This window comes from Paracoccus methylarcula (genome assembly GCF_003007735.2).
Taxonomy (GTDB): Bacteria; Pseudomonadota; Alphaproteobacteria; order Rhodobacterales; family Rhodobacteraceae; genus Paracoccus; species Paracoccus methylarcula.
The window spans coordinates 224,957-281,411 of the sequence record NZ_PXNQ02000002.1; the positions used below are offsets into that span (position 1 = coordinate 224,957).

The following is a 56,455-nucleotide window of genomic DNA, read 5'->3' on the forward strand; positions in this document are numbered from 1 at the left end:
GCGCAGCCGGCGCGCCTCCAGATCGGGCAGACCGCCGACCGGATCGATCACTATGCCGCTGCGATCGGCATAAAGCGCGTTCATGGTGAAATCGCGGCGATGCGCATCCTTGTCGAGATTGTCCGAAAAGGCCACCACGGCGCGGCGGCCATCGGTTTCCACGTCGCGGCGGAATGTCGTGACCTCGAAGCCGCGCCCGTCCGAGACCACGGTGACGGTGCCATGCTCGATCCCTGTCGGCACCGGCTTCAAACCTGCCGACAGGGCCAGCCGCTGGACCTCCTCGGGCCGGGCATCGGTGGCGATATCGATATCCTCGACCGGTTGCCCCAGCAGAGCATTGCGCACCGCGCCCCCGACCAGATAGGCGCGGTTGCCCTGCGCCTCGACGGCATCCAGCACCGCGGTCAATGCCGGATCGTCCAGCATATCGGGCGGTAGCCGGGTCATGCCTGCAACCTTCTGGCCAGCCCGAGCAGGATCCGCGCCGTCGCACCCCACAGGTAATATGGCCCATGCGGCGCGGCGTGATAGCTGCGCCAGCCGCCACGCCAGCGCCTTTGCTCGATACGGTAGCGCGTGGGATCGGAGATATGGGCGAAGGGCAGGGTAAAGACCTCGTCCACCTCGCCGGGTTCGGCGACAGGGGTAAAGCCGCCGCGGATGATGCCCAGCACCGGGGTGACGGCAAAGCCGGTCACCGTGCGATGCGGGGGCAGGGTGCCGATCAGATCGACCTGTGCCGGGTCCAGCCCCACCTCTTCGCGCGCCTCGCGCAGGGCGGCGGCGATCTCGTCGGCATCGCCGGGATCGAGCTTGCCGCCGGGCAGGGCGATCTGGCCGGGATGATGCCGCAGCCCCGAGGCGCGCTTGGTCAGCACCAGCCGTCCGTCATCCTCGTGAAAGGCCGCCAGCACCCCGGCGGGCCGCAGGGGTGTGTCGGGGGGCGCGAGATCGTTCAGTTCATAATCCGAACTGGGCTCTGCCTTGACCGCCAGAGCCGCGCGGAGACGTGTTTCGGACCATTCCAGTATCACTCGGCCGCCCTGCCTTTCTCGCCGTCCAGGCTTTCGCCACCCGGATTTTCGCCGTCGAGCGGCAGGCCATCGGCATCGAGCGTGGCCTCGAATCCAAGACTGTCGGGATCGAACTCGTAATGCGCGCCGCAGAACTGGCAATCGGCGGTCACGATTCCCTCGTCGGTGGTCATATGCGAGATGTCCTTGGCCGAATAGATCGATAGCGTGTCGCGCACCCGGTCCGAGGTGCAGGAACAGCCGAACTCGACCCGCTGAGCGTCGAACACACGGGGATCCTCTTCGTGAAAGAGCCGCAGGAGCAGGTCGGTGGGACCAATGGAGGGACCGATCAATTCCAGCGACTCGACCGTGTCCAGCAGCAGGTTGGCACGGTTCCAATCCTCCGATTCGGCACCCTGCAGGATATCCGATGCCTCGATCAGCCCATCTTCCCGGCTGTTGTCATCGCCCGGCTCCATCGGCTGTCCCGGCAGGGTTTGCAGCATCACGCCCCCGGCCCGCCAATGCTCCGATTCGCCCGAAAGCTGCGAGCGGCCATGGGCCAATGAGAAGCGCGACGGCAATTGCTCGGATTGGGCGAAATAGGTCTGCGCGCAGGCCGACAGCGATCCTCCGGCCAGGGGCGTGATGCCCTGGTAGGGCTGCATATCCGCACCCTGATGGATGAGAATGGCGAAATAGCCCTCGCCGATCTGCTCGAACGGGGGGCGGTCATTGTCCAGCCGATCCGCGTCGAAACTGGCCCATGCGCGAATCCGGGCGGGTTCGTCGTCAGCTTCCGGTGCGAAGTAATCTGCGGCGATGGTCCTGACCGCGCCACTGCCGCGAACCTGCAGGCTCAGTTTCCAGCGCAGCTTGATGGTGGGGCCGATCAGCGCCGCGAGCAAGGCCAGGTCGGCCACCAGCGCGCTCACGGCGGCAGGATAGTTGTGGCGTGACAGGATATGGTCCAGCACCCCGTCCAGCCGCGCGACCCGGCCGCGGATATCCGAACGGTCGAGTTGAAAGGGCAGGACCGTGTCGTCCCAGGCAATCTGGTTGATCTTGTTCATGACGGATCCTTGAAATAGCGTCAGGCCCGCAATCGCGGGCCGGGTCGCCCCCAATATAGAGGTTTCACGGACGATCCCAAGGGGGCAGAGACATGCTTTCCCCTGCCAGAGCTTCGCGCTAGGGATGGGCCGAGTTGCGAGGAGCCCCCATGATCCCCCGTTTCGGTATCGCGCCAGAACCCGCCCGCAGATATCGGCGCCGCCCCGGTGCCTATGCGATCCTGCTGCGCGAGGGGCGGGTGCTGCTGACGCATCAAGCCGAGCCCGAGCCGGAATTCCAGCTGCCCGGCGGAGGGATCGACCCGGGTGAAGGGCCCATCGCCGCGCTGCACCGGGAGGTCATGGAGGAAACCGGCTGGACGATCTCGACACCCCGCCGGATCGGCGCGTATCGGCGCTTCTGCTATATGCCGGAATACGATCTTCATGCCGAAAAGCTGTGCTCGGTCTGGCTCGCCCGTCCGGTGATGCGTCTCGCCCCGCCGCTCGAGCCCGGACACGAGGCGCATTGGGTGCCCCTGGACCGGGCATCGGCGCTGTTGCCCGATCCCGGTTCGAGGGCGGCGCTCGGGCTGGTACTGGCGCGCGCCGACCGCAGTTACCGCAATTGCCGTTGAATCTGCAAGGCCCGCAACTGGACTGCGGCAGGGATTACCAGACATCTTCGACCCCGTCCTGATCGGATTGTGACCTTGTCCCTGCCGGGCGGGCCGAGGGAGGCGGACCGAATTCGACCAGCACCGCCGAGCGGTCGTCCCGGATCCTGTCGGCGCCGTCTCTGTCAAGCGCCAGGAGCATTGCTTCCAGGAATGCGTGGCCGTGAAGCCCCGAATGTGCCGTCAGCAGATCTTCGAGCCGGCTCTGCATCCTGTAGCCGCCGCCCGGGTCGTTCGATTCCGTGATCCCGTCCGAGGCAATCAGCATCCTTTCACCCGGCCGCATGGTCAATTCGAACTCGTCGAATATCGGCTCGGGAAACAATCCGACCGGCATGCCGCCCTTGCCAAGCTGGCGCAGGCTGCCATGGGCGGTCTGCAGAACCGGGTGCGGATGACCTGCCTGCACCATCCTGACATGGCCATTGGCATGATCGAGATCGGCATAGATCAGGGTAAGGTAGCTGTCGAAACCCCTCTCTTCCAGCAAGAGACGGTTCAGCCTGTGTGCCAGCGCCGCCGGTGTCAGAGGATCGCCGCCATCCCGTGTCGGGCGCAGCACCTCGTTCAGATCGGGATTTTCCGAAAGATGCGCCGATAGTCTCGCCGCCACCAGCGCGGCGGCGACACCGTGACCGGCGATGTCCAGGGCAAAGATGCCGATCCGGTGATCATCGATCGAAAAGCATCCCACAAGATCGCCGCCAACCGCCCGCGCCGGATGCAACAGCAGCGATATCGCCGCCTTGCCGAATTGCCCCGCATGCCCGCGCATCATTGCCTGTTGCAGCCTGCCCGCGTCGCGCAGGTCGCGTTCGGCGCTGGCCCGCATCTCTTGCAGTTGCTGCAACAGATTGTGCAGTCGGGTGTTTTCCTGTCGCAGAGCGTCTCCGATCCGCAGGTTTCGCGAACCGATCAGCAAGCGGGCCTGCAATTCCGGGCCCTTCACCGGCGTGGTCAGGAAATCGTTCATTCCCGCGTCGAGACCGGTCGCGATCTCCGCCGCGCCCTGATGATGGGCCAGGAGGATGACATGCCCATCTCCGCCCTGGTCGATATTGCGGAATGCGCGGCAGAACTCGACGCCCGACATGTCGGGCATCGACCAATCGGCAATGATGAAATCCGGTTTCCGCCGTTGGCAGATGGCAAGGGCTTCGACGGCTGAACCCGTCGCTTCAACATCATATCCCGCCCGTGCCAGATCCCGGCACTGTTCGGCCAGATCGCCGATAATCAGCACCTGCGATGCCCGCCGTCCGGGGTGGCGGCCTGTGGTGGTGGGTGGCAGGGGGCGGTCGGCACGGGTCATGACCGGGATCTAATCCCGTCCGCGTAAACGGGGGATGAAGCCAAATCACCAGAATCGTTATAGTTTTACTGGTGTCGCAACGATCCGTTCGGGTCCCTACACGAGAAGTTCGGACAATATCTCATCGCCGGTAATGTCGCGATAGGCGAAGCCGGACTGGTCGAGCCGCTCGGCAAGCCGGGTCAGGCTGGCCGGATCCGTCGTCTCGATCCCGATCAGGACCGAACCGAAATTCCGTGCCGATTTCTTGAGATATTCAAAGCGCGAAATATCGTCATCCGGCCCCAGGAGCTGCAGGAAATCGCGCAGGGCTCCGGGGCGCTGCGGCATCCTGAGAACGAAGTATTTCTTGACCCCGGCAAAGCGTTGGGCACGCTCCTTGACTTCGGGAAGGCGCTCGAAATCGAAATTCCCGCCCGAGCAGACACAGACCACCGTCTTGCCGGTCAGATCACCCAGATCGGGCAACACATCGATGGCCAGCGCCCCGGCGGGCTCGAGCACGATGCCCTCGGTGTTCAGCATCTCCAGCATGGTGCGGCAGATCCGGTCCTCGGGCGCGAGATGAACGTCCGAGACCTCGAAACGCGACAGGTTCTCGAAGGGCAGGGCGCCGATCCGGGCGACGGCGGCGCCGTCCACGAAACTGTCGATGGCGGGCAGCGCTACGGGGGCTCCGGCCTGCAACGCGGCCTGGAGGCTTGCGCCGCCCAGGGGTTCGGCGAAGGCGAAGAGGCTCTCGGATGCAGTCTCGCGCAGGTAGCGGGTCACGCCCGCCGACAACCCGCCGCCACCGACCGGCAGAACCACCAGGTCGGGCGACTGGCCCAGTTGCTCCAGCATTTCCAGCCCGACCGTCGCCTGCCCCTCGATGATGTCCGGGGCGTCGAAGGGTGACAGAAATTGCGCCTCCTGCTCACGGGCGAAGGCTTGCGAGGCGGCCAGCGTCTGGTCGAAATAATCGCCGGTCAGGACGATCTCGACGGCGTCGCCTCCGAAGATCTGGGTCTTGTCGATCTTCTGCTTGGGCGTCGTGACCGGCATGAAGATCGTTCCCTTCGCGCCGAAATGACGGCAGGCGAAGGCGACGCCCTGCGCATGGTTCCCGGCGCTCGCGCAGACGAAATGCGCATTGCTGCCGGGCTTGCTGCCGACCAGCTTGCGCATCGCGTTGAAGGCGCCGCGCAGCTTGTAGCTGCGGACGGGCGTCAGATCCTCGCGCTTGAGCCAGATATCGGCGCCGTATTTCGCCGACAGATGGTCATTGCGTTGCAGCGGTGTAGGCTCGAACAGGTCGCGAAGCGCGGCCTCGGCCTGACGGACGGAGGCGACAAAGTTTTCCATCCCCGCCCCATGCCGCGAAAGCGTGGAATTGGCAAGGGTCAGTGCAATTCGCGCCCTTCGACGAAATGCCCCCAGAGGGTGGTCAGAATGGACAGGTTCAGCAGGACGGGAAACCAGTTCGAAACGATGTAATACAGAACGGGCAGGCCGGACAGTGCGGCGAGAGTATGCGCGATATATCCTATCACGCTGACGATGGCTGCGACTGAAAAAAGCAGCCAATAATGTCCCGTGAGGCTGGCCTTGCCCTTTTCGAAGGCGCTTTCCTCTCCGAGTGCGATACCCGGCAGACCCGCGGACCAGCGCAGGATGACGGGTTCTACCAGAAGTATCGGAGCAGTGATCACCAGTAATATGATCATGCCAACGATCAGAACACTTCGTGTCAGATAGCTGCGGGTTTCACGGCTAAGTGCGGGGATTGCCGGAGGTTCCTCCCCCCGCAGGATAAACCGGTGAAAGGATACGGCCAGCCAGATCGCAAGAAAGAAAAAGATCAGCAGCAATAGAACTTCCCGTCCGGCGGTTTCGGGAGGATACTGATCGCTGAAATTGCGTAACAATAACCGCCGCTCCCCTGCATTGAACAACCCGTAGATCGCCAACACATGCAGCCCCACCGGTGCCCATGAAAGCCGCAACATGGCTGGGACATTGCAGATGATCTGCCGGATCGAGTGGATAACGATTCGGAACGCAAGCATGACACCCCGGCCAGAAGATAATTCTTTCTGTCGAGCCTGCCTTGAGATGACTAACAAATCCCTCTATTCCGTGAGCAAAATCGCTAAAGGTTTAGACACATGTCCGACGCGCCGAAGAAAGTTGTCCTCGCCTATTCGGGTGGGCTCGATACCTCGATCATCCTGAAATGGCTCCAGACCGAATATGGCTGCGAGGTCATCACCTTCACCGCCGATCTGGGGCAGGGAGAGGAACTCGACCCCGCCCGCAAGAAGGCCGAGATGCTGGGCATCAGGCCCGAGAACATCCATATCGAGGATCTGCGCGAGGAATTCGTGCGCGATTTCGTCTTCCCGATGTTCCGCGCCAATGCGGTCTACGAGGGCTGCTACCTGCTGGGCACCTCGATCGCGCGGCCTCTGATCTCCAAGCGGCTGGTCGAGATCGCGCAGGAACACGGCGCCGACGCCATCGCCCATGGCGCGACCGGCAAGGGCAACGACCAGGTGCGCTTCGAGATCGCCGCCTATGCGCTGGATCCCTCGATCAAGGTCATCGCGCCGTGGCGGGAATGGGACCTGACCTCGCGCACCAGGCTGCTGGAATTCGCCGAGGCGAACCAGATCCCGATCGCCAAGGACAAGCGCGGCGAGGCGCCGTTCAGCGTCGATGCGAACCTGCTGCATACCTCCTCGGAAGGGAAGGTGCTGGAGGATCCGGGCGAAGAGGCCCCCGATTACGTCTACCAGCGCACGGTTCACCCCGAGGACGCACCCGATCAGCCGGAATTCATCGAGATTGCCTTCGAGAAGGGCGATCCGGTCGCGATCAATGGCGAGGCGATGTCCCCGGCCACGGTGCTGACCGCGCTGAACGAATACGGGCGCAAGCATGGCATCGGCCGGCTCGACCTGGTCGAGAACCGTTTCGTCGGAATGAAGTCGCGCGGCGTCTACGAGACCCCCGGCGGGACCATCCTGCTGGAAGCCCATCGCGGCATCGAGCAGATCACCTTGGATCGCGGTGCGGGGCATCTGAAGGACCAGATCATGCCGCAATATGCCGAGCTGATCTATAACGGTTTCTGGTTCTCGCCTGAGCGCGAGATGCTACAGGCGCTGATCGACAAGTCGCAGGAACATGTCACCGGGACGGTGCGACTCAAGCTCTACAAGGGGCTTGCCCGGACGGTCGCCCGCCATTCGGAGCATTCGCTTTACTCCGAGGCGCATGTGACCTTCGAGGATGACGCCGGCGCCTATGACCAGAAGGACGCGGCGGGCTTCATTCGCCTGAACGCGCTGCGCCTGAAACTGATCGGCAACCGCAACGCCCGTATCAAGCCATGAGTGAACAGCGCCTGACCGCCCGCATCGCCATCGTTACCGTCAGCGACCGCGCGTCGCGGGGCGAATACGAGGACAAGGGCGGTCCGGGTGCCGAGGAATGGCTGCGGGGCGTCGTGACCTCGCCGGTTCAGATCGACCGACACATCATCCCCGACGGCCGCGATATCGTGGCCGCCAAGCTGCGCGAACTGGCCGATGGCGGTGCCGACCTGATCCTGGTGACCGGCGGCACCGGCCCCGCCCCGCGCGACCTGACCCCCGAGGCGGTGTCCGACGTCGCAGAAAAGGAACTGCCGGGCTTCGGCGAGGAAATGCGCCGCGCCTCGCTGACCGAAGTACCCACCGCGATCCTGTCGCGCCAGACGGCGGTGATCCGCGGCGCCTCCCTGATCATCACGATTCCCGGCAAGCCCTCGGCCATCGCCACCTGCCTCAATGCGGTTTTCGCCGCCGTGCCCTATTGCCTCGACCTGATCGGTGCCGCACGGATCGAAACGGACCCGGCTCGGATCGAGGCGTTCCGCCCCAAGGGCAAGTGAGCCGCGCAACCGATCTGCCGAATGGATATTTGGATGAAGAAGAAGGATTAAGCCATTCTTCTTCACTTAAATATCCAAAAAAAGTTCAGCCGCCAAACAGGCGTAGCGCCAGCGGCGCGATGATGGCGGTCAGGACCGCGTTCAACCCCATTCCTATGCCCGAGAAGGCCCCGGCGGTCTCATTGACCTGGAATGCGCGCGCGGTGCCGATGCCATGGGCGGCAACTCCGACGGAAAAACCACGCGCCCGCCAGTCTCGGATGTTCAGGGCGTTGAGCAGCGGCGTGACGATGATGGCGCCGAATATGCCGGTCAGCAGCACCAGTGCCGCAGTCAGGGTGGGCTGGCCGCCGATACGCTCGGCGATGCCGATGGCGACCGGGGCGGTGGTGGATTTCGGGGCCAGCGATGCGAGAACCGGGCCGCTGATGCCGAAGGCGCGGGCGATGAGAAGGGCCGAGACGACCGCGGTTACCGAACCCGCGATCAATGCCGCCAGCATCGGCAGGGCGGCCTTCCTGACGCGGGGAAGGTTGTCGTAAAGCGGCAAGGCCAGCGCGACGGTCGCCGGGCCGAGCATGAAATGGACGAACTGGGCACCCTCGAAATAGGTCGCGTAATCGGTGCCGGTCAGCCATAGCAGCAGCGCCAGCAGGATTACCGCGATCAGCACCGGGTTCGCCCAGCTTTGCCGCCCCGTGGTCCGGAAACAGGCATCCCCCGCCAGATAGGCGACCAGGGTCGCCGTCAGCCACAAGAGCGGCCCCTGCGCCAAGTAGGACCATATCAGAAGCGGATCACGCATCATTCGGACCTTTCTGTGCCTCGGGATCGGTCGAGCCGGTCCAGCGTGCCACCGCCGCGAAGACCCATGCCCCGACCGCGATTGCCAGCACCGTCGAGCCGATCAGCGCCAATGCCAGTGCCATGCCGTCTTCGCGCAGCAGATCCCCATGCGCCACGATGCCCACCCCGGCGGGCACGAAGAACAGCGACAGGTGCTGCAGCAGCCCAAGCGTCGTGCCCCGGATATGGGCGGCGACCGAGGGGCGCAGGATGCAGGTCAGGACCAGCAGGATCAGCCCCACGACCGGCCCCGGCAGGGGCAGGGCAAGCGCGCGCGAGGCGATCTCGCCAATCAGTTGGAAAGACAGGATGATGGCGAGCGTGCTGATCATGGCTGCAGGCTAGTCGAGCGGTCCGGACTGTGCCAGACGGGATTGCACCGGAAATCGGGATATAGTTTCGCGCGCCAGCGGTGACGCGCATCTTGTGGATAACCCGGCAAATTTATCCATATATTGGGCTCCCTGTTGACTTGTAGCGGTCTCGCGGCAACAATCCCCTATAATTCTGATTCTGGAAAGGCCGACCCTTGCGCTTCGACCGCCTTCGTCTCAACGGCTTCAAGAGCTTCGTGGACCCGACCGACCTGGTCATCCGCGAAGGGTTGACCGGTGTCGTCGGTCCAAATGGCTGCGGCAAGTCGAACCTGCTGGAGGCGTTGCGTTGGGTCATGGGCGAGAACCGCCCGACCGCGATGCGCGGCGAGGGGATGGAAGATGTAATCTTTGCCGGCACCTCGCGCCGCTCGGCCAAGGGCCATGCCGAGGTCACGTTGACTCTCGACAATCGCGACCGGCTGGCGCCGGCGGGATTCAATGACGAGGATCATTTCGACATCGTTCGCCGGATCACCCGCGATGCCGGTTCCGCCTACAAGATCGCAGGCAAGGATGTGCGGGCGCGCGATGTGCAGATGCTGTTCGCCGATGCCTCGACCGGCGCGCATTCCCCGGCGCTGGTGCGGCAGGGGCAGATCAGCGAACTGATCAACGCCAAGCCCAAAAGCCGCCGCCGGATCCTGGAAGAGGCGGCGGGGATCTCGGGGCTCTACCAGCGCCGGCACGAGGCCGAGTTGAAGCTGAACGGGGCCGAGAACAACCTGACCCGCGTGGATGACACGCTGGATCAGTTGTCCACGCAGGCGGCCAGCCTTGCCCGGCAGGCGCGGGCGGCGGCGAAATATCGCGAGATCGGGGCGGGTTTGCGGCTGGCCGAGGGACTGCTGCTCTATCGCCGCTGGTCCGAGGCGGAAGAGGCGCGGATGGCGGCGACCGAGACTTTGGCGGCGGCGGTCAAGGCCGCGGGTGAGGCCGAGGCGGCGTCGCGCCAGGCCGCCGAGCGGCGGGAGGCCGCGGATGAGGCGCTGCCTCCCCTGCGCGAGGAGGAACAGGTGGCGGCGGCGATTCTGTCGCGCCTGACCGTGGAGCGCGAGGCGCTGGACGAGGCCGAGGCGCGGGCCGCCGAGCAGGTTTCGGCGCTGGTCGCCCGAATCACGCAGCTCGACCGGGATATCGAACGCGAGGACGCACTGAACCGCGACGCGGGCGAGGTGGTGGAACGCCTGGACTGGGAACGGACCGAGCTGGAGAAATCCGGGCAGGGCCATGACGAGCGCGTGGACGCGGCGGCCGCTGCCGCGGATGAAGCCGCCGAGGCGCTGCGCGAGGTCGAGGCACGGCTGGCCGAACTGACCGACGAATCGGCACGGCTTGCCGCCCGCCATCAATCCGCCGAACGACTGGCCTCGGATCTGCGCGACATGCTGGCGCGTGCCGAACGCGCCGCCGCCGAGGCCGACGAGAATGCCAAGCGCGCCGCCGAGGCCGGGACCGCCGCCGAGGAGGCATTGCGGGCCGCCGAAGAGGCGCAAGATGCCGCGCGCGACCGGGCCGAGGCTGCCGAGGAGGCGTTGGGCAACGCGGAAGCTATTCGCGCCGAGGCCGAGGCAGCCGAAGCTTCGGCCCGCGCCGCCCGGTCGGAGGCCGAGGGCGAGGCGGGGGCGTTGACTGCCGAGATGGCGGCGCTCAAGCGATTGGTCGAACGCGGGCAATCGGACGGCAAGGCGATCCTCGACCGGGTGCAGGTTGCCAAGGGATACGAGGTCGCCTTCGGTGCCGCCTTGGGCGATGATCTGCGGGCCGGGCTGGCCGAGGACGGGGAGACGGGGTGGCACGATCTGCCCGGTTGGGATTCGCCGCAGCCCTTGCCCGAAGGGGCGGCGGCGCTGGCCCAGCATGTCACCGGACCCGAAGCCTTGGCGCGGCGGCTCTCGCAAGTCGGGCTGATCCCGGATGCAGAAACCGGGGCTGCGCTGCAGGCGGGGCTGCTGCCCGGCCAGCGGCTGGTGACACCCGAGGGCGATCTGTTCCGGTGGGACGGGATGCGGGTGATGGCGGGCGAGGCGTCTTCCTCGGCTGCGCTGCATCTGCAAAAGGTCAACCAACTCAACGAGATCACCGCGCAAGTTGAAGAGGCGCAGGCACGCGCGGATGCGGCGGCTGACGCCCATGACGAGGCCAGGTCGCGGCTGAACGATGCCTCGATGCAGGAGAAATCCGCCCGTGACGGACGGCGCGAGGCAGAGCGGCTCTTGTCGGATGCGGCGCGGGGCGCGACTCGCGCGGAATCCGATCTGGCGATGGCGAACAGCCGTGTGGAATCGGCGCGGGGAGAGTTGACCCGGCACCGGGCAGATGCTTCGGATGCCCGAACCCGGCTGGCCCAGGCCGAGCGGGCGCTGGCCGATCTGCCTGATCGCGGCGATGCGGCGCAGGCGGTCGAGAACGCCCGCACCGGGGTCGAGGCGGCGCGGATTGCCACCATGACCCGCCGCGCCGCGCTGGATGAATTGCGCCGCGAGGGGAACGCCCGGCAGAAACGCCTGCAGGAAATCGCCAAGGAGGAATCGGGCTGGAAGCTGCGGCTTCAGCAGGCTGGTACGCGGGCCGCTGAACTGGCCAGCCGCCGCGAGGCCGCCGCCGGGGAATTGCAGCAGGCCGAGGCGCAACCCGCTGTTCTGGCCGAGAAACGCGACAGTCTCAGCGAACGCGAGGCGCAGGCCGAGGACCGGCTTTCCCGTGCCCGCGAAGCACTGTCGGCGGCCGATGACGCGGCCCGCGCCGCCGCCCATGCCGAGCGCGATGCCGAGCGCATGGCCTCGGAGGCGCGCGAGACGAGGGCCGCGCGCGAGGCCCGGGCGGAGGCGGCGCGGGACAGCGAGGCCGTGGCCCGGGCGCGGATTTTCGAGGAAACCGAATCGACGCCGCAGGCGCTGTGCGACAGCCTGGAAGATGCCGATACCGAGACCCCCGCTGCCGCGCTGGAGGATCGGATCGCGCGGCTGCGAGCGCAGCGCGACGCCTTGGGCGCGGTCAATCTGCGCGCCGATGAGGACAAGCGCGAGCTGGAGGAAGAGCGCGACCGGCTGGCTGCCGAGAAGGCGGATCTGGAAGAAGCGATCCGCAAGCTGCGCGCCGGGATCGGCAGCCTGAACCGCGAGGGGCGCGAGCGGCTGCTGGCGGCATTCGATACGGTAAACGGCAATTTCTCGACATTGTTCACCACCTTGTTCGGGGGTGGCGAGGCGCGCCTGGTGCTGGTCGAATCCGACGATCCGCTGGAGGCCGGGCTGGAAATCATGTGCCAGCCTCCGGGCAAGAAACTGTCCACGCTCAGCCTGCTGTCCGGGGGCGAACAGACACTGACGGCGCTTGCGCTGATCTTCGCGGTGTTCCTGGCCAATCCCGCGCCGATCTGCGTGCTGGACGAGGTGGACGCGCCGCTGGACGATGCCAATGTCAGCCGCTTCTGCGACCTGCTGGACGAGATGACGCGGCGCACCGACACGCGCTTCCTGATCATCACCCACCACGCGGTCACCATGGCGCGGATGGACCGCCTGTTCGGCGTGACCATGGTCGAGCAGGGGGTCAGCCAGTTGGTCAGCGTCGATCTGCAACGCGCCGAAGCCCTGGTCGCCTAGGGACCCGCGCGGCCACGCCGGGACTTACCCCGCAAATGCCGGGAAGGCGGTTGCGCGAACCACATATGGCTTGCGGTGGCGAAACCTGGCGGCGAAGTGCCTCCTTTGAAGGTTCCGGTCTTTTCATTCGCTGCCGATCCGCACTAGTCTGCGCCCCGATCCCGCAAGAGGAGTCGGATGCGACGATTGACTGCCAGCCTGTGCCTTGCCCTGTTGCCGACAAGCGTCCCGGCGCAGGTGATGGGCGATCCCGAAGTGATCGGGATATTGATGCAGGATGCCGGAATGCAGGTCTCCCAGGATACCGATGATTATGGCGACCCGCGGATACATGGCCTTGTGGATGACACGCGCTTCAGCGTCAATTTCTACAATTGCGATGACGGCCTCTGCCGCTCGCTGCAATTCGTCGCCGGATTCGACGATCCGGGATCGCGCAGTCTGGCTCTGGTCAATGACTGGAACCGGGAATATCGTTTCGGCAAGGCCTATCTGGACTCCGAGGGCGATCCGGTGATCGAGATGGATATCAACCTGGCCGAGGATGGGATCGGACGGCGCAATTTCAATGACATCCTGGATGGCTGGACAATCCTGCTGTCCGATTTTCGTAATCATATCAACTGGTGAGGAACCTATGAGCTTCGAGAAGACACTGACCGACAAAGGCATCACCCTGCCGGACGCGCCCGCCCCGGCGGCGAATTACGTACCCTTCGCCCGCTCGGGCAACCTGATCTTCGTCTCGGGCCAGATCAGTGCCGATGAGAACGGGCTGATCCAGGGCAAGCTGGGCGAGACGATGGATGTCGAGGCAGGGGCCGCCGCCGCCCGGCGCTGCGGCCTCGCGCTGATCGCGCAATTGCGGGCGGCGACCGGGTCGCTGGACAATGTCAGGCGGGTGGTCAAGCTGACCGGCTTCGTGAACTCGACCCCGGATTTCACCGATCAGCCCAAGGTGATCAATGGCTGTTCGGACCTGATGGTCGAGGTCTTCGGGGATGCGGGCCGCCATGCCCGTGCAGCCGTCTCTGCCGCCGCACTGCCCCTGGGCGTCGCGGTCGAGATCGAAGCGATCTTCGAGGTGGAATGATGCGCAAGCTGCTGCCAGAATTCAGCCGCATTCCCCTGTCCCATCGCGGATTGCACGGGCAGGGGGTGCCGGAGAACTCCCTGGCGGCGGCGCGTGCGGCCATCGCGGCGGGTTACGGGATCGAGATGGATATCCAGCCCGCCGCCGATGGCGTGCCGATGGTGTTTCACGATTACGATCTTGAACGGCTGACAGGGGATAAGGGGCCCGTTTCCGGGCATACCGCCGCCCTGCTGGCCGGCAAGCGCCTGCTGGGCAGCGATGAGCCGATCCCGACGCTCGCGCAGATGCTGGAGCTGGTGGCGGGGCGGGTGCCGCTCCTGATCGAGATCAAGGACCAGGATGGCCGTCTCGGCCCGCAGATCGGCGAGCTGCATCAACGGGTGGCCGAGGTTTTGGAGGGCTATGAAGGGCCGGTCGCGGTCATGTCCTTCAACCCGCATATCGTGAAGGCGTTTCACGAGGTTTGCCCCGACATCCCCGTGGGGATCACCAGCTGCGGTTTTCCGGCGCAGGATTGGCCCATGCTGGATGAGGAGACCCGCAGTCACCTGGCCTCGATCATGGATTTCGACCGGGTGGGGGCCTGTTTTATCTCGCATCACCAGGGAGATCTGGGCAATCTTCGCGTCGATGCGCTCAAGTCGCAGGGCGTGCCGATCCTGTGCTGGACGATCCGTTCGGCCGAGGAAGAGGACGCGGCGCGGGGCATTGCCGACAATATCACCTTCGAGGGTTACGAACCGCCAGTCAGGAGCGAGGATGACTGATCATGTCCTGCCGGTGCCGGAACCGGCTTCTGTCCCCGTCGCGAACATCAGGGCCCGGTTCCCGGTCCGGCGGATCTATTGCGTCGGCCGGAACTATGCCGATCATGCCCGCGAGATGGGACATGATCCCGACCGCGAGCCGCCCTTCTTCTTTTCCAAGCCCGCCGATGCGTTGCTGACCGATGGTGGCGATCTGCCCTATCCGCCGCAGACCGCCAATCTGCATTTCGAGGCCGAGCTGGTGGTTGCCCTGGGACGGGGCGGGCGCGATATTCCGGCCTCGGAGGCGCAGGATCATGTCTGGGGCTATGCGGCCGGGAATGATTTCACCCGCCGCGACTTGCAGGGCGTGGCCAAGAAGCAGGGGCGGCCCTGGGACATGGCGAAGGGCTTCGATTTCTCGGCGGCTTGCGGGGTGCTGCACCCGGTGGCCGAGACCGGCGTGCTGGAGCGCGGCGCGATCGGCCTGCTTCTGGATGGGGAGCCGAGGCAGAGCGGCGATCTCGCCGATATGATCTGGTCGGTGCCCGAGATCATCGCCTATCTGTCGCGCTTCGTGGCGCTGGCGCCCGGGGATCTGATCTATACCGGAACCCCGGCCGGGGTCGGCGCCGTGCTGGCCGACCAGGTGGTGACGGTGGAGATCGAGGGGCTGGCGCCGCTGGTGACCCGCGTCGTGATGTGAGGGGCAGGGTTCGAGGGCAGGGGGCGCTGCCCCCATCCGGCCCGTCCGGGCCGGATTCCCCCGGGATATTTGCATGAAGAAGAGGCACCCGATTCGGGCAGTGCCAGTGATCGTCCGGATAGTGGGAACCGGGGCGCGGGCATGGAAAAGGGGCCGGAACTGGTCCGGCCCCCCGGCATGATTTCGGGCAGCTTTACTGCGTCGGGCGGATGATGATCTCGACCCGGCGGTTCTGGGCGCGGCCCTCGACCGTGCCGTTCGAGGCGATGGGCTGCGATTCGCCACGGCCTACGGCGACGACTCGGCCCGAAGAGACGCCACCCGCGGTCAGGATGCCGGCGACCGATTGTGCCCGGCGCTGCGACAGGTCCTGGTTGTAGGCGGCGCTGCCGGTATTGTCGGTATGGCCGATCACCTCGACGCGGCTGTTCGGATATTGGTTCAGGTTGCGTGCGACGGCATAGAGATCGTTCTGCGCCGGACCCGACACGGCCGCCGAATCGGTGGCGAAGAGGATTCCCTCGGGCAGGATCACCTGCAGGTAGGAGCCGTGATTGACGATCTGCACATTGGGATTGGTGATCGCCTGATCCAGCGCCGCGGCCTGGCGGTCGAGGATATTGCCGGCGATCGCGCCGGCGGCGGCGCCAAGGATCGCACCCTTGGCGGCATCGCGGCCCTGGTTGTTCTTGTCGTCGTCGCGGGTGCCGCCAAGCACGGCGCCGATGGCCGCCCCGGCCAGCGCGCCCTGCTGCGTACGGGTCATGCCGGTGCCAGTGCCAGTACCGGCGGGGTCGGTGCAGGCGCCCAGGGCGACCAGGCCCGAAGCGGCGAGAATGGTGGTCATGCGGAGTTTCATCTGTCTCCCTTTCCTGTCTTGTATGCGGCAGAGGCTGTGCCGCGCATATGCTTGATGGACCCGTTCCCGAGTGACCATGATAACGCGCCGCAGGCTGGCCTAGTTCCGTGCGAAAGAAAAGGGGGAACCCGGGGGAAAGCCCTGACAGGACGTCACATTCCGGCAAGCAGGACGTGATCGGCCCGGAACTCCGCCCCCAATGTGCCGGGTGACTGCGGCTCTCCTGCCGGTTGATCTGTCTCAGGGGACTGGGGCGGCGATCCCGGCCTGTTTCGGACGGGACCCGGGAAATTGCGGATTCGTCCCGCTTGAGGCCGCGGCGGCAAGCCGCTAACAAGGCGCAATTGCAGGGGAATGCCATGCCGGTCACATTGAATACATCCGATGCCGATTTCGAGGCTCGCTTTGCCGCGATGCTGTCGGCCAAGCGCGAGGATTCCACCGATGTGAACGATACCGTCGCCGCAATCATCGCCGATCTGCGCGCGCGCGGCGACGCGGTCCTGTGCGAATTGACGACGAAATTCGACCGGCTGGACCTGACCCCGGACCGGCTGCGCTTTTCCGCCGAGGAAATCGCGACCGAAGTGGCCAAGGTCTCGGCCGAGGATCGTGCCGCGCTGATGCTCGCGGCAGAGCGTATCCGCGCCTATCACGCGAGGCAGGTGCCCGAGGATGCAAGCTGGACCGATCCCGAGGGCGCGACCCTGGGATGGCGCTGGACGCCGGTATCGGCTGCCGGTCTTTATGTGCCAGGAGGGCAGGCGGCCTATCCGTCCTCGGTGCTGATGAACGCGATTCCGGCGCGGGTGGCCGGGGTCGAGCGGCTGGTGGTCTGCGTGCCGACCCCGGATGGGGTGATAAATCCGCTGGTCCTGCTGGCGGCGCAACTGTCGGGGGTGGACGAGATCTATCGCATCGGCGGTGCGCAGGCGATCGCCGCACTGGCCTATGGGACCGAGACCATCCCGCCGGTCGACAAGATCACCGGGCCGGGCAATGCCTATGTCGCAGCGGCCAAGCGGCAGGTCTTCGGGCGCGTGGGCATCGACATGATCGCGGGCCCCTCCGAGGTGCTGATCATCGCGGAAGGAGAGCAGGATCCCGACTGGCTGGCGCTGGACCTGCTGGCGCAAGCCGAGCATGACGCCGATGCGCAGTCGATCCTGATCACCACGGATCCGGCGCTTGGCCATGCCGTCGCCGGGGCCGTGGACCGGATCCTGCCGACGCTCCCGCGCGCCGGGATCGCCGGGGCGAGCTGGCGCGATTACGGCACCATCATCATCACCCGTGATCTCGATGAGGCCGCGACCCTGTCCAACCGCATCGCGCCTGAGCACCTGGAGCTTTGCGTGGACGACCCCGAGGCGCTGGCCACAAAATGCCGCCATGCCGGGGCGATCTTTCTCGGGCCTTATACGCCCGAGGCGGTGGGCGATTATGTCAGCGGCCCGAACCATGTCCTGCCGACGGCGCGCTCGGCACGGTTTTCCTCGGGTCTCTCGGTGCTGGATTTTCTCAAGCGCACGACCATCGCCCGCCTGACGCCCGGGGCCCTTGCCGCCATCGGACCCGCCGCGACGCGGCTGGCAGCTTCCGAAGGGCTGCAGGCGCATGGCGCCTCGGTCGAGGCACGCCTGAAGGCGCTGAACGAAGGGAAGGCGGAATGAGCAGGATCACCCGCATAGAGATCGACGATTCCGCGATCGCGCCCGCCACGCCCGAGATGGAGCAGGAGCGGAAGGTGGCGATCTTCGATCTGATCGAGGATAACAGCTTTTCCGTTCCGGGGCGTGACGGGCAGCCTGTCCCCGATGGGCCCTTCGTGCTGGGGCTGGATATCCGCGAGGGACGGCTGGTCTTCGACGTCACCAGCGAGAATGCCGAGAAAGTGGCCGAGTTTCATCTTTCGCTCGGGCCGTTCCGGCAGGTCGTGAAGGATTATTTCCAGATCTGCCAAAGCTATTTCGAGGCCGTGAAACGCCTGCCACCGGCGCAGATCGAAGCCATCGACATGGCGCGGCGCGGAATCCACAACGAGGGGGCACGGACTCTGAAGGAACGGTTGGAGGGCAAGGCCGAGCTGGATATCGATACGGCGCGGCGCCTCTTTACCCTGATTTGCGCACTGATTCCGCAGGGGTAAGCTGATGGCGCAGGACAAGATCCCCACTTCGGTTCTGTTCTGCTGCGATCATAATGCGGTCCGCTCGCCCATGGCGGAAGGGATGATGAAGAAGTTCTACGGCCATCTCGCCTATGTGCAATCGGCGGGGGTCCGGAACGATCTGGAGATCGACGGTTTCGCCATCGCCGTCTGCGACGAGATCGGGATCGAACTGTCGAATCACCGCAGCCGCAGTTTTGAAGAGATGCAGGATTGGGGCGACGATCTTGGTGGTTTCGACCTGATCGTGGCGCTCTCTCCGGCAAGCCAGCGGCTGGCGCTGGAGATGACGCGGATCTTTCATCTGGAGGTCGAATACTGGCCGATCATGGATCCGACCGGACTGGCAGAGGGGCGCGAGGCCAAGCTGGCCGCCTATCGCCAGACGCGGGACCAGATCCGGACAAGGATGCTGGATCGTTTCGGACCGGCCCTGGACTGCCCTGATTGAAATATCGCGTATCGGCGATCCGCATGACGCGCATATGGCGCATCATGCGGGATTTTCAGCGATGGCGCCAATGCGGTGGAACATCCCAGATCTTGCGGGCCAGTTCGGCTTCGACGTCGTCGCGGGTCAGGCCGACATCGCGCAATTGCTCGTCGGTCAGTCTCGACAGGTCGATGCGGGTCTTGCGGACGTCGAACATGGTCAGGATGCGTTCGATCCAACCGGGGCGCGGGACGATGCCTTGCCCGGTCATGACGCGCAGCATAGCGGCGGATTTCTGTGCCATTCTTCACCTCCGGTGATCTGTTTCATCAATCGTGGTGATAATATTCTCGATTACCATCCGATGGGTTGATATTTAGGCGCTCAAGATGTATTAGTAAAACGAATGATTTTGATATGAAGTATCAGGAGGATTGAGGAATGCGTAATCTCGATGTCGCAACGCTGCGATCGCTGCTGGCAGTGGCCGAATATGGTGCCGTGACCCGCGCGGCAGAGGCGCTGAACATGACGCAAAGCGCGATCTCGATGCAGATGAAACGGCTGGAGGAGGTGTTCGGCCGCCCGGTGCTGCTCAAGCAGGGGCGGGGCGTGATCCTGTCGGATTTCGGCTTTGAACTGCTGACCGAGGCGCGCAAGATGCTGGCGCATAACGACGCGATCATCGCCCGTTTCATGGGCGAGCGCCCCGAGGGGCGGCTGCGTGTCGGTTTGACCTGCGACTGGATGATCGACAAGGTGGCGCAGGCGACCCGTGCTTTCCGGCAGGATCATCCGCGGATCGAACTGGTCATCAATACCGCGCGCAGCCGGGATCTGCGGCGGCAGTTGAAACAGGGCGATCACGACCTGATCCTGACCACCGAATTCGAGTCCCCTCCGGGCGCAATTCACCTGGGCAAGGCCGACCTGGCATGGGCTGGGGCGGTCGGCGGAAAGGTCTGGATGGAGCGTCCCTTCCCCTTCGCGAATTCACCGGATTGCAGCTATACGCCGGCAGGGATGGAGGCGCTGGACCGCGCCGGGATCGAATGGCGGCAGATGATCGGCGAGGGGGGCAAGGACACCTGGCGCGTTCTGGCCAGCGCGGATCTGGGCGTCACGATCATACCCGCCGACAGGCCGGAAGCGGGGCTGGAAATCATCGAGCATAACGGTGCCTTGCCGCCGCTGCCGCAGACATGGTTGAATGTCCATGTGAATGACGGTCCCGGACAGCACATGGCCTCGGACTTCATCTGCTATCTGCGCAGCGCCGTATGCGAGGTCGCAACCGAGGCGGCGGCCGCCTGATCCGGCAGAGCCCTCAGACCACCACGCCCGCGCCTTCGGTCGCGGGACCGGCGACGGCGCGGAAGGCGGCGAACATCTCGCGCCCCATGCCCTCGCTGCTGGGGGCCGGGTCGAAGGCTGCGGGCCTGCGGTCCTCGAACTCCTCGGCAAGGCAGTCGATCGTGCCCATGGTCGCATCCATGCGGATCATGTCACCATCGCGCACCCGTGCCAGCGGCCCGCCGACCGAGGCCTCGGGCGAGATATGGATCGCCGCAGGCACCTTGCCCGAGGCACCCGACATCCGCCCATCCGTCACCAGTGCGACCCTGAGCCCGCGATCCTGCAGCACCGCAAGGGTCGGGGTCAGCGAATGCAGCTCGGGCATGCCATTCGCGCGCGGCCCCTGGAAGCGCACGACAACAATGGTGTCCTCGGTGAACTCGCCGGCCTTGAAGGCGGCCTTCACCTGTTCCTGGTCGCTGAAGACGCGGGCCTTGGCCTCGATCACGTGGCGTTCCTCGGCCACCGCGCTGACCTTGATCACGCCGCGGCCCAGGTTGCCCTCGAGTTGCTTGAGCCCGCCGGTCGCGGCGAAGGGATCATGTGCCGGGCGCAGGATCTTGTCGTTCAGCGATTCCTTCGCCCCGGCCTCCCACCGGACACGGGCACCGTCCAGCTTGGGCTCGGTCGTATAGCCGTCCAGCCCGGTGCCGTTGATCGTCTTGACATCCGGATGCAGCAGCCCGGCATCCAGCAATTGCCCGATCATGTAGCCGATCCCGCCCGCCGCGTGGAAATGGTTCACATCGGCCAGGCCGTTGGGATAGACCCGCGCCATCAGCGGCACGGCCTCGGAAATATCATGGAAATCCTCGATATCCAGCCGTACGCCGGCGGCCCGCGCCATGGCCGGCAAATGCATGACGAGATTGGTGGAGCCTCCGGTTGCCATCAACCCGACCATGCCATTGACGAAGGCGCGCTCGTCCAGCACCTCGCCCGCGGGCAGGTAGTCATTGCCCAAGCGGGTGATCGCCGCCGCGCGTTCGACACCGGCCACGGTCAGCGCCTCGCGCAGGGGCGTGTTCGGATTGACGAAGCTTGATCCCGGCAGGTGCAGGCCCATGAATTCCATCAGCATCTGGTTGCTGTTGGCGGTGCCATAGAAGGTGCAGGTGCCGGGGCTGTGGTAAGAGGCCATCTCGGCCGCCATCAACTCGTCGCGCCCGACCTCTCCGGTGGCGAATTTCTGGCGGATCTTCGACTTCTCGTCATTGGGCAGGCCCGAGGGCATTGGCCCGGCAGGAATGAACACGGCGGGGACATGTCCGAAAGTGGCCGCCCCGATGACCAACCCCGGCACGATCTTGTCGCAGACCCCCATATACAGCGCCGCGTCGAAACAATCATGCGACAACGCCACCCCGGCCGCGAGCGCGATCACGTCGCGCGAGAACAGTGACAGTTCCATCCCGGCGCGGCCCTGGGTGACGCCGTCGCACATGGCGGGCACGCCGCCCGCGACCTGCACGGTTGCGCCCGCCGCATGGCCCGCCCGGCGGATGAGATCGGGATAACGCTCATAGGGCTGATGCGCCGAGAGCATGTCATTATAGGCGGTGACGATGCCGATATTCGGCTTGCGCGTCGTCGCCATATCTTCCTTGTCATCCATCGCGGCATAGGCATGGGCCTGGTTGCCGCAGGATAGATGCGCGCGGCGGGGGCCATCCTCGGCCGCCTTCGCGATTTTCCTCAGATAGTGGCTGCGGCTGTCTTGCGAGCGTTCGCGGATCCGGTCGGTGACGCGGTCGATGGTGGCGTGAAGGGTCATCTTGCGGCCTCCTCTGGCTTTGGGATGACTATATTCTGTTAGCGATAACAAAGCAAGCGCTGCACGGCAATTCGCGAGAGTCTCGGCAAGTCGTTACCGGCTGGCTTTCTCCATCACCTTCGCCTGATCCCAGAGCCGATCCATCTCGGCCAGGTCGCTGTCCTCAGGGCGGCGGTTATCCTCTGCCAGCGCCGCCTCGATGGCCTGGAAACGGCGGGTGAACTTGGTGTTCGCCCGGCGCAGGGCCTGTTCCGGGTCGATCTTCAGATGCCGTGCCAGATTGGCCATCACGAATATCAGGTCGCCGAACTCTTCCTCCAGCGCGTCCGGTCCCAGCTTGTCGCGTGCCTCGACCAGTTCGGCGGTTTCCTCGGTAATCTTGTCCAGAACGTCTTCCGCGCCCGGCCAGTCGAAACCCACCCGAGCGGCGCGGTTCTGCAGCTTGATCGCCCGGGTCAGGGCGGGAAGGCCAAGGGCAACCCCGTCCAGCGTCCCACGCTCGGCCTTGCCTGCGCGCTCGGCGGCCTTGATCGCCTCCCAGTCCCTGACCTGCTGTTCGGCCGATTTGTCGCGGCTCTCATCGCCGAAGACATGCGGATGGCGGAAGATCAGCTTGTCGGAAATCGCCGCCGCGCAATCGGCGAAATCGAACATCCCCTTTTCACGCGCCATCTGGGCATGGAACACCACCTGCAACAGCAGATCGCCCAGTTCCCCGGGCAATTCACCCCATGCCTTGCGGTCGATGGCATCGGCGACCTCATGCGCCTCCTCGATCGTATAGGGCGCGATCGAGGCGAAATCCTGCTCGATGTCCCAGGGGCAGCCGGTCTCCGGGTCCCGCAGCTTGTCCATGATATCGATCAGGCGGGCGATCTCGGTTCCCGCATCCTTGCTGTCAGCCATTGCAATTCACCCCGTCCTCGGCTCCGATGGATCGATTGCCACAGCCCGGAAGGTGAGTCCACATGCCAGTCCTGAACCGTATCGCTGATTACACCGACGAGATGACCGCATGGAGGCGGCACCTGCACCAGCATCCCGAACTGGGTTTCGACTGTCACGAGACAGCGGCTTTCGTCGCCGCGAGGCTGCGCGAATTCGGCGTGGACGAGATCCACGAGGGAATCGGGCAGACCGGGATCGTCGCCATCGTGAACGGGCGGGGCGAGGGGCCGACCATCGGTCTGCGGGCCGATATGGATGCCTTGCCGATGGAGGAAACCACCGGCGCGGAATGGGCCTCGAAAGTGCCGGGGCGGATGCATGCCTGCGGGCATGACGGGCATACGACCATGCTGCTCGGGGCGGCGAAATACCTGGCCGAGACACGGAATTTCGCGGGCCGCGCGGCGCTGATCTTCCAGCCCGCCGAAGAGAATGGCGGCGGCGGCGACGCCATGGTGCGCGAGGGCATGATGGAGCGTTTCGGCATCTCGCGGGTCTTCGCCATGCATAACAGCCCGAACCATCAGGCAGGCAATATCTATACCACGCCCGGGCCGATCATGGCGGCGGTGGACAGTTTCGAGATCGACGTGAAGGGGCGCGGCGGGCATGGCGCCATGCCGCATCTGACCGCCGATCCGGTCGTGGCGGCAGTGGCCATCGTGAACGCGATCCAGACGATTTCCAGCCGCAACCACTATGCGCTGGACGATCTGGTCGTCTCGGTCACCCAGATCCATACCGGCAGCGCCGACAATATCGTGCCCGATGACGCCTGGATCTGCGGCACGGTGCGGACATTCGATCCACAGGTCCGCGAGATGGTCCGCCGCCGCCTGACCGAGATCTGCGCGGGGCAGGGCGCGGCCTATGATGTCAGCGCCGAGCTGAACTATATCGAGGGTTATCCGGCCACGGTGAACGATCCCGACCAGGCCGGCTTCGCGGCCGAAGTCGCCCGCGAGGTGGCGGGAGCGGCCAATGTCGAGGATTCGGTGGGGCGCGAGATGGGGGCCGAGGATTTCAGCTACATGCTGAATGCGCGTCCGGGCTGCTACCTGTTCCTTGGGCAGGGGGAAGGGCCCGGAGTTCACAATCCCGGCTATGATTTCAACGATGAGATCGCCCCGGTCGGCGCAAGTTTCTTTGCCCGGCTGGTCGAACGGGGGCAGCCGGCGTCATGATCGGGGCAATGTCCCGGCAAAAGGGGCGGACCGTTGGCCCGGTCCCTGCCGGGGCGGCACGGCCCATCAATTCTTTGTGTAACCTCAGAACCTGAATCCGACGCGGAACTGTGTCAGCACGGCATGCAGATCGGTTCCGGGATATCCGCCGACATCGCCGAGATCGTGCCTCGTATGCTCGATGCCGAGCGTCAGGCGATCCGTGACCTGCAGATTCGCGCCCAATCCATAGACCAGCCCGGCTGTCGGGCTCAGTTCTGGACCGTCGGGGATGAAATTCGCGCTTCCGAAAACCCCATAGGGCGCGAATCTGCCGAGATCGACACCGAAAACGGTCTTGAAGCGCAGCAATTTATGCCGGGCCTCGTCGGTATCGCGCCGGATCAGTCCGGCATCGATCTCGACCCCGGCAAGCAGGCGGCCGTGATCGACGAGGCGACCGAAATGAACCCCGTAGCCAAGGAAATCGCCCAGATCCTCCCTGTGGTCATATTCCGTCAGCGAGGCCTTGCCTGCACCGGATTGCACCCCGGCATAGAACCCTTTCCAGTCGCGGCCCATGCCCGAACCGGTGGCTTCGGGCGCCGAAGAAGAAGTGTTGACGGTGGAATCTTCCGCAAAAGCGGCGGATGACAGCAAGAGAACGGCTGCTATGATGGGGATGCGTTTCATGTTCCACTCCGGCTCGGAAAGGGCGTTTGGCATGTTTCGGATACCGGGCATCCTTACGGTTATGCAGTTAATAACATCTTAAGATGGGAGGGTTTTCATTCGACGGACGGAGAACCCGGCCACCCCTTGTCACGATGCCCGATCAGTTGTCGCGCAGTTTCTTGCCAATGTCCGGCCGCGCAGATAGGTTGCGCGCCAACTCGAACAGGGTCGGTGCCTAGCCCCGGCCTGACAGCCGAAAGGAAACCGCATGTTTGCTACCCCTGCCTTCGCTCAGGCCGCCGGAGGATCCGGTGGCGCGGCCTTTGCGCAGTTCATCCCGCTGATCCTGATCTTCGCGATCATGTATTTCCTGATGATCCGGCCGCAGCAGAAGCGGGCCAAGCAACATCGTGAAATGGTTGCGGCGCTGAAAAAGGGCGACCAGATCGTCACCCAGGGCGGGCTGATCGGCAAGGTCGCCAGCGCCCGTGACGACGAACTCGAGGTCGAGATCGCGCAGCGTCCGCGTCCGCGTCGTCCGCTCGACGATTGCCCAGGTGATCTCCGCGACCACCCCGGCCGCCGCCAATAATTGAGGGTTTGACGCCAGATGCTTCAGATCGACCGCTGGAAGCGCATCCTGATCATCGGGATCTGCGTGCTGGGGCTGGCCTATGCCATGCCCAACCTGTTCTACGAACGGGTCGAGGCGCATAACGACGCCGTGGCGACGATCGAGAAGACCGGCGTCAGCACTCCCGAACTCGAAGCGGCGGAGTCCGATTGGCCGGGCTGGCTGCCAAGCGGTCTGGTCAATCTGGGGCTTGACCTGCGCGGCGGTGCCCATCTTCTGGCCGAGGTGCAGGTGAGCGAGGTCTACAAGTCGCGCTTGGATGCGCTCTGGCCCGATCTGCGCCGTGCGCTGGCCGAAGAGCGCGCGACCATCGGCACGAATCACAAGCTGGAATCGCAGGATGGTCTATTGAAGATCGAGATCGGGAATCCCGATCAGATGGCGCGTGCGATCGAGATCGTGCGCGGCTTTTCCGATCCCGTGACCAGCCTGACCGGGGCGGGGCAGTCAAGCCTCGACATATCCGGCGACGGCAAGGTCATGACGGTCCAGTTGTCAGAGGCCGAAAAGGCCGTGACCGACGACCGGACCATCCAGCAGAGCCTTGAAATCATTCGTCGCCGCGTTGACGAGGTCGGCACGCGCGAACCCACGATCATGCGCCAGGGGAGCGACCGCATCCTGATCCAGGTTCCGGGGATAGGATCGGCCGAAGAACTGAAATCGCTGATCGGTACCACCGCCAAGCTGACCTTCAACCCCGTCGCGGGAATCGGCTCGGATCCGGATGCGCAGGTGGATCCGGGGCAGGTCGTGTTGCCCGATTCCAAGAAGGAAGGGGTTTATTACACGATCGAGGAAGCTCCGGTTGTCACCGGCGAGGAACTGACCGATGCACTCCCCTCGACCGACCAGAACGGGCTGCCCGCGGTCGATTTCCGCTTCAACCCGACGGGTGCGCGGAAATTCGGTGCCTATACGGCGGCCAATATTCACCAGCCCTTTGCCATCGTGCTGGATGACGAGGTGATCTCGGCCCCGGAGATCCAGCAGGCCATCACGACCGGGTCGGGAATGATTTCCGGCTCCATGACATTCGACGAGGCCAATGAACTGGCCATCCTGCTGCGGGCCGGCGCGCTGCCAGCCGAGCTGACCTTCCTCGAAGAGCGGACCGTCGGGCCCGAACTGGGACAGGACAGCATCGACGCGGGCAAGATCGCCTCGATGGTGGGATTCATAGCCGTGATCGTGCTGATGGTCCTGTCCTACGGGATGTTCGGGGTATTCGCCTCGATCGCGCTGGCCATCAACATGGGGCTGATATTCGGTGTGCTGTCGATGATCGGGGCGACGCTGACCCTGCCCGGCATCGCCGGGATCGTGTTGACCATCGGCATGGCGGTCGATGCCAATGTGCTGGTCTTCGAGCGTATCCGCGAAGAGCTGAAAACCGCCCGGGGCCCGGCCCGTGCCATCGAACTGGGCTATGAAAAGGCGATGTCGGCGATCGTGGACGCCAATATCACCACGCTGATCATCGCCGCGATCCTGTTCGTCCTGGGCTCGGGCCCGGTCAAGGGCTTTGCGGTGACGCTGACCATCGGCATCGTCACCTCGGTCTTTACGGCATTGTGGGTGACGCGGCTGATGACCGTCACATGGTTCGAACGCGCCCGCCCGCGCCAGATCGAGGTGTAACATGGCTTTCCGTCTGAAACTGGTCCCCGACAACACCAAGATCGATTTCTTCCGCTGGCAGTTCCTGACCTTCGGGATCTCTTCCGTCCTGGCCGTGCTGTCGGTGGTCTGCCTGCTGGTGTTCGGGTTGAATTTCGGCATCGATTTCAAGGGCGGCACCACGATCCGCACCGAATCCACGCAAGAGGTGGATGTCGGCACCTATCGGCAGGCATTGCAGCCGCTTGGGCTGGGCGATGTGGCGATCTCGCAGGTCTTCGATCCGACTTTCCGCGCGGATCAGCATGTCGCGCAGGTTCGCATCAGCGCGCAGGAAGGCACGGAATCCGTTACTGCCGAGACGATCAACTCGGTCGAGGCCGCCTTGCAGGAGGTCGATCCTTCGATCACCTTTCCTTCGGTCGAGTCGGTCGGTCCCAAGGTTTCCGGAGAGCTGATCAAGACCGCGGTCTATGCCATTCTCGCGTCTCTGGCGGCGATCTCGATCTATATCTGGCTGCGCTTTGAATGGCAGTTCTCGGTCGGGGCCATCGTCTCGCTGGTCCATGACGTGCTGATCACCATGGGCGTCTTTGCGCTGTTCCAGATCAAGTTCGACCTGGCGACGGTGGCCGCGCTGCTGACCATCGTGGGTTACTCGATCAACGATACCGTCGTCGTCTTCGACCGGCTGCGCGAGAACCTGATGAAATACAAGAAGCGCGCCTTGCGCGAAGTGATGAACCTGTCGGTGAACGAAACCCTCAGCCGCACGGTGATGACTTCGGGCACCACGCTCGTGGCACTGATCGCGCTGCTGGTGCTGGGTGGCGACGTGATCCGGGGCTTTGTCTTCGCGATCACTTTCGGGATCGTGATCGGCACCTATTCCTCGATCTACGTGGCCAAGAACGTCGTTCTGTGGCTGGGCGTCAAGCGCGACTGGTCGAAGAAGGATCCCAAGGACGCCGCCTCCTCCTTTCCGGGCGCCGAGGCCCCCTGATGGCGATGAAGCCCACAGATTTCGACGGGGCGGTGCCGGTTGACGGCTATGGCCCCGGCTTTTTCCGCGTGGGGGGAAAGGTCATCCAGGGTCCGGTCCTTGTCGAGCAGGGCGGGGCGCAACCCTGGGGAGGGTTGGAGGATCGAGCAGCACTCCTGGCCCTGTCGGGGCGAATCGACGTGCTGTTCCTGGGCATGGGCGCGGAGATCGCCCATCCGCCCGCCGATCTGGTCGATGCGCTGGAAGCGGTGGGTGTGATGGTAGAGGCGATGGCCTCTCCCACGGCGGCGCGCACCTATAACGTGACCCTGTCCGAAGGGCGTCGCGTCGCCTGCGCGCTTTTGCCCCTGTGAGCCTGCTTGCCGTCCATGACCTTGCCGTGGCTCGCGGCGGGATCAGGGCGGTGGAAGGCGTGTCCTTCACCCTTGATGCCGGAGAGGCGCTGATCCTGCGCGGCCCGAATGGCATCGGCAAGACGACGCTTCTGCGCTGCGTGGCGGGACTGCAACTTGCGGTCGATGGGCGGATCGAGATGGCCGAGGATTCGGTTGCCTATGCCGCCCATGCCGATGGTCTGAAAGCTGCGTTGACAGTGACCGAGAACCTGCGCTTCTGGGCGCAGATATTCGGTGGCGGCAACGTCGAGCAGGCATTGACCGCGATGGATCTGACGGCGCTGGCCGATCGTCCGGCGGCGGCGCTGTCGGCCGGACAGAAGCGGCGCTTGGGTCTTGCGCGCCTGATGGTGACGGGACGCCCTCTCTGGGTTCTGGATGAGCCGACGGTGTCGCTGGACGCGGCCTCGGTGGAACGTTTCGCGGCACTGGTGCGGGCGCATCTGGCAGGGGGAGGCGCGGCACTGATGGCCACGCATATCGACCTTGGGCTGGGCGAGGCTCGGGTGCTGGATCTCACCCCCTATCGCGCGAGACCGGGAAGGCCCCCGGGGCGGCCAGCAGGCTTCAACGAGGCCTTCGCATGAGCCGATCCGTTTCAGATGCGTCCGGCATGGATTGCGTCCCGCGACAGCCGGGGGGCGCTTTGCCCCGTCGCCGGATGGTTCTCGAACCAGTGGCGCCCCATCCGGCGACCCCCCCGAGGATATTTTTGCAAAGAAGAAGGGGGGAGAGTGCTTGTTCGTCTCCTGCCGGGACAGGCGGTTCTCCTGATCGCAAGCGGCGAGAGGGGCTTAGATGATTGCCCTGCTGAAGCGCGATCTTGCCCTTGCCACCCGTGCGGGCGGAGGTTTCGGCCTTGCGGTCGCGTTCTTCCTCATCCTCTGCGCATTGGTGCCCTTTGGCGTCGGACCCGAGACCAGCGCCCTGCGTCCCATCGCGCCGGGCATCCTTTGGGTCGGGGCGCTTCTGTCCTGCCTGCTGTCGCTGGATCGCATCTTTGCGCTGGACCACGAGGATGGCAGCCTCGATTTGCTGGCCACGGCGCCCATCCCGCTGGAAGCTGTCACCGCGCTCAAGGCGCTGGCGCATTGGATCACCACCGGTCTGCCCCTGGTCGTCGCGGCGCCGGTTTTCGGTATCCTGTTGCATCTGCCGGGCCAGGCCACCGGCTGGCTGATCGTCTCGTTGCTGATCGGCACGCCCGCGCTGTCGATGCTGGGCGCGTTCGGGGCGGCGATCACGGTGGGGTTGCGCCGGGGTGGGCTACTTTTGTCGCTCTTGGTTCTGCCGCTTTATATCCCCACGCTGATCTTCGGCACCGAGATCATCCGGCGCGGCGCGGAGGGGGGCGATCCCACCACGCCGATCCTGTTCCTTGCCGGGATCACCGCCGGAGTCATGGCACTGGTGCCGTTCGCCGCTGCCGCCGCCCTGCGGGTCAATCTGCGGTGAGAGGGCTTGAGGGGCGCGCGCGCCGAGGATAGGGGGGACATATGTCGATCTGGGAATACGCAAACCCCGTGAAATTCATGCGCGTCTCTGGCGCTGCCTTGCCATGGCTGGCCATCGCCGCGGCGGTCTGCACCCTTGGCGGAATTGCATGGGGCTTTCTGACGCCCGAGGATTACAAGCAGGGCTCGACCGTCAAGATTGTCTTCCTGCATGTGCCCGCCGCGATGATGGCGATCAATATCTGGGTGATGATGCTGATCGCCTCTCTGATCTGGCTGATCCGGCGGCATCATGTCAGCGCATTGGCCGCCAAGGCCGCCGCTCCGGTGGGGGCGGTGATGACGCTGATCGCGCTGGCGACCGGGGCGATCTGGGGGCAGCCGATGTGGGGGACATGGTGGGAATGGGACCCGCGCCTGACCTCTTTCCTGATCCTGCTGTTGTTCTATATCGGCTATATCGCGCTCTGGTCCGCCATCGAGGACCCGGACAGCGCCGCCGATCTGACCGGGGTGCTGTGCCTCGTCGGCTCGGTCTTTGCACTGCTGTCGCGCTACGCCGTGCTGTTCTGGAACCAGGGGTTGCATCAGGGCGCCTCGTTGTCGGTCGCGCCCGGTGAACGGATGAGCGAAGTTTATCGCTATCCGCTTTACGTCTCGATGCTTGGTTTCCTGCTGCTGTTCCTGGTGCTGGTGCTGGTCCGCACCCGCACGGAGATCCGCAGGCGGCGTCTTGCCGCATTGCAGGCAAGGGAGATGCGCGCATGATCGATCTTGGGAAATATGCCGGCACGGTGCTGGCGGCCTACGGGGTCTCGCTGCTGCTATTGGCCGGGATCGTCTGGCAAAGCTGGGCAGCCAATGCCCGTGCCCGCCGCGAATTGGAGAAATACGAGAAGAATGGCTAGGATTTCGCCCCTTGTCGCGCTGCCGCCTCTGGCCTTTGCCGCTCTGGCGGGGATGTTCCTCTGGGGAATGGGCCGTGACGATCCCGAGGCGCTGCCCTCGACCATGATCGGGCGCGAGGCGCCTGCCGTCCCGCAGACCACGTTGCCGGGCAAGACGCAGCTGACCGACGCCATGCTGCGCGAACCCGGTGTGAAACTGGTGAATTTCTGGGCAAGCTGGTGCCCACCCTGCCGGGCCGAGCATCCGACCTTGATGGAATTGTCCGAACGCTTGCCGGTCTATGGCGTCGATCTGAAGGACCCGGAGGCCAATGCGCTGGAGTTCCTGAAGGAAGACGGCGATCCGTTCCATGCCATCGCGACCGATCCCAAGGGGCGCGGTGCCATCGATTGGGGGGTGACCGCGCCACCCGAGACCTTCATCGTCAATGGCGAGGGCGAGATCCTCTATCGCTTTGCCGGGCCGATGGTCCGCGAGGATTATACCAACCGCTTTGTCCCCGAGTTGGAAAAGGCGCTGGCCGCCGAAGAGTGATCTGACGGGTTGCGCCCTGTGCAACTGCGCGACAGAGTGACCTCATCCATTTGTGAGAACGGGGAGAGGTCAGCCATGACAAGGTTGAGTCTGGTAACAGCGCTGCTGATGGGCAGCGTGTGGGCAATGCCTGCGACAGCGCAGCAGGCGACGGATGCGGTTGCGCCGGAGGCAGCCAGCCCCGAGGCGGAAGGCACTGATGCCTTCGCTGGTCTGGGCGAGACCGCCCGCGCCGCATTGGCCAGCAAGGAGGAAGGCAAGCCGGTCACCGCGCAGAACTGGATGGTGGCGGCGGCCAATCCGCTGGCTGTCGAGGCCGGGGCCAAGGTGCTTGAGCGTGGCGGATCGGCGGCCGATGCGATGGTGGCCGTGCAGACCGTGTTGGGGCTGGTCGAGCCGCAAAGCTCGGGGCTGGGCGGAGGTGCCTTCCTCGTCTGGTATGATGCCGAAAGCGGCGAGTTGACCACGCTGGACGGTCGCGAAACCGCGCCCAAGGCGGCGACTCCGACCTATTTCCAGGACGAGAATGGCGAGCCGCTGGAATTTTATGACGCGGTGGTCGGCGGCCGTTCGGTCGGCACGCCGGGCACGCCCGCCTTGCTGGAGGAAGCGCATCGCCGTTGGGGCAAGGTGAACTGGGGCAGCCTGTTCGGCGACGCCATCGCGCTGGCCGATGAGGCTTTGCCGTTTCGCCGCGCCTGGCCGGGCTGGTGGCCGAGGATAGCGAGCGCTTGGGCCGTTTTCCCGCCACCAAGGCCTATTTCTTCCCCGGTGGCGAGGCCGTCGCGGCGGGCGATACGCTGAAAAATCCGGAATATGCCCATGTGCTGCGCCGGTTGGCGGCCGAGGGCAGCGAGGCCTTCTATGGCGGAGAAATAGCTGAAGGTATCGTCGATACCGTTCGGAATGCAGAGGGAAATCCGGGATTGCTCTCGGCTGACGATCTGGCGGGATACAAGGTCAGGGAACGTCCGGCGGTCTGTGCCGAATATCGAGATCACGAGGTCTGCGGCATGGGTCCCCCGTCTTCGGGCGGGCTGACCGTGGGGCAGATCCTCGGGATGCTGGGGGGCTATGATCTTGCCGCGCTTGGGGCCGAGAGCCCGGAAAGCTGGCGGCTGATCGGCGATGCCTCACGTCTCGCCTTTGCGGATCGGGGCCGCTACATGGCCGATAGCGACTTCGTGCCGGTCCCGAGCGAAGGCCTGATCTCGCCTGACTACCTGGCCGAGCGGGGACAGTTGCTGTCAGGCGATGATGCTCTGCCCGAGGTCAGCGCCGGTTCGCCCGGCTGGTCGCACGCGATGAACTGGGGGCAGGACAGCTCGCTGGAACTGCCCTCGACCTCGCATATCTCGATCGTCGATGCGGATGGCAACGCGCTGTCCATGACCACCACCATCGAGAACGGCTTCGGCTCGCGCCTGTTCACCCAAGGGTTCTTGCTGAACAACGAACTGACCGATTTTTCCTTCGAGACGCATGACGAGGCGGGCTATCCCATCGCCAACCGGTTGGAGCCGGGCAAACGCCCGCGTTCCTCGATGGCGCCCAGCATCGTGATGAAGGACGGCAAGCCGGTGCTGGTGATCGGCTCTCCGGGCGGCAGCCGGATCATCGGTTATGTCGCCAAGGCGATCATCGGTTACATCGATTGGGGGCTCGACGTGCAGCAGGCGGTCGGCCTGCCCAATATCGTCAATCGTTTCGGCACGATGGATATCGAGGCGGGAACCTCGGCCACGGACTTGACGCAACCTCTCGCGGATATGGGCTTCGAGGTCGAGGAGCGCGACCTGAATTCCGGTTTGCACGGCATCGCGATCACGCCTGAAGGCTTGTTGGGCGGGGCCGATCCGCGCCGTGAGGGTGTCGCGATAGGCGGTTGATACAAAAAGAAAACCCCCGGCACGAATGGCCGGGGGTTCTTGTCTGTCTCGGGTATCCGATCAGGCCGCGGCGAGATTGCGCAGCACGTAATGCAGCACGCCGCCATTCTTGAGATATTCGATCTCGACCTCGGTATCGACCCGGGCCTTGAGCTGGATCTCCTTGGTGGTGCCGTCAGGATAGGTGATCGTCGCGGGCACCAGCGAGAGCGGCTTGAACTCGCCTTCCAGCCCGCTGATCGATACGGTTTCCTCGCCGGTCAGCTTCAGCGTCTTGCGGCTGTCGCCATCGGTGAACTCGAAGGGAATGACGCCCATGCCGACCAGGTTCGAGCGGTGGATACGCTCGAAGCTTTCGGCGATCACCGCCTTGACGCCCAGCAGGTTGGTGCCCTTGGCCGCCCAGTCACGCGATGAGCCCGCACCATATTCGACCCCGCCGATCACGACCAGCGGAACGCCCTTGTCCTCATAGGACATGGCCGCGTCGTAGATCGCCGTCTGCTGGCCATCCGGTCCCTTGGTATAGCCGCCTTCGACACCGTCCAGCATCTCGTTCTTGATGCGGATATTGGCGAAGGTGCCGCGCATCATCACCTCGTGATTGCCGCGGCGCGAGCCGTAGGAGTTGAACTCGCGCGGGGGGACCTGACGCTCGGTCAGGTATTTCCCGGCAGGGGTTTCCGGCTTGAAGGAACCGGCGGGCGAGATGTGGTCGGTGGTAATCATGTCGCCCAGCAGGGCAAGCACGCGCGCGCCCTGGATATTGCTGATCGTGCCCGGATCCCTGGACATGCCCTGGAAATAGGGCGGGTTCTGGATATAGGTCGAACTGGCCGGCCAGTCATAGGTCTCGCTGTCGGTGACTTCGACGCCCCGCCAACGCTCGTCGCCCTTGAACACATCGGCGTATTTTTCCTGGAACATCTCGCGCGTGACGACGGTTTCGACCAGTTCCGCCACCTCTTTCGTGGTCGGCCAGATATCCTTGAGATAGACCGGCTGGCCGTCCTTCGAGGTGCCGAGCGGCTCGGTGGTCAGGTCGATATTCATGTCGCCTGCCAGCGCATAGGCCACCACCAGCGGCGGTGAGGCCAGGTAATTGGCGCGCACATCGGGCGAGATCCGGCCCTCGAAATTGCGGTTGCCCGACAGGACCGATACCGCGACCAGGTCATTGTCGTTGATCGATTTCGAGATCGCGGGCTCCAGCGGACCGGAATTGCCGATGCAGGTGGTGCAGCCGTAGCCCACGAGGTTGAAGCCGATCGCGTCGAGATCCTCTTGCAGACCGGCGGCTTGCAGATATTCCGACACGACCTGCGAACCCGGCGCCAGCGAGGTCTTGACCCAGGGCTTGCGGTTCAGGCCCAGTTCCCGCGCCTTGCGGGCGACGAGGCCGGCGGCCATCAGCACATAGGGGTTCGAGGTATTGGTGCAGGAGGTGATCGAGGCGATCACGATCGAGCCGTCATGCAGCTTGTAATCCTCTCCCTCGACCGGGCCGGACTTGTAGCCCTCGTGGTGACCGGGAAGATCTTCGGGTGAAGGGGCGCCGCCCTCGGCATTCCAGGTGCGGGTGCCGTTGCGGGCCGGTTCGGGCAGCTTGCGGGTGTCGCAGATATATTTGCGGAACGCATAGGCGGATTCGGTCAGCGCCACGTGATCCTGCGGGCGTTTCGGCCCCGAGATGGCGGGCACGACATCGCCCTGGTCCAGTTCCAGCGTCGAGGAATAGACCGGGTCGTAATCCTTGCCGCGCCAGAAGCCGTTTTCCTTGGCATAGGCCTCGACCAGCGCGATGCGATCCTCGTCCCGGCCGGTCTGGCGCAGGTAGCGCAGGGTTTCGTCATCGATCGGGAAGAAGCCGCAGGTCGCGCCATATTCGGGCGCCATGTTGGCGATGGTCGCGCGGTCGGCCAGCGGCATGTGATCCAGACCGTCGCCGTAGAATTCCACGAATTTGCCGACAACGCCATGTTCGCGCAGCATCTGCACGACCTTGAGCACCAGGTCGGTCGCGGTTACGCCCTCGGTCAGTGCGCCGGTGATCTTGAAGCCGACGACCTCGGGGATCAGCATCGAGATCGGCTGGCCCAGCATCGCCGCCTCGGCCTCGATCCCGCCGACACCCCAGCCCAGGACGGCAAGGCCGTTGACCATGGTGGTGTGGCTGTCGGTGCCGACCAGCGTGTCGGGATAGGCGACCTCTTCGCCATTCTGGTCGGTATCGGTCCAGACGGTCTGAGCGAGATATTCAAGGTTCACCTGGTGGCAGATGCCGGTTCCGGGCGGCACGACGCGGAAATTCTGGAACGCCTTCTGACCCCATTTCAGGAACTGGTAACGTTCGATATTGCGTTCATATTCACGCTCCACGTTGAACTGGAAGGCGCGGGGGGTGCCGAATTCGTCGATCATCACCGAGTGGTCGATGACCAGATCGACCGGGTTCAGCGGGTTGATCTTCTGCGCATCGCCGCCAAGCGCCTTGATGCCGTCGCGCATCGCCGCCAGGTCCACCACGGCGGGAACGCCGGTAAAGTCCTGCATCAGCACGCGGGCAGGGCGATAGGCGATCTCGCGGGGGTTCTTGCCGCCCTTGGCTGCCCATTCGGCAAAGGCCTTGATGTCGTCGGGGCTGACGGTCTTGCCGCCATCCTCGAAGCGCAGCATGTTTTCCAGCACCACTTTCAGTGCGGCGGGAAGCTTGGAGAAATCGCCGAGGCCGGCCTTGCTGGCGGCGTCGATGGAGTAATAGGCGACTTCCTTGCCGCCGGCTTTGAGCTTGCGGCGGGTCTTGGCGGAGTCGATTCCGGTCTGGATGGGCATCAGGGCCTCCCTGTCTGCGAAATGGATGGGTCGGGCATGCGGTCTCCCTGCTTTGCCTCATGGAGAAGGGTTCTGCAAGGGCATCGCAGAGGTTTTGTATGCAATCGCATACCATACCTTCTGCTGTTGCTCAAGAGGCACGGTGATATAGCTCGCGCAGACTAACAAAGCCTTGATTTGTCTTGAGCCACCGCATCCGGCTATGCAAGAGATCCACAACCGGTGAATTGGGCTGGACGATGCACGGCATATCAGACAGGGCGCGACCGCGTATCCCGGTGCGCGGCCACGGATATCTGATCAAGGGAAAGATGGCGATATTGTCGGTGGCAAAAGCGTATCTGGGCGGATTAACCATTGCGCTGGTCGCGGCATTGCCCGCGGCCGCGCAGGACGTGGCACGCTCCGGCATGGATGCGCCGGTGATCGCCGCTCCGGCCGATTCCGGCCGTTTCGCCCCTTCGGCGGCACGGCAATACAGCGCCCCGGAGATGACCGGGTTCAACAGTTTCGCGGCCAGCGACATGGCGCCGCCGCCGCTGGACAATTTCACCCCGCCCACGCTGCCGGTGGTGGTCGAGCTGTTCACCGCGCAGGGCTGTTCCTCATGTCCTCCGGCCGATGCGATGCTGGAGACGCTGGCCGACGATCCGGGGATCCTGCCGCTGTCGCTGCATGTCGATTACTGGGATTACCTGGGCTGGGCGGACAGTTTCGCAAGCCCGGAATTCACCGCACGACAAGAGGCCTATGCCCGCGCCTCCGGCGAGCGTTCGGTCTATACCCCGCAACTCATCATCGACGGGCAGGACACGGCCGTGGCGCCGGGACCGGCGCAATTGCTGGGGCTGATCGATGCGCACCGGGCCTCGCCCGCAATGGTCAGCCTGCAGCGCGAGCAGACGCCCGACGGCGACCGGATCGAGATCGTGCCCCTGTCGGAACTGGGCGGGCCGATCGACGTGGTCCTGGTCCGCTATGCCCCGCATCGCACGGTCAGGATCAAGGCGGGGGAAAATCGCGACCGTGAAATGACTTACGTCAATGTCGTCCTGTCGCTCGACAAGCTGGCCGATTGGGATGGGCAGGCTCCGCTGCGTCTGATCGTGCGGCGGGAGGGGTTGCCCGATGACAGCTTCCCCGCCGATACCCGTCACGTCATCCTGGTGCAGGAGGAACTGGGCGGTCAGGACATGCCCGGCCCGATTCTCGCCGCGATCGGACTTGACTGAGCCCATCGCCCCGCCTCGCGAATACCGGGCCTCGGGCGGGTGAGCCGGCAGGCTTGACCGGAATTCCCTTGGATGGACATGATCGGGCAGGGCCGTGGCCCCGCGGACCTGCGGCGGAGGAAGATGGTTTGCTGGATCATATCTGCATCGGGATTGCCGATCTTGCGCGCAGCAGGCGCTTCTATGCCGCCGCCCTGGCACCCCTGGGTTACCGGATAACAGTTGAGCAGGCCGATGCCGTTGGCTTCGGCGTGGCCGAGGGCAGCCGCAGATCGCTCGATCCGGGCGGGGAGTTCTGGATCGCGTCGGGCGCGCCGGTGCCGCCTCTGCCTCATCTCGCCTTCAGCGCGGGGACGCGGCAAGAGGTCGACGCGTTCTTCCGCGCCGCGATAGGGGCAGGGGGCGGGGATAATGGCAAACCCGGCCTGCGCCCCCGCTATCACGAGAATTACTATGCCTGTTTCGTGATCGACCCGGACGGCTACAATATCGAGGCGGTTTGTCACGAGGCAGTGTGACCGAGATTCACGGCTTGGAGACCATTTACAGGGCTGTGACCGATTTTCAGGCGGCCCCGGTCCGCAAATAATCTTGCGCATTCTGCAAAATCCGGCCATCACCCCGCCATGAGCGAGTGGATCATCCAGATCGCGGGCACGCCCGAGGGCGCGCGGTTGGCATCAATCCTCGCGCTGAGCGCGGCGTTCCTGCACGCGGTGTTCGGAGCGTTGCAGAAAGGTCGCCACGACCCCTGGATCAGCCGGGCGGCGATCGATCTGAGCTATGGGCTGATCGCCCTGCCGGTGGCGCTGTTCGTGGTGCCATGGCCCTCGGCGGGGCTTTGGCCGGTGCTGTTCGGGGCGATGGCGATCCATATCGTCTACAAGATCGGGCAGGCGCAGACCTATCAGCGGGGCGCCTATACCGTCGTCTACCCGGTGGTGCGCGGCAGCGGCCCGCTTTTCACCGTGATCGCCGCCGGGGTGGTGTTCCGCGAGCATTTCAACCTGGTGCAATGGCTGGGCGTGCTGCTGCTGGTGGGCGGGATCTTCGGGCTCGCGGTCTATAACCGGATTCGCCTGACCATCGGGCGCGACACATTGGGGCCGGCGCTGGCGTGGGCGCTGGTAACCGGCGGGCTGGTGGCGCTTTATACCACCTATGATGCCTGGGGCATCCGGCTGGCGGCCGATCCGTTCACATTCCTGGCATGGTTCTTCCTGCTGGATTCCCTTTTCATGCCGCTCTGGAACCGGCGCCGCCTTGCCGCCCTGCCGAGATCCGAGATCGGGCCGCTGGCATTGCGTGGAATTGCGGGGGCTTTTGTCGCGCTGGCGAGCTTTGGATCGATCATGCTGGCCACGAGGATCGACGATGTCGGGCGGGCGGCGGTGCTGCGCGAGACCTCGACCGTCTTCGCGGCCCTTGTCGGCTGGATGATCCTGGGCGAAAAGGTGGGGCCGGTTCGCGCGGTCCTGATGGCGGTGATCGCCGCGGGCGCGGTGATTGTCGAGCTTGGGGTCTGAACCGGACCAAGGAAGGATGCGATGAAAGAGACGAAACCCTGGGTCAAACCGGCGCTGGAACTGGGACCGGTGCTGCTGTTCTTCGCCGTCTTCATGCTGTTCCGTGGCGAAGAGGTGAATCTCTTCGGGCGCGAATACGGCGCTTTCATCCTTGCCACGCTGATCTTCGTGCCGGTGCTGGCGCTGGCGACGCTGATCCAGTGGCGGCTGACCGGCAAGCTGTCGCCGATGCAGATCGCGACGCTGGTGCTGGTGGTGGTGTTCGGCGGGCTGTCGGTCTGGCTGAACGATCCGCGCTTCTTCAAGATGAAGCCGACGCTGATCTATCTGCTCTTCGCGATCATCCTCGGGGTCAGCCTGATCGCGCGCAGGAACTGGCTGCAGATGGTGTTCTCCGATGCCCTGCCGATGGATGCCGAGGGATGGCGCAAGCTGACCCTGCGCATGGCGCTGGCCTTCCTGGCGCTGGCGGTGGCGAACGAGATCGTCTGGCGGACCATGTCCGAGACCGCATGGGTCTATTTCAAGACCTTTGGCCTGCCGCTGATCCTGTTTGTCTTCCTGATGGCGAATGCGGGGCTGTTCCGGGATCACGCACTGGACAAGGATTCGGACGGGACTGAATCCTGAAGGGTCACGCCCTCAAGCCACCCATCGGGGCAGGGGGCGCCAGCAGGCGCGACCAGCGCGGCTCGATCCGGCCGGGCAGGCGGGCACGCAGCATCGGCATGGGCAACGCCCATGGCTGGCCAAGCGCGGTGCGGTAGAAATCGAACAATCCCTCGCGCAGATAGGGCGTCCAATGCGACAGGCGCAGCGGCGTGCGGTCCACCGGGAAACTCAGGTCCCGCAGCGCGTCCAGCGTGCCGCCATGATCGATCTGCAGATCGATCCAGTTGCGCCGAGGCGCGTCCAGCCCGAAACCGAGCGCCTGCCGCTGCCCATGACCCAGCCAGATCTCGATGGCGAAATCGAAAAGATCGTTTTCGCGCGAGGTGACGTTCAATATCTCTGCCCGCCGTCCCGCCGCGCTGTCCATCGCCGCGGCCGCTGCGTCGCGGAATTCGGCGCCGGTCAACAGAATCATCCGCCCGATACTGCCCGGATCGGCATGATGCAGCGCCTGCAATGCCACCCGCGCGCCCAGGGAATGCCCGATCAGCGCCACGGGCCGCGCGGCGCACTCGGCCAGTTCCGAAATGGTCCGGGCCAATGCCGCCCCAGCCTCTCCGGCCTGCCGATAGGCCCGGCCAAGGCGGCCCCGCGCTTCCCATCCGAAGGCCAGCGCCAGCCCTTCCCCGGGCAGGTCCGTGCCGAAGCCGAGCGCGCGCGGCCAGGACAGGACCCGGCGCGCGTCTGGCTGTGGGTCAAGCGCGAGGATATGGCGATGCGGGTCATTGGCGGGCTGCGAGGGCGAATAGCGATAACCATGGATCATGGCGATGATCGGCGCGCCTTCGGGCAGGGCCCGGGCCTGCTGCCGCAATCCCGGCGGCATCGCGCTATCGGCATTGAGCTTGACGACTGGCATCCATCGCTTCCCGTCCCGTCCCGACGGGGATTGGATAAGCCGATGCTGCAACAGCAGCATGACCGGAAGGTGACGGCCACATGACGGCAGGCCCGCGCCACCGGTTCGGGAGACTGGCGGATGACAGGGGCTGCGTCACCGGCCATCGCTGGATGCGACAAGCCGCGATTCGAGGGAACCGGCCCGCCCCGGCAGGTTCTGTCCACAACTGTCGCGGGAATCCTTTTCACCATTGAATTCCCCCTACCACCACCTCTATGTTGTGTTCATGCGCCGAAGCCACGCGATCGCGGGCTGAACGGCGCCCACAGTTTCGCAGCGCGGCACCTCTGCCCCAAGCTTTTGGGCGGCATGTGCCACGCGGAAAACCCCGTCTCAGGCGCGATCAACCGCACCGGGATGACGACAAGCACTGGCCCGAGCCGTCACGGTTCCGGGTCCCACAAAGGAACAGACGCGATGACGCGCGCAACGAATGGATGGAAAGGGAGAGGGCAGGCAGGCAGCCTCGCCATCCCGATCCCCATCTCAGCAGCCGCGCCCGCGCCCCAATCATGCCGCAGCTTTTCCCGGGTGATGCCCTTGGCACCGCCCGGTTCAAGCCTGCGCGAAAGACATATCAATGGCAAAAAAAATGCTGATCGATGCCACCCATGCCGAGGAAACTCGGGTGGTCGTGGTCGACGGAACCAAGGTCGAAGAATTTGATTTCGAGACTGTAAACAAGAGGCAAATCTCGGGGAATATCTATCTGGCCAAGGTGACGCGGGTCGAGCCCTCGTTGCAGGCGGCCTTCGTGGATTACGGCGGGAACCGTCACGGCTTCCTCGCCTTCGCCGAGATTCATCCGGATTACTACCAGATCCCCGCAGCCGACCGCGATGCGCTCATCGCCGAGGAACAGGCCTATGCCGAGGCGCAGGAGGCAGAGGAATCCAGCCGCGGCAGCAAGCGGCGCAGGTCGTCGTCCAAGGCGGCAAGGGCGCAGAGCGACGACGAGACCGTCAGCGCCGAGGCGCAGGCCGATGACGCCGATGAGGACAAATCCGCCGGGAATGACCAGGCGGAGGAGAACGGAGGCGAGGAAACGGACGCCACCGACAAGGATGACAGCATCGAGTCGGTCGCCGACGAGGACGTGACCGAGGAGATCCGCGTCACGAAGAAACCGCGCCCGCGCCGCTACAAGATTCAGGAGGTCATCAAGGTCCGGCAGATCATGCTGGTGCAGGTGGTCAAGGAAGAACGTGGCAACAAGGGGGCCGCGCTGACCACCTATCTGTCGCTGGCCGGCCGCTACTGCGTGCTGATGCCCAATACCGCGCGTGGCGGCGGGATCAGCCGCAAGATCACCAATGCCGCCGACCGCAAGAAACTCAAGGATATCGCCGGTGAGCTTTCGGTGCCCAAGGGCGCCGGGCTGATCATCCGCACCGCCGGCAGCCAGCGCACCCGGACCGAGATCAAGCGCGATTATGAGTATCTCCTCCGCCTGTGGGAGCAGATCCGCGATGTGACCTTCAAATCCGTCGCCCCCGCGCCGATCTACGAGGAAGGCGACCTGATCAAGCGCTCGATCCGCGATCTCTACAGCAAGGAGATCGACGAGGTGCTGGTCGAGGGCGAGCGTGGCTATCGCGTGGCCAAGGACTTCATGAAGATGATCATGCCGTCCCATGCCCGCAACGTGAAGCATTACGCGGATTCCATGCCGCTTTACGCCCGCTACCAGGTGGAAAGCTATCTTGGCGGCATGTTCAACCCGGTCGTGCAACTCAAATCCGGCGGCTATATCGTCATCGGCGTGACCGAGGCGCTGGTCGCCATCGACGTGAACTCGGGCCGGGCGACCAAGGAAGGCTCGATCGAGGACACGGCGCTCAAGACCAATCTCGAAGCCGCGACGAGGTGGCGCGGCAGCTGCGCCTGCGCGACCTTGCCGGGCTGATCGTCATCGACTTCATCGACATGGACGAGCGCAAGAACAACTCGGCCGTCGAGAAGCGCCTGAAGGACAAGCTGAAATCCGACCGGGCGCGGATCCAGGTGGGCCGCATCTCGGGCTTTGGCCTGATGGAGATGAGCCGCCAGCGCCTGCGCCCCGGCATGCTGGAATCGACCACGCAGCCTTGTGCGCATTGCCACGGCACCGGGCTGATCCGCTCGGATGACAGTCTCGCGCTCAGCATCCTGCGTGCCATCGAGGAAGAGGGCACCCGCAAGCGTTCGCGCGAGGTGCTGGTGAAGGCGCCGGTTTCGGTGGCGAATTTCCTGATGAATATCAAGCGCGAGCATATCGCCGGGATTGAGGCGCGTTACGGGCTGTCGATCCGGGTCGAGGCCGATCCGGCGCTGATCTCGCCCGATTATGCCATCGAGAAGTTCAAGACCGCGACCCGGCCGGTCGCAGAGGTCTCTCATGCGGCCCTGTCGGTCGATGCCGAGCTGATGGCCAGCATCGATGACGAGGACGAGGCTGAGCCCGTCGATCAGGAGCAGGAGCGGACCGAGCAAGGCGCCGAGCCGCGTTCTTCCGCCGAGGACGAGTCTGGCGAAGCTGGCCGCTCGCGCCGCCGCCGCCGCCGTCGCCGCCGGAAAAGCGGCGATGCTGAGGATGGCAATGGGCAGGACATGCCGAAGGACGATGTTTCGTTCTCCGGTGAGCCCCAGTCCGATGCGGCGCAGGCCCATCCGGCCCAGGGTGAAGCCGATCAGGCCGAGCCCTCTGCGGAAGCTGCTCTCGAGGGGCAGGCGGCGGAACCCGCCGAGGAAAAACCCGCCCGCCGGACACGTTCGCGGTCGCGGAGCCGCAAGAAGAGCGATGATGACAAGGAACAATCGGCATCCTTGCCCGAAGTGGTCGATCTGCGCGATCAGCCCGAGGATTCGCGAGCCGAGGAATTCCCCGAGGCGACGGTCCAGCGCGGACGCCGGTCGCGGAAACCGGCGCCCGATACGGCGGGGGAAGTTGCGGCGGAAACCATGGCTGAAGATGTGCCCGAGATCGCAGCGGTTTCCGTCGTGACGGATGAGGACATCCGCGAACCGGCCCCGGCGGTCGAAGCTGATCCGGCGCCCTCTGGTTCCGTGACCCCGGAACCCGCGCCCCAGGCTGCGGAGACGCCTGCCGCCGAGGAGAAAACCGAGACATCCGAGGCAGAGCCTGTCGCCGGGACGTCACCGAAAGAGTCCGAGATGGCCGAGACCGCAGAGGAACCCGCCCGGCCCAAGCGCCGCGGTTGGTGGTCCTTCGGCAGCTAGGCCAGTCCCGGGCGCCGGAGAAATCCGCGCCCGGTTTCCTTTGTATTTACCGGCCGATCCGCATCGCCCGGACCGCTTGCCCATCTCCCCACGAAGCTGTGACGACATGACGGCTTTCGCCGGGCGCAGCTTCGTTTAAGGTGCCTGCCATGTTTGGGATCGAACTCGCCACCGCAGCCTTCCTGCCCGCCGCCTTCGTCGCGCTGCTGGCGGGTATCCTCTCCTTCCTTTCGCCCTGCGTGCTGCCGATCGTGCCGCCCTATCTGGCCTATATGACCGGGGTGAATGTGAACGGGCTGAAAACCGGCGAACGCAGCGCCGCGCTGCCGGCATTGTTCTTCGTGCTCGGCCTGTCCACGGTTTTCCTGATCATGGGCTTCGCGGCCTCGGCCTTCGGGCGCGCCTTCCTGCAATACCAGGATGTGCTGGCCAAGGCGGCAGGTGTCACGGTGATCGTGATGGGGCTGCATTTCCTGCATGTCTTCCGCATCCCCATCCTTGACCAGGAAGCGCGGATCGAGGCGGGCAAGCAGGGTGGCGGCGCTTTCGGTGCCTATCTGCTGGGGCTGGCCTTCGCCTTTGGCTGGACGCCCTGCATCGGGCCACAGCTTGGGATGATCCTGTCGCTCGCCGCCGCCGGGGGAGAGATGTCGCGCGGAACCGGCCTGCTGGCCGTCTATGCGCTTGGACTGGGCATTCCCTTCCTGCTTGCGGCGATCTTCATCGACCGGGCCATCAGCGTGATGAACCGGATCAAGCCGCATCTGAAGCTGATCGAACGCATCATGGGCCTGCTGCTGCTGATCGTTGGCATCATGCTGCTGACCGGGGCCTTCTCGGCATTCTCCTACTGGCTGCTCGAAACCTTCCCGGGCCTTGCGCAATTGGGCTGACGGCCTCGTCGGTCGCGCAGAATCAAAGCCGCAGGTTCTTCTTCTTCATGAAAATATCCCGCGGGGGTCGCTGGCTGGAGCGCCACTGGTTCGAGAACCAGCCGGCGACGGGGGCGCGTAGCTCCCCGGCCATCGCGGGACGCAATAAACGGCCCGGTTTTCGCCTCAGCCCGCCGCCACGACCAGCAGCCAGCCGACACCGATCACGATCAGCGCCATCCCGGCCAGTTGCAGCCTTCCGGTCGTTTCCCGCAATATCCGGCCCGAGACGACCTGCGCGAAGACCACCTCGATCAGCGCCAGTGTGCGGACATTGGCGGCCGGGGTCAGCGCGAAACCGATGAACCAGAACAGCGAGGCAAAGGCTCCAAGCGCCCCCGCCGCCATCGAAACCCGCCATTCGCCCATGATCCCGCGCAGGGCGCGCCGGTCGGCGGCAAGCATCCAGGTCAGCATCGCCGCCGACTGGATCGTCAAGGTCAGGACCAGCACCGTCAGGGCGTGGATGAAATAGCCGCCCTCGGGCAGGGCGAGCAGCGCGCCGCGAAAGCCGATGGCCGAAAGCCCGAACAGTGCTCCGGCGGCGATGCCGTTCGCGATCGGCACCAGCCCCGCCCGTGACCATTTCGCGCCCGAACTCAGCACCACGCCAAGCGTCGCCAGCCCGATGGCGCCCAATCGCCCGGCACCAAGTGGCTCGGACAGGATCACCGCGCCGATCAGCGCCAGCGTGACCGGCTCGGTCTTCATCAGCGCGGTGGCGACGCCGAAACTCTGTCCGCGCATGGTCAGCAGCATGAAGGCGGTGGCGGCGATCTGCGCCCCGGCGCCCATGGCAGTGAAGCCGAGAACGGCGGCATTCGGGCGGGGGATCTCGGTGAAAGGCGACAGCAGCAGCAGGAACAGCGCCGCGAAAGGCAGGCCGAAGATGAAGCGCACCGAGGTCGCGCCAACCGTGCCAACGCGTGCGCCAAGCCCGGCCTGCGCGGCGTTCCGCCCGGTCTGGGCGATGGCCGCGATCAGCGTGGCCGCAACCCAGATCATGCGCTGCGCACCGCCTCGATCATGCGGGCGACATTGTCGGGATCGGCGTCGGGCGTGATGCCATGGCCAAGGTTGAAGATATGCGGCCCGCCGCGCAGGGCGCGGGTGATACGTTGGGCCTCTGTCTCCAGTTCCTGGCCGCCCGTGACCATATGCCGCGGGTCGAGATTGCCCTGCACGCAGCCACCGCTCTGGACATGTTCCGCCGCCCATTCGGCGCTGATCGAATTGTCCAGCGCCACGCAGTCGGCCCCGGTCGCCTTGGCAAAGCCGATATAGCGCTCCCCTGCCTCACGCGGGAAGGCGATGACGGGAATGCCCGGGTGACGCTCTTTCAATGCCGCGATGATTCGCGCGCGGGGGCGATCGCGAAATCGTCGAAATCGGCGCCCTTCAGGCTGCCGGCCCAGCTGTCGAACAGCTTGACCGCCTCGGCTCCGGCCTCGATCTGTGCCGACAGATACAGAATCGTGGCCTCGGTGATCCTCTCGATCAGTGCCGAGAATGCCGCGCGATCCGCCGCCTTGAAGGCATGGGCCGGGCCCTGGTCCGGTGTGCCACGCCCGGCGATCATGTAGGTCGCCACGGTCCAGGGAGCCCCGGCAAAGCCGATCAGCGCGGTCTCTCGCGGCAATTCGCGTGAGAGGATGCGGACGGTTTCATAGACCGGCGAAAGGCGTTCATGGATCGCCCCGGCTGGCTTCAACGCCTCGACCTGCGCCCGCGAGGTGATGGTGGACAGCCGTGGCCCCTCGCCAGTGACGAACCACAGATCGGCGCCGAGCGCTGCGGCACCAGCAGGATATCGGCAAACAGGATTGCCGCATCGAAGCCGAAACGCCGGATCGGCTGCAAGGTCACCTCGGCGGCCAATTCGGGGGAGTAGCATAGCGACAGGAAATCGCCTGCCTTTTCGCGGGTGGCCCGGTATTCGGGCAGGTAGCGTCCGGCCTGGCGCATCATCCAGATCGGTGGGGTGGGTAAGGTCTCGCCCGCAAGCGCGCGCAACAGAAGTTTGGTCATGAAGCCTCCTGTGCCCTTCATGGCCAGCAGGCGGGCGTTGTCAAGCGGCCCGCCGCCGGGTAAGCCGGAGGCATGAGTGATTTGCCCGACCCAACCCGACCGCTGAAGATCGGTACCCGCGGCTCGAAGCTGGCGCTTGCGCAGGCGCATGAGGCGCGGGCGCGCCTGATGGCCGCGCATGATCTGCCCGCCGAGGCTTTCGAAATCGTGGTGATCCGCACGACCGGGGACCGCGTGACTGACCGCCCCTTGAAAGAAATCGGCGGCAAGGGCCTGTTCACGAAGGAAATCGAAGAGGCGCTGGCGGATGGCGGCATCGATATTGCCGTGCATTCGATGAAGGACATGCCGACCGTTCAGCCCGAGGGCATGCTGATCGATTGCCTCTTGCCGCGCGAGGATGCCCGCGATGCCTTTGTCAGCCCGCATGTCGCCTCGATCGCCGATCTGCCCGAGGGCGCGGTGGTTGGCTCGTCCAGCCTGCGGCGGCGCGCGCAACTGGCGCATCTTCGGCCCGATCTGCGGCTGGTCGAATTTCGAGGAAATGTCCAGACGCGGTTGAAAAAACTGGAAGACGGTGTAGCGATGGCGACTTTCCTGGCGATGGCGGGATTACGGCGGCTGGATATGCTGCATGTCGCCCGCGCCGCCATTGATCCGGCCGAGATGCTTCCCGCCGTGGCGCAGGGCGCCATCGGGATCGAGCGGCGGATGGATGACGAGGGCGTCGCGGCGCTGCTCCGCCCGATCAATGATGTCGAGACCGGGCAGCGGATCGCAGCGGAACGGGCCTTCCTGGCCCGGCTGGACGGTTCATGCCAGACGCCGATCGCGGGCTACGCCGAATTGCAAGGTGCCCGGTTGTTCCTGCGCGGTGAAATCCTGCGCCCGGATGGCTCGCTCTCATTGTCCGCCTCGCGCGAGGGTGAGATCGCCGACGGCCCGGCGATGGGCGGGGACCTGGCCGAGGAGCTTCTGGCCGATGCGGGGCAGGGCTTTTTCGAACATCTGCCGTAAGCCTGGCTGGCCGGAACTAGGCGTCATGGAACAGCGGATCCCACGCGCGCCTGTCGGTCATTTCAAAGCCGCGGCTTATACTGCCTTCCAACGATCAGCACGCCGATCATGATCAGGATGGCGGCAAAACCGGTTACGGCCGCGAAACCCGATCCTGCCTGGATCGGGGCCATGATCACCGGACCGGCAAATACAGCCGAATAGGTCACGGCGCTGTTCAGCCCCATCACCGCGCCGCGCGCATTGGGGGCGCGCTGGTTCAATGAAACGACAAGCGCGTTCAGCCCAAGCTGGTTCAGGATGCCCCAGGCCATGGCTGCCGTGAATGCAACCGGGGGCGCCACCAGCGCGAAGCGCCAGCAGGCATAGCTGGCAGCGATGCCCAGCAGCACCAGCATGACATAGCCGCGCGTGATCCTTGGCGCGGCCAGCCCGAGTCCGATCCCGGCCAGTCCGAAGCCCAATCCATAGGCCAGCACGAAGACGCCGGTGCCTTGCGCTGAAATACCGAAGGCCCGCCGCACGCCTTCGCCAAAAAAGGCGAAGCTGCCATAGAAGGCCGCCATGTAGACGAATACCGCCGCGAGCAGCGACGCGACATGTGGCAGCCGCAATGCCCGCCAAAGAGGCGTCCGTCCGGCGATTCCGCCACGCACGCCACGCAAGGCCAGCATCAATCCCATGGAGACCAGCACGGACAATCCGGCCAGCAAGGCATAGACCATCCGCCACCCGACATGTTCGGTGACGAAGGCCGCCAGCGGCACAGCCAGCACCAGCGACAGTGCCCAGCCCGTCAATACGAGGCCAAGCCGCGCCGCCTCGCGCCCCTTTGACGCCGTTGCCGCCGCCGTCGCATAGGTGCCGGACAGAAGAATGCCGACCGCTATCCCCGCAAATGCCTGGGACAGGCAAAGCCAGATCCAGCTCTGAGCCGATCCGCTTGCCGCCTGCGCCAGTGCCATGAGCAATGCGGCTCCACCAAGCACGCGCCCGGCAGGCATGCGGTCGATCATTCCCGCCAGAGTCAGTGCCGAGACCGCTGTCGCCGCGCCGAAAGCCGAGATTGCCCAGGCAATGCGGGAAGGCTGCGTCGCCAGCCCCCGTGCCACGTCCGACAGGATCGGCGTGAGGACGAAGGCGTTCGATCCGACAAGGAGAACAGCAGAGAGTAATGCAATGGTCTGAATTTTCCGAACTGCATTCGGTAAATCTTGTGTTTCATGATATATCATGCAGTGATCTGAGCGGTTTGTCACAGATCATGCAAATGATATCCGGGGATAGAATGACGAAAACGAACGCCGTTCGGCGGAACGCGCCGCATCCCTCCGGTCTCGACCGGACGGACCGAATCCTGTTAAGGCTGCTCGCCGAGCGGGCGGACCGGTCTTATTCCGAGCTTTCGGATCTGGTCCATCTCTCGCCTCCAGCCGTGCATGAGCGCGTGAAGCGGCTGCGCCGCGACGGAATCATACGGGGAACGGTCGCGAAGCTTGACGGCGAAAAGATCGGCTGTCCGCTTCTGGCCTTCATCCATGTGACGACCGAGGGATGGGGCATGACCGAGCCGGTCCTGGCGCTGCGCAAACTGGCCGATGTCGAGGAAATCCATACAGCCACCGGCGATACCTGCCTGATCCTCAAGGTCCGCTGTTCGGGGCCATCGAGCCTTGAGCGCCTCTTGTCGCGCATACAGGAGATCAAGGGCGTGCGCGCGACGCATAGCTACGTGGCACTTGGCACCTATCTTGAACGCGGACCGATGCCGGAACTTCCCGAGCCGGGATCCGAAGGAAGCGAATGACGGGAGCGTGCTCCTGTCGATCATCGCTTCCAGCGCTCATCCCGCGTCAGGATGGTTACGAACCGGATGCCATTGCCCGGCCCGCATCCCCTGTGACCCATGGGATGCCCCACGCGAGTCATGAAAAGAGGTTCGCGTGGGGCGCGGATACCCGCATCGAGGAGGAGCGCGGGCTTGGGCTTTCCCTGTTGAACGTCGGCCCTGCCTGTCAGCGTGACCAATCGTGGTGAGGTCGATCAAGCGGGATGCCCGGCACGGAAGGGTGAATTACGAGGATGGCGCGTTTGGGCGCATCCACTTCGCTGCCTGCGCAAGGTTCGGGCACGAAAAATCCGCGCCGGAGGGGCAATGATGCCCTGTCCGATTCGCCGCACCGGGCCTGATGGTTGGTTTCTCTCTGGTCACGCGGCGGTCACAAGGCTATGAGCGGAAACATGAACGAGACATTGCCTCCATGCCCCGAGTGCTCTTCCGCCTATGTTTACCAGGTGGATGCCCTGCTCATCTGCCCGGAATGCGGACATGAATGGTCGCCGGAGGCCGAGACCGAGTCGGCGTCCGAAATCCGCGACAGCGTGGGCAATGTCCTGGCGGATGGCGACACGGTGACCGTGATCAAGGATCTGAAGGTCAAGGGATCGTCCTCGGTGGTCAAGGTGGGGACGAAAGTCCGTGGCATCAGGCTGGTTGATGGCGATCACGACATCGACTGCAAGATTCCGGGAATCGGGCAGATGGGCCTGAAATCCCAATTCGTGAAGAAAGTCTCGGAATAGCTTTGCCGCTGAAACAAGCGCCAGAGCCGATCGGAGCGGTTCGCCGGGATTCACCAGCACATCCATTCCGGTTTCGCTGATTCGAATCAGGCCGCGTCAGATTCTCGACCAGAGCATTTTGCGCTCAATCAGACCCACCCAAATACTCTTCTCTTCTTCACAAAAATATCCACGGGGGTCCGGGGGCCGTCAGCCCCCGGCGTCGCGGGACGCAACCCGCTACTGAACCTGATATACTGCAAACTGGTCTAGAGCATCTCCAGCGAGCCGGATACCGGCTTTGCAGCCGGACATGCGCAAAAGCAAAGAACTACAGCGTTTCGGCATATCAATGAAACGCCGAAACCTCGCAGGCGTATGCCGTTCTTAAGATGGGAGATTCGATCAGTCCCGGCGGACAGTTGCCACAGCCGGCGCGGCAGGCATTGCCGTCACAGCATTCCCCCCGGCCGGAGATCGGAAGGTTGCGCCGCGCGCCTCTCGACGATGAGTTGGGGGCTGCCCTTCGAGCAAGGCTCGATCCGGGCTTCGACCTCGAACACCTCCCGCACCATCTCTGCCGTCACGACCTCTGCGGTCGGCCCGCAGGCGATCATGCGCCCCTTGTCGATCACCATGGCCGCGTCGGCAAAGCGCAGGGCATAACCGATGTCGTGCAGGGCGACGATGATCAGCAACTCTTGCTCTTTCGCCAGACGTTGCAGCAATGTCAGCATGTCGATCTGCCGGCTCAGGTCGAGAGCCGAGGTGGGCTCGTCCATCAGCAGGACCCGGGGGTTTTGCACCAAGGCCTGCGCCGCGCCGATCATCTGGCGCTGCCCGCCGCTGAGATCGCCTGCGTTCCTGCTTCGCAAATGCCCGATATCCAGCACGTCCAGGACGCGCTCCACCTCGGCATGATCTTCGGGGAGGACTTTCAGCCTCCGCCCCTGCATGCGCGCCAACAGGATCGCCTCATAGACCGACAGGACCGGGCGCGAGCCGTTGTCCTGCGGCATATATGCGATCGGGTTGGGGCTGTCGGTGCCGTCGATGTGAACCGTGCCGCTGCCCGGAAGCAGCCCGAAGATCCGCCGGAACAAGGTCGATTTTCCTGCGGCATTCGGCCCCAGAAGGGCGACCAGCTGTCCTCCGGTCAGGGGCGGGGTCGATATGCCCGAAAGGACCTGGTTACCGCCATAGGCCGCGCCAAGATCCTGAAGCTGCAAGCTTACCATGTCGCAACCCTTCGGTTGAGGATCAGATACAGGAAGAACGGAATCCCGACGATCGCGGTCACGATGCCGATGGGAATCACGGTGCCGGGAATGATCATCTTCGAGCAGATCGAACCGATGGACAGGATGAGCGCGCCGGACAGCGCGGTGCCCGGAAGCAGGAAGCGCTGATCCTCGCCCAGCAGCATCCGGGCGATATGTGGACCGACGAGCCCGATGAAGCCGATTGTCCCCACGAAAGACACCGAGATCGAGGCAAGCAGGCTGACGATCAGCAGCACTTCCAGCCGCAAGCTGCGCAATCTCACGCCCATGCTTTCCGCCTTTGCATCGCCAAGCCGCATCGCGGTGAGTGCCCAGCCCCTCCGCGCCAGAAGCGGCAGGGCAATCACCAGCACTGAAAGTGAAATCCACAATTTTGGCCAGGTCGCCTTGGTCAGGCTGCCCATGGTCCAGAACACCACCGCCGCGACCGCCTGCTGGCTGGCAAAAAACTGGATCAGCGACATCAGCGCGTTGAAGATGAAGACAAGCGCGATGCCGAGCAGCACGATGGTCTCGCTCGTGACTCCGCGGCGCAGGCTCAGACCGTAGATCGCCATGGAGGTCAGCATCGCCATCAGGAAGGCATTGACCGGGACGACGTAATCCACGGCAAAGGGAAAGATGACCACGCCGAAGGCAAGCGCCAGGGCCGCACCAAAGCCCGCCCCGGCCGAGATTCCCAGTGTGAAAGGGCTGGCCAGCGGATTGTTGAGGATGGTCTGCATCTGCATCCCGGCGACGGAAAGGCTTGCCCCGACGACAAGCGCCATCAGCGCCACCGGCATGCGGATTTCCCACAGGATGACCCGCAACTGCTCATCGACCTGAGAGGGCCAAAGCAGTGCCTCGACCACCTGCCCCAATCCATAACGTGCAGGTCCGAGCGCGAGATCGACGCATAAGCTGAATGCCAGGGCCGTGGCCAATGCGACAAGGATGAGCTGCCGGCGAATGACGAGGGCGCGATAGAAATCGCGCCCCGCCTGTGCCTGCTCTCCGATATCGGCCTTACTGCTCATCAAGCGAGACCCAGTAGCCGGGCCGATACGGCACCGGCAGGAATCGTTCGTGCAATTCCTTCAATGTGGCTTCGGGGTCGAGATCGGCGAACAGGTCGGGATGCAGCCATTTGGCGATCCGCTGGACCGCAACGAAGTAATAGGGATTATCGTAGAACTGGTGCCAGATGGCATGGAACTGACCGTTTTCGACCGCGCCGATTCCGGTCATGGCGGTGCGATGGGTCAGCGCTTCCAGCTTGGTGCGGGCGGCTTCCATGTCCGAACCGGGGCCGACGCCGACCCAGGCACCGCCGGGCACATAGGCTTCCCACTGACCGCCGGTCACGATGACCTGATCGGGATTCGCGGCGATGATCTGCTCGGGGTTCAATGTGCCGAACGTGGTGGGCAGGATATCCTTGGCGATATTGGTGCCGCCCGCGATCTCTACATATTCCCCGAAATTGCCGTTGCCGAAGGTCATGCAGCAATCCTCGGAATAACCGCCAGCACGATCGACGAAGACCGAGGGGCGCTCGAATTCGGCCTTGGCCAGAACATCCGTCACCCGCGCCATCTGCTCCTCGACATAGGCGATATATTCCTCGGCCTTTTCTTCCTGACCGATCAGCTTGCCCATGATCCGCATCGATTCGATGCTGTGAGCCACCGGGTCCTCGCGGAAATCGACATAAACGATGGGGATGTCCAGCTCGGCCAGCTTGTCGTCATAGCCCGCATCCTCGGTTGCTGCCCGGGATTCCAGGTTCATAAGCACCACGTCCGGCTTGAGCGCGGCAGCCTGCTCGACATCGAAAGTGCCGTCCTTGAACCCACCGAATGTGGGCAAATCCTTCAGTTCGGGAAACTTCTCGGCATAGGCGGCATAGCTGTCGGGATCGGCTTGCAGCAGATCCTCTCTCCAGCCGACGACGCGGGCAAACGGCGTCTCACGCTCCAACGCGCCGAGCAGATAGATCTGCCGTCCTTCGCCCAGGATGATCCGGTCGGCCGGCGCGTCCACGGTGACCTCGCGACCGGTGATATCCGTGATCGTGAGAGGCTCCGCGATCGCGACAAGCGAGGTTGCCGGAAGAAGGATCGCCGCGAATGCAGTAAGGCGAGCAAGCATGGGGATGTCCGTAGCTAAAGTTTCGGATATGCAATCCGCGCCTATGAAAGCCTATAGAAAGAGTCAAGTAAAATGCCGGATAACGATATGTCGGCGAAAGGCCGGGGGCAGGGTAATGGTCCGGGCGACCCGGCCGGATCGGGGCGATCCCGACGCCGCAGCCCGGCGCGGGGCAGGTGCCCTGTTCTCGGAGGAAAACGCGGCGCTGCCGTGCTGCTGGCGTTGTTTGGGGGCCGAGGCCCGACGAGACGGGCGTGGTCCCGTTCGCTTCGGCAAGGTGGATCGATCTCGTTGTTCCGTTTTGCAACGGGACAGGGGCAGAGCACCTGAATGCAAGGGTATATCAGCAATTGCTGGGGATTGAGTGGTGCGGGTGGAGGGACTTGAACCCCCACGCCTTGCGGCGCCAGAACCTAAATCTGGTGCGTCTACCAATTTCGCCACACCCGCAACGGACGTCCTCTTAGCAAAGGTGGATGTCGGGTGCGAGAGGAATTTCGCTACTTCTCGTTGGGCAGGGCATAGGCGCCGATCTTGCTGGTGGCCAGTCCGGAACCCACCAGCGCTTCGGCGAATTTCGTGGCGACGGTCACGCCGTCGATTACCGGCACCCCGGTTTCCCGGCTCAGCCATTCCGTCAGGTCGGACATCCCCGCGCAGCCCAGCACCACCGCCTCGCATCCGTCCTCGTCGATGGCGCGCAGGATCTCGTCGCGGACCAGTTGGCGGGTATTCGAGCCCGGTTCCTCCAGCGCCAGCACCGGGATCTCGGCCGAACGGACGCGGCGGCAGAGATGGTCAAGCCCATATTGACGCACCAATGCCTCGATGATCGGGACCGAGCGGGGCAGGGTCGTCACGATCGAGAAGGAGGTGGCGATCATGCTGGCCGCCTTCACCCCGGCCTCGCAGATACCCAGCACCGGGCCGGTCGCGATCTCGCGGCATGCCCCGATGGCCGGGTCGTCGAAACAGGCGACGATGATGGCGTCGGCCCCGGCCGTCTCGGCGGCCTGCACCTCGCGCAGCAGATGGGCAGCACAGATTGCCTCGTCGAAATGCCCCTCGATACTGGCCGGGGCGCCATGGGCCGTGCGGCCCTCGATCTCGACGGCATCACCCGCCACGGCCCTGGCCGCGATGGTGACCTTGTCCGTCATCGATTGGGTGGAGTTGGGATTGATAACAACCAGTTTCATGCGATGGCTCCTCGGATTCCGTCATTGATAACATAAATTGTTAACAATCAAAGCGAATAGTTGTGCGGGGCAAAGCGATGCGGGATTTGAGCTGATTTGAATAAAAACAGTGGCATACTTTGTTCGCATCATCGAAAAATCTATGTGATGCGCCGAAATTCACCCATGTTAAAGACCAATCACACCTCATCTTGCCAACAAAGATTGTGAACAAAACGGTTGACAATTGTCAAGATAACTTCATTCTTGGGGGTAAGGACGAGAAGGGGGAAATCCATGAACAAGGCATTTCTGGGGGCATCGCTGGCTGTCATGATCTCGCATGGCGGTATCGCCATGGCCGAGAATGTACTGCGGTGGGGTGCTGCGCGGGATATCTATTCACTCGATCCCTATTCCCTTGGCTCGACCTCCAACCTGGCATTCCTGAACCATATTTACGAAGGACTGGTGCGCTATACCCCGGATTTCGAGGTCGAGCCCGCCCTGGCCGAAAGCTGGGAACTGATCGGCCCCGCGACATGGCGGTTCCATCTGCGCAAGGGCGTTACCTTCCAGAACGGGGCAGGGTTCAATGCCGATGACGTGCTGGCCTCGATGAAACGGGTCAGCGATCCCGAATCGCCCTTGCGCGGCAATATCCCGACCTATGTGAGCACGACGAAGATCGACGATTACACGGTCGATATCGAAACCACGTCGGGCAGCTCGCTGTTTCTGCGCGACATGACGAATATCTTCATGTTCGACGCGGGCTGGCTGAAGGACAACGATGCCGAAGCTCCGACCAGCGTGGGTGCCCAGACCGAGAATTTCGCGACCTACAATACCAACGGAACCGGTCCGTTCATGCTGGAAAGCCGGGTGCCCGACAGTGAAACCGTGCTGGTCGTCAACGAGGGCTGGTGGGATGAGCCGAAGCATGATCTCGACCGCATCGAGTTCACGCCGATCACTTCTGCACCGACGCGGGTGGCGGCGCTGCTTTCGGGTGAGATCGACCTGACCGAGTCGGTGCCGGTCCAGGACCTGGAACGTGTCGGGGCCAGCCCGGAGATCGAGGTGATCCAGCGCAGCGACCTGCGCACGGTGATGCTGTCCTTCAATCGCCGCGAGACGCTGGCGGATGGTCGCCCCAACCCGTTCAACGACCTGCGCCTGCGACAGGCGATCGACATGGCCGTGGACCGCGAGTTGATCGGCAAGCGGATCATGCGCGGCAAGGCCCATATCGCAGGAACCATGGTCGCGCCCGAGATTCCCGGCTATGATGCCGATCTGGACCTGCCGACGCCTTATGATCCCGACAAGGCCCGTGCGCTGATCGAGGAAGCCGGGCTGACCGGCACCGAATTCACCCTGACCTGCGCCAATGACGAGACGGTGAACGAAGAGTCCATGTGCCAGGCCGTCGTATCGATGCTGACGCGCGTGGGGCTTGCGCCTCGGCTGGATATCGGCCCGCGCGCAGTGCAATCGCCCAAGCGTTCCAGCGGCAAGGCCGACATGTTCATCACCAGCTGGGCCAATGAGCCGACGCTGGATGCCTATTCGCTGCTGGTGCAGGTGCTTTCAAGTGCCGACGAGGCACAGGGCGTGGCGAATTACGGTGATTGGTCCTATCCTGAAATCGACGAGCTCACCACGCAGATCAGCGTCGAGACCGACGAGGCCAGGCGTCTGGAGCTGGAACGCGAGGCGCTGAGGATCGCGAAGGACGAGGTGGTCCTGGTTCCATTGTACCAGCAGCC

At 64.4% G+C, this 56,455-nt stretch carries 51 protein-coding genes, 1 tRNA gene and 4 pseudogenes (2 of these 56 cut by a window edge); 33 read left to right on the plus strand and 23 right to left on the minus strand.

The genetic code is table 11. The features are described from left to right. The 3 genes in view from A7A09_RS04260 to hslO are tightly spaced (each overlapping or abutting the next) and all read right to left on the minus strand, a layout consistent with a single transcriptional unit that may run on beyond the window. Positions 1 to 450, minus strand: partial view of a CCA tRNA nucleotidyltransferase gene (locus A7A09_RS04260; protein WP_106690229.1) — the 5' end (the start) only. The gene continues 720 nt to the left of window position 1, outside the view; the window shows 450 of its 1,170 coding nt (coding positions 1-450); the start codon lies at positions 448 to 450; its stop codon lies beyond the left edge, outside the window. Next, positions 447 to 1,037 carry an NUDIX hydrolase gene (locus tag A7A09_RS04265; protein ID WP_245999130.1) on the minus strand — a complete coding sequence of 197 codons (591 nt, stop codon included), beginning with the start codon at positions 1,035 to 1,037 and terminating at the stop codon, positions 447 to 449. Before A7A09_RS04265 ends, A7A09_RS04260 begins: the two co-directional genes overlap by 4 nt. Then, positions 1,034 to 2,092: an Hsp33 family molecular chaperone HslO gene (gene hslO, locus A7A09_RS04270; RefSeq protein ID WP_106690230.1), complete on the minus strand. Its 1,059-nt coding sequence runs from the start codon at positions 2,090 to 2,092 to the stop codon at positions 1,034 to 1,036. Before hslO ends, A7A09_RS04265 begins: the two co-directional genes overlap by 4 nt. A 149-nt stretch (positions 2,093 to 2,241) precedes the next feature. Here hslO and A7A09_RS04275 point away from each other — a divergent pair, with 149 nt between their 5' ends. After that, a complete protein-coding gene (locus A7A09_RS04275) occupies positions 2,242 to 2,709 on the plus strand; it encodes an NUDIX domain-containing protein (RefSeq protein WP_106690231.1) in 468 nt (155 codons plus the stop codon). A 34-nt stretch (positions 2,710 to 2,743) separates the two neighbouring features. On the opposite strand, the gene A7A09_RS04280 is transcribed toward A7A09_RS04275, so the two are convergent. The 3 genes from A7A09_RS04280 to A7A09_RS04290 form a co-directional block, all read right to left on the minus strand. After that, complete coding sequence (locus A7A09_RS04280) at positions 2,744 to 4,060, minus strand: PP2C family protein-serine/threonine phosphatase (protein WP_106690232.1); 1,317 nt, start codon at positions 4,058 to 4,060, stop codon at positions 2,744 to 2,746. A gap of 96 nt (positions 4,061 to 4,156) precedes the next feature. Further along, on the minus strand, positions 4,157 to 5,404 hold the full coding sequence (ilvA, locus tag A7A09_RS04285; protein WP_106690233.1) for a threonine ammonia-lyase IlvA: 1,248 nt from the start codon (positions 5,402 to 5,404) through the stop codon (positions 4,157 to 4,159). A gap of 38 nt (positions 5,405 to 5,442) precedes the next feature. Next, positions 5,443 to 6,108: a hypothetical protein gene (locus tag A7A09_RS04290; RefSeq protein WP_106690234.1), complete on the minus strand. Its 666-nt coding sequence runs from the start codon at positions 6,106 to 6,108 to the stop codon at positions 5,443 to 5,445. A gap of 99 nt (positions 6,109 to 6,207) precedes the next feature. Here A7A09_RS04290 and A7A09_RS04295 point away from each other — a divergent pair, with 99 nt between their 5' ends. Next, positions 6,208 to 7,437: an argininosuccinate synthase gene (locus A7A09_RS04295; protein ID WP_106690235.1), complete on the plus strand. Its 1,230-nt coding sequence runs from the start codon at positions 6,208 to 6,210 to the stop codon at positions 7,435 to 7,437. Then, a complete protein-coding gene (gene mog / locus A7A09_RS04300) occupies positions 7,434 to 7,976 on the plus strand; it encodes a molybdopterin adenylyltransferase (protein WP_106690236.1) in 543 nt (180 codons plus the stop codon). The genes A7A09_RS04295 and mog overlap by 4 nt, the downstream gene beginning before the upstream one ends. Positions 7,977 to 8,061: 85 nt before the next feature. Here the strand turns inward: mog and A7A09_RS04305 are convergent, their stop codons facing one another. Next, entirely contained in the window at positions 8,062 to 8,781 is a 720-nt protein-coding gene (locus A7A09_RS04305; protein ID WP_106690442.1) for an LrgB family protein, read from the minus strand. Further along, positions 8,774 to 9,154, minus strand: coding sequence for a CidA/LrgA family protein (locus A7A09_RS04310; protein ID WP_106690237.1), 381 nt, complete (start codon positions 9,152 to 9,154; stop codon positions 8,774 to 8,776). Before A7A09_RS04310 ends, A7A09_RS04305 begins: the two co-directional genes overlap by 8 nt. Before the next feature lie 197 nt (positions 9,155 to 9,351). Here A7A09_RS04310 and A7A09_RS04315 point away from each other — a divergent pair, with 197 nt between their 5' ends. From A7A09_RS04315 to A7A09_RS04335, 5 genes are all read left to right on the plus strand, one after another. After that, positions 9,352 to 12,804, plus strand: a complete 3,453-nt coding sequence (locus A7A09_RS04315) for a chromosome segregation SMC family protein (protein WP_106690238.1) — start codon at positions 9,352 to 9,354, stop codon at positions 12,802 to 12,804. Between the two features lie 177 nt (positions 12,805 to 12,981). Continuing rightward, positions 12,982 to 13,434 carry a YbjN domain-containing protein gene (locus A7A09_RS04320; RefSeq protein WP_106690239.1) on the plus strand — a complete coding sequence of 151 codons (453 nt, stop codon included), beginning with the start codon at positions 12,982 to 12,984 and terminating at the stop codon, positions 13,432 to 13,434. A 7-nt stretch (positions 13,435 to 13,441) separates the two neighbouring features. Then, positions 13,442 to 13,897, plus strand: a complete 456-nt coding sequence (locus tag A7A09_RS04325) for a RidA family protein (RefSeq protein ID WP_106690240.1) — start codon at positions 13,442 to 13,444, stop codon at positions 13,895 to 13,897. Then, a complete protein-coding gene (locus A7A09_RS04330; protein WP_106690443.1) occupies positions 13,897 to 14,667 on the plus strand; it encodes a glycerophosphodiester phosphodiesterase family protein in 771 nt (256 codons plus the stop codon). The genes A7A09_RS04325 and A7A09_RS04330 overlap by 1 nt, the downstream gene beginning before the upstream one ends. Then, a complete protein-coding gene (locus A7A09_RS04335; RefSeq protein ID WP_106690241.1) occupies positions 14,660 to 15,352 on the plus strand; it encodes a fumarylacetoacetate hydrolase family protein in 693 nt (230 codons plus the stop codon). Before A7A09_RS04330 ends, A7A09_RS04335 begins: the two co-directional genes overlap by 8 nt. Positions 15,353 to 15,545: 193 nt before the next feature. Here the strand turns inward: A7A09_RS04335 and A7A09_RS04340 are convergent, their stop codons facing one another. Then, positions 15,546 to 16,211: a YiaD family glycine zipper/OmpA-like lipoprotein gene (locus A7A09_RS04340; RefSeq protein WP_106690242.1), complete on the minus strand. Its 666-nt coding sequence runs from the start codon at positions 16,209 to 16,211 to the stop codon at positions 15,546 to 15,548. A gap of 359 nt (positions 16,212 to 16,570) precedes the next feature. Between A7A09_RS04340 and hisD the strand changes: the two genes are divergently transcribed. From hisD to A7A09_RS04355, 3 genes are read left to right on the plus strand one after another with little or no spacing between them, the layout of a single operon-like run. Further along, positions 16,571 to 17,884, plus strand: coding sequence for a histidinol dehydrogenase (gene hisD / locus A7A09_RS04345; protein WP_106690243.1), 1,314 nt, complete (start codon positions 16,571 to 16,573; stop codon positions 17,882 to 17,884). Beyond that, positions 17,881 to 18,360, plus strand: a complete 480-nt coding sequence (locus A7A09_RS04350) for a UPF0262 family protein (RefSeq protein WP_106690244.1) — start codon at positions 17,881 to 17,883, stop codon at positions 18,358 to 18,360. Before hisD ends, A7A09_RS04350 begins: the two co-directional genes overlap by 4 nt. A gap of 4 nt (positions 18,361 to 18,364) precedes the next feature. Further along, the gene (locus A7A09_RS04355) at positions 18,365 to 18,832 is read left to right on the plus strand and encodes an arsenate-mycothiol transferase ArsC (protein WP_106690245.1); all 468 of its coding nucleotides are present in this window, start codon (positions 18,365 to 18,367) and stop codon (positions 18,830 to 18,832) included. 55 nt (positions 18,833 to 18,887) lie between these two features. Here A7A09_RS04355 and A7A09_RS04360 read toward each other — a convergent pair whose 3' ends face one another. Next, positions 18,888 to 19,118 (minus strand): DUF1127 domain-containing protein, encoded by a 231-nt coding sequence (locus A7A09_RS04360; RefSeq protein ID WP_211341032.1) that lies wholly within the window; start codon positions 19,116 to 19,118, stop codon positions 18,888 to 18,890. A gap of 137 nt (positions 19,119 to 19,255) precedes the next feature. Here A7A09_RS04360 and A7A09_RS04365 point away from each other — a divergent pair, with 137 nt between their 5' ends. Beyond that, positions 19,256 to 20,128 (plus strand): LysR family transcriptional regulator, encoded by an 873-nt coding sequence (locus tag A7A09_RS04365; protein WP_106690246.1) that lies wholly within the window; start codon positions 19,256 to 19,258, stop codon positions 20,126 to 20,128. Between the two features lie 13 nt (positions 20,129 to 20,141). On the opposite strand, the gene edd is transcribed toward A7A09_RS04365, so the two are convergent. Both edd and mazG read right to left on the minus strand, forming a co-directional pair. Then, positions 20,142 to 21,944, minus strand: a complete 1,803-nt coding sequence (edd, locus tag A7A09_RS04370; RefSeq protein WP_106690247.1) for a phosphogluconate dehydratase — start codon at positions 21,942 to 21,944, stop codon at positions 20,142 to 20,144. A 93-nt stretch (positions 21,945 to 22,037) separates the two neighbouring features. Next, positions 22,038 to 22,850 (minus strand): nucleoside triphosphate pyrophosphohydrolase, encoded by an 813-nt coding sequence (gene mazG / locus A7A09_RS04375; RefSeq protein ID WP_106690248.1) that lies wholly within the window; start codon positions 22,848 to 22,850, stop codon positions 22,038 to 22,040. Positions 22,851 to 22,912: 62 nt separating this feature from the next. On the opposite strand from mazG, the gene A7A09_RS04380 reads away from it, so the two are divergent. Continuing rightward, positions 22,913 to 24,076, plus strand: a complete 1,164-nt coding sequence (locus A7A09_RS04380) for a M20 aminoacylase family protein (RefSeq protein WP_106690249.1) — start codon at positions 22,913 to 22,915, stop codon at positions 24,074 to 24,076. Between the two features lie 84 nt (positions 24,077 to 24,160). Here the strand turns inward: A7A09_RS04380 and A7A09_RS04385 are convergent, their stop codons facing one another. Further along, a complete protein-coding gene (locus A7A09_RS04385; protein ID WP_170167011.1) occupies positions 24,161 to 24,748 on the minus strand; it encodes an outer membrane beta-barrel protein in 588 nt (195 codons plus the stop codon). A gap of 250 nt (positions 24,749 to 24,998) precedes the next feature. Here A7A09_RS04385 and yajC point away from each other — a divergent pair. The 10 genes and pseudogenes from yajC to ggt all read left to right on the plus strand — a co-directional run bounded on the left by yajC (position 24,999) and on the right by ggt (position 33,168). Further along, a pseudogene (yajC, locus tag A7A09_RS04390) lies at positions 24,999 to 25,326 on the plus strand (preprotein translocase subunit YajC). A gap of 14 nt (positions 25,327 to 25,340) precedes the next feature. Continuing rightward, positions 25,341 to 27,005, plus strand: a complete 1,665-nt coding sequence (gene secD / locus A7A09_RS04395) for a protein translocase subunit SecD (RefSeq protein WP_106690252.1) — start codon at positions 25,341 to 25,343, stop codon at positions 27,003 to 27,005. Between the two features lies 1 nt (position 27,006). Continuing rightward, entirely contained in the window at positions 27,007 to 27,987 is a 981-nt protein-coding gene (gene secF, locus A7A09_RS04400) for a protein translocase subunit SecF (protein WP_106690253.1), read from the plus strand. Continuing rightward, positions 27,987 to 28,340: an Mth938-like domain-containing protein gene (locus tag A7A09_RS04405; protein ID WP_170167012.1), complete on the plus strand. Its 354-nt coding sequence runs from the start codon at positions 27,987 to 27,989 to the stop codon at positions 28,338 to 28,340. Before secF ends, A7A09_RS04405 begins: the two co-directional genes overlap by 1 nt. Beyond that, a complete protein-coding gene (ccmA, locus tag A7A09_RS04410) occupies positions 28,337 to 28,969 on the plus strand; it encodes a heme ABC exporter ATP-binding protein CcmA (protein WP_106690254.1) in 633 nt (210 codons plus the stop codon). The genes A7A09_RS04405 and ccmA overlap by 4 nt, the downstream gene beginning before the upstream one ends. A 211-nt stretch (positions 28,970 to 29,180) precedes the next feature. Next, positions 29,181 to 29,837, plus strand: coding sequence for a heme exporter protein CcmB (gene ccmB / locus A7A09_RS04415; RefSeq protein WP_106690255.1), 657 nt, complete (start codon positions 29,181 to 29,183; stop codon positions 29,835 to 29,837). A 41-nt stretch (positions 29,838 to 29,878) separates the two neighbouring features. After that, positions 29,879 to 30,604 carry a heme ABC transporter permease CcmC gene (ccmC, locus tag A7A09_RS04420; protein WP_106690256.1) on the plus strand — a complete coding sequence of 242 codons (726 nt, stop codon included), beginning with the start codon at positions 29,879 to 29,881 and terminating at the stop codon, positions 30,602 to 30,604. Then, on the plus strand, positions 30,601 to 30,744 hold the full coding sequence (ccmD, locus tag A7A09_RS04425; protein ID WP_106690257.1) for a heme exporter protein CcmD: 144 nt from the start codon (positions 30,601 to 30,603) through the stop codon (positions 30,742 to 30,744). Before ccmC ends, ccmD begins: the two co-directional genes overlap by 4 nt. Continuing rightward, positions 30,737 to 31,279, plus strand: coding sequence for a DsbE family thiol:disulfide interchange protein (locus A7A09_RS04430; protein WP_106690258.1), 543 nt, complete (start codon positions 30,737 to 30,739; stop codon positions 31,277 to 31,279). Before ccmD ends, A7A09_RS04430 begins: the two co-directional genes overlap by 8 nt. A 75-nt stretch (positions 31,280 to 31,354) precedes the next feature. Next, positions 31,355 to 33,168, plus strand: a pseudogene (gene ggt / locus A7A09_RS04435) (gamma-glutamyltransferase). Positions 33,169 to 33,228: 60 nt separating this feature from the next. Here ggt and acnA read toward each other — a convergent pair. Continuing rightward, positions 33,229 to 36,000, minus strand: coding sequence for an aconitate hydratase AcnA (acnA, locus tag A7A09_RS04440; protein ID WP_106690259.1), 2,772 nt, complete (start codon positions 35,998 to 36,000; stop codon positions 33,229 to 33,231). Positions 36,001 to 36,311: 311 nt separating this feature from the next. On the opposite strand from acnA, the gene A7A09_RS04445 reads away from it, so the two are divergent. The 4 genes from A7A09_RS04445 (at position 36,312) to A7A09_RS04460 (ending at position 39,388) form a co-directional block, all read left to right on the plus strand. Then, complete coding sequence (locus A7A09_RS04445; RefSeq protein WP_170167013.1) at positions 36,312 to 37,232, plus strand: DUF1223 domain-containing protein; 921 nt, start codon at positions 36,312 to 36,314, stop codon at positions 37,230 to 37,232. A 128-nt stretch (positions 37,233 to 37,360) separates the two neighbouring features. Continuing rightward, positions 37,361 to 37,750 carry a VOC family protein gene (locus tag A7A09_RS04450; protein WP_106690446.1) on the plus strand — a complete coding sequence of 130 codons (390 nt, stop codon included), beginning with the start codon at positions 37,361 to 37,363 and terminating at the stop codon, positions 37,748 to 37,750. A 108-nt stretch (positions 37,751 to 37,858) separates the two neighbouring features. After that, positions 37,859 to 38,758: an EamA family transporter gene (locus A7A09_RS04455; RefSeq protein WP_106690261.1), complete on the plus strand. Its 900-nt coding sequence runs from the start codon at positions 37,859 to 37,861 to the stop codon at positions 38,756 to 38,758. A 21-nt stretch (positions 38,759 to 38,779) separates the two neighbouring features. Beyond that, positions 38,780 to 39,388, plus strand: a complete 609-nt coding sequence (locus tag A7A09_RS04460; protein WP_106690262.1) for an inner membrane-spanning protein YciB — start codon at positions 38,780 to 38,782, stop codon at positions 39,386 to 39,388. Between the two features lie 4 nt (positions 39,389 to 39,392). Here the strand turns inward: A7A09_RS04460 and A7A09_RS04465 are convergent, their stop codons facing one another. After that, on the minus strand, positions 39,393 to 40,289 hold the full coding sequence (locus A7A09_RS04465; protein ID WP_106690263.1) for a DUF726 domain-containing protein: 897 nt from the start codon (positions 40,287 to 40,289) through the stop codon (positions 39,393 to 39,395). Positions 40,290 to 40,911: 622 nt separating this feature from the next. Between A7A09_RS04465 and A7A09_RS04470 the strand changes: the two are divergent. Continuing rightward, a pseudogene (locus A7A09_RS04470) lies at positions 40,912 to 43,550 on the plus strand (Rne/Rng family ribonuclease). A gap of 149 nt (positions 43,551 to 43,699) precedes the next feature. Then, the gene (locus tag A7A09_RS04475) at positions 43,700 to 44,443 is read left to right on the plus strand and encodes a cytochrome c biogenesis CcdA family protein (RefSeq protein WP_106690264.1); all 744 of its coding nucleotides are present in this window, start codon (positions 43,700 to 43,702) and stop codon (positions 44,441 to 44,443) included. 165 nt (positions 44,444 to 44,608) lie between these two features. Here the strand turns inward: A7A09_RS04475 and A7A09_RS04480 are convergent, their stop codons facing one another. Together A7A09_RS04480 and hemE are read right to left on the minus strand one after the other, a co-directional pair. After that, on the minus strand, positions 44,609 to 45,487 hold the full coding sequence (locus A7A09_RS04480) for an EamA family transporter (protein ID WP_106690265.1): 879 nt from the start codon (positions 45,485 to 45,487) through the stop codon (positions 44,609 to 44,611). Next, a pseudogene (gene hemE, locus A7A09_RS04485) lies at positions 45,484 to 46,510 on the minus strand (uroporphyrinogen decarboxylase). Before hemE ends, A7A09_RS04480 begins: the two are co-directional and overlap by 4 nt. A gap of 72 nt (positions 46,511 to 46,582) precedes the next feature. Between hemE and hemC the strand changes: the two are divergent. Beyond that, positions 46,583 to 47,527 carry a hydroxymethylbilane synthase gene (gene hemC, locus A7A09_RS04490; protein WP_106690266.1) on the plus strand — a complete coding sequence of 315 codons (945 nt, stop codon included), beginning with the start codon at positions 46,583 to 46,585 and terminating at the stop codon, positions 47,525 to 47,527. A 62-nt stretch (positions 47,528 to 47,589) separates the two neighbouring features. Here the strand turns inward: hemC and A7A09_RS04495 are convergent, their stop codons facing one another. Beyond that, positions 47,590 to 48,762 carry an MFS transporter gene (locus A7A09_RS04495; protein ID WP_106690267.1) on the minus strand — a complete coding sequence of 391 codons (1,173 nt, stop codon included), beginning with the start codon at positions 48,760 to 48,762 and terminating at the stop codon, positions 47,590 to 47,592. Between the two features lie 53 nt (positions 48,763 to 48,815). Here A7A09_RS04495 and A7A09_RS04500 point away from each other — a divergent pair, with 53 nt between their 5' ends. Then, a complete protein-coding gene (locus A7A09_RS04500) occupies positions 48,816 to 49,334 on the plus strand; it encodes an Lrp/AsnC family transcriptional regulator (RefSeq protein ID WP_106690268.1) in 519 nt (172 codons plus the stop codon). A gap of 434 nt (positions 49,335 to 49,768) precedes the next feature. Continuing rightward, on the plus strand, positions 49,769 to 50,110 hold the full coding sequence (locus A7A09_RS04505) for a zinc ribbon domain-containing protein YjdM (RefSeq protein ID WP_106690447.1): 342 nt from the start codon (positions 49,769 to 49,771) through the stop codon (positions 50,108 to 50,110). A 431-nt stretch (positions 50,111 to 50,541) separates the two neighbouring features. Here the strand turns inward: A7A09_RS04505 and A7A09_RS04510 are convergent, their stop codons facing one another. The 5 genes from A7A09_RS04510 to A7A09_RS04530 form a co-directional block, all read right to left on the minus strand. Next, positions 50,542 to 51,327 carry an ABC transporter ATP-binding protein gene (locus A7A09_RS04510; RefSeq protein ID WP_106690269.1) on the minus strand — a complete coding sequence of 262 codons (786 nt, stop codon included), beginning with the start codon at positions 51,325 to 51,327 and terminating at the stop codon, positions 50,542 to 50,544. After that, the gene (locus tag A7A09_RS04515) at positions 51,321 to 52,391 is read right to left on the minus strand and encodes a FecCD family ABC transporter permease (protein WP_106690270.1); all 1,071 of its coding nucleotides are present in this window, start codon (positions 52,389 to 52,391) and stop codon (positions 51,321 to 51,323) included. The genes A7A09_RS04510 and A7A09_RS04515 overlap by 7 nt, the downstream gene beginning before the upstream one ends. Then, positions 52,381 to 53,505 (minus strand): ABC transporter substrate-binding protein, encoded by a 1,125-nt coding sequence (locus tag A7A09_RS04520; RefSeq protein WP_106690271.1) that lies wholly within the window; start codon positions 53,503 to 53,505, stop codon positions 52,381 to 52,383. Before A7A09_RS04520 ends, A7A09_RS04515 begins: the two co-directional genes overlap by 11 nt. A gap of 365 nt (positions 53,506 to 53,870) precedes the next feature. Further along, a tRNA-Leu gene (locus tag A7A09_RS04525) sits at positions 53,871 to 53,955 on the minus strand. Between the two features lie 50 nt (positions 53,956 to 54,005). After that, complete coding sequence (locus A7A09_RS04530; protein WP_106690272.1) at positions 54,006 to 54,704, minus strand: aspartate/glutamate racemase family protein; 699 nt, start codon at positions 54,702 to 54,704, stop codon at positions 54,006 to 54,008. Positions 54,705 to 54,980: 276 nt separating this feature from the next. Here A7A09_RS04530 and A7A09_RS04535 point away from each other — a divergent pair, with 276 nt between their 5' ends. Beyond that, positions 54,981 to 56,455: the 5' portion of an ABC transporter substrate-binding protein gene (locus tag A7A09_RS04535; RefSeq protein WP_106690273.1), read on the plus strand. 91 nt of this gene lie beyond the right edge of the window; the window shows 1,475 of its 1,566 coding nt (coding positions 1-1,475); the start codon lies at positions 54,981 to 54,983; its stop codon lies beyond the right edge, outside the window.

Coding starts and splice junctions, on each gene's coding strand:
- A7A09_RS04455 (WP_106690261.1), top strand. CDS start 37,859: ATGAGCGAGTGGATCATCCAGATCGCGGGCACGCCCGAGGGCGCGCGG.
- hslO (WP_106690230.1), bottom strand. CDS start 2,092: ATGAACAAGATCAACCAGATTGCCTGGGACGACACGGTCCTGCCCTTT.
- A7A09_RS04460 (WP_106690262.1), top strand. CDS start 38,780: ATGAAAGAGACGAAACCCTGGGTCAAACCGGCGCTGGAACTGGGACCG.
- A7A09_RS04530 (WP_106690272.1), bottom strand. CDS start 54,704: ATGAAACTGGTTGTTATCAATCCCAACTCCACCCAATCGATGACGGAC.
- acnA (WP_106690259.1), bottom strand. CDS start 36,000: ATGCCCATCCAGACCGGAATCGACTCCGCCAAGACCCGCCGCAAGCTC.
- ccmB (WP_106690255.1), top strand. CDS start 29,181: ATGATTGCCCTGCTGAAGCGCGATCTTGCCCTTGCCACCCGTGCGGGC.
- A7A09_RS04500 (WP_106690268.1), top strand. CDS start 48,816: ATGACGAAAACGAACGCCGTTCGGCGGAACGCGCCGCATCCCTCCGGT.
- ccmD (WP_106690257.1), top strand. CDS start 30,601: ATGATCGATCTTGGGAAATATGCCGGCACGGTGCTGGCGGCCTACGGG.
- A7A09_RS04430 (WP_106690258.1), top strand. CDS start 30,737: ATGGCTAGGATTTCGCCCCTTGTCGCGCTGCCGCCTCTGGCCTTTGCC.
- A7A09_RS04340 (WP_106690242.1), bottom strand. CDS start 16,211: ATGAAACTCCGCATGACCACCATTCTCGCCGCTTCGGGCCTGGTCGCC.
- mazG (WP_106690248.1), bottom strand. CDS start 22,850: ATGGCTGACAGCAAGGATGCGGGAACCGAGATCGCCCGCCTGATCGAT.
- A7A09_RS04305 (WP_106690442.1), bottom strand. CDS start 8,781: ATGCGTGATCCGCTTCTGATATGGTCCTACTTGGCGCAGGGGCCGCTC.
- ilvA (WP_106690233.1), bottom strand. CDS start 5,404: ATGGAAAACTTTGTCGCCTCCGTCCGTCAGGCCGAGGCCGCGCTTCGC.
- secF (WP_106690253.1), top strand. CDS start 27,007: ATGGCTTTCCGTCTGAAACTGGTCCCCGACAACACCAAGATCGATTTC.
- A7A09_RS04405 (WP_170167012.1), top strand. CDS start 27,987: ATGGCGATGAAGCCCACAGATTTCGACGGGGCGGTGCCGGTTGACGGC.
- A7A09_RS04310 (WP_106690237.1), bottom strand. CDS start 9,154: ATGATCAGCACGCTCGCCATCATCCTGTCTTTCCAACTGATTGGCGAG.
- mog (WP_106690236.1), top strand. CDS start 7,434: ATGAGTGAACAGCGCCTGACCGCCCGCATCGCCATCGTTACCGTCAGC.
- A7A09_RS04495 (WP_106690267.1), bottom strand. CDS start 48,762: ATGATATATCATGAAACACAAGATTTACCGAATGCAGTTCGGAAAATT.
- A7A09_RS04325 (WP_106690240.1), top strand. CDS start 13,442: ATGAGCTTCGAGAAGACACTGACCGACAAAGGCATCACCCTGCCGGAC.
- A7A09_RS04445 (WP_170167013.1), top strand. CDS start 36,312: ATGGCGATATTGTCGGTGGCAAAAGCGTATCTGGGCGGATTAACCATT.
- secD (WP_106690252.1), top strand. CDS start 25,341: ATGCTTCAGATCGACCGCTGGAAGCGCATCCTGATCATCGGGATCTGC.
- A7A09_RS04515 (WP_106690270.1), bottom strand. CDS start 52,391: ATGAGCAGTAAGGCCGATATCGGAGAGCAGGCACAGGCGGGGCGCGAT.
- edd (WP_106690247.1), bottom strand. CDS start 21,944: ATGACCCTTCACGCCACCATCGACCGCGTCACCGACCGGATCCGCGAA.
- A7A09_RS04475 (WP_106690264.1), top strand. CDS start 43,700: ATGTTTGGGATCGAACTCGCCACCGCAGCCTTCCTGCCCGCCGCCTTC.
- hisD (WP_106690243.1), top strand. CDS start 16,571: ATGCCGGTCACATTGAATACATCCGATGCCGATTTCGAGGCTCGCTTT.
- hemC (WP_106690266.1), top strand. CDS start 46,583: ATGAGTGATTTGCCCGACCCAACCCGACCGCTGAAGATCGGTACCCGC.
- A7A09_RS04355 (WP_106690245.1), top strand. CDS start 18,365: ATGGCGCAGGACAAGATCCCCACTTCGGTTCTGTTCTGCTGCGATCAT.
- A7A09_RS04520 (WP_106690271.1), bottom strand. CDS start 53,505: ATGCTTGCTCGCCTTACTGCATTCGCGGCGATCCTTCTTCCGGCAACC.
- A7A09_RS04380 (WP_106690249.1), top strand. CDS start 22,913: ATGCCAGTCCTGAACCGTATCGCTGATTACACCGACGAGATGACCGCA.
- A7A09_RS04480 (WP_106690265.1), bottom strand. CDS start 45,487: ATGATCTGGGTTGCGGCCACGCTGATCGCGGCCATCGCCCAGACCGGG.
- ccmC (WP_106690256.1), top strand. CDS start 29,879: ATGTCGATCTGGGAATACGCAAACCCCGTGAAATTCATGCGCGTCTCT.
- A7A09_RS04465 (WP_106690263.1), bottom strand. CDS start 40,289: ATGCCAGTCGTCAAGCTCAATGCCGATAGCGCGATGCCGCCGGGATTG.
- A7A09_RS04275 (WP_106690231.1), top strand. CDS start 2,242: ATGATCCCCCGTTTCGGTATCGCGCCAGAACCCGCCCGCAGATATCGG.
- A7A09_RS04350 (WP_106690244.1), top strand. CDS start 17,881: ATGAGCAGGATCACCCGCATAGAGATCGACGATTCCGCGATCGCGCCC.
- A7A09_RS04335 (WP_106690241.1), top strand. CDS start 14,660: ATGACTGATCATGTCCTGCCGGTGCCGGAACCGGCTTCTGTCCCCGTC.
- A7A09_RS04510 (WP_106690269.1), bottom strand. CDS start 51,327: ATGGTAAGCTTGCAGCTTCAGGATCTTGGCGCGGCCTATGGCGGTAAC.
- A7A09_RS04290 (WP_106690234.1), bottom strand. CDS start 6,108: ATGCTTGCGTTCCGAATCGTTATCCACTCGATCCGGCAGATCATCTGC.
- A7A09_RS04295 (WP_106690235.1), top strand. CDS start 6,208: ATGTCCGACGCGCCGAAGAAAGTTGTCCTCGCCTATTCGGGTGGGCTC.
- A7A09_RS04320 (WP_106690239.1), top strand. CDS start 12,982: ATGCGACGATTGACTGCCAGCCTGTGCCTTGCCCTGTTGCCGACAAGC.
- A7A09_RS04365 (WP_106690246.1), top strand. CDS start 19,256: ATGCGTAATCTCGATGTCGCAACGCTGCGATCGCTGCTGGCAGTGGCC.
- A7A09_RS04330 (WP_106690443.1), top strand. CDS start 13,897: ATGCGCAAGCTGCTGCCAGAATTCAGCCGCATTCCCCTGTCCCATCGC.
- A7A09_RS04280 (WP_106690232.1), bottom strand. CDS start 4,060: ATGACCCGTGCCGACCGCCCCCTGCCACCCACCACCACAGGCCGCCAC.
- A7A09_RS04360 (WP_211341032.1), bottom strand. CDS start 19,118: ATGGCACAGAAATCCGCCGCTATGCTGCGCGTCATGACCGGGCAAGGC.
- A7A09_RS04505 (WP_106690447.1), top strand. CDS start 49,769: ATGAACGAGACATTGCCTCCATGCCCCGAGTGCTCTTCCGCCTATGTT.
- A7A09_RS04385 (WP_170167011.1), bottom strand. CDS start 24,748: ATGAAACGCATCCCCATCATAGCAGCCGTTCTCTTGCTGTCATCCGCC.